A 56,130-nucleotide genomic window follows, 5' to 3' on the forward strand; every position below is an offset into this window, starting at 1 on the left:
GCCCCGGGCCGCCACCCCGGCCTCGCGCCCGGCCGCCAGCCCCGCCCGCGCCGCCCAGGCCCGCGCCGCCGCCTTCGCCACCGAAGGCTCGGCCGCCCTGGCCGTCGACAGCTGGGAAGAGTTCTAAGGCTTGATCCTCCCCTCCGGGGGAGGTGGTCCCAAGACCGGAAGGGGGAGCGTCGCAAGGCGCTCCCCTTTGTCGTTCCTGATCCCTCTCTCTTCGAGAGAGGGAGGGGCCCGCGCCGCAGGCGTGGGAGGGTGAGAGGTTTCACCGCTTCAAGCAAACCCCGCCAGCAACCCCGCCCGTCATCCCGGAAAGCGCGCAGCGCTTATCCGGGACCCAGGGAACTGGGCGCGGAGCTGGCGGTCGCCGACGCCCTGCGCCTGCCCCTGGGTCCCGGCTCTCCGCTACGCTGCGGCCGGGATGACGATGTGAGGGATCGAGAATTGTCCGGGAGGGCGTACCCTCTCACCCTCCCATCACCTGCGGCGACGGGCCCCTCCCTCTCTCCACCAGAGAGGGGTTGTCAGGCCGCCGCCACCGCGCCGGTCGTGCGGCGCAGGCGCCAGAAGCGGATGGTGCGCAGGGCGCTTTCGCGGGGCAGGGCGGCGTAGAGCTCGCCATAGGCTTTCGCCTTGCCCATCACCTCGTCGGACGGATCCAGGATCAGCAGGGCGAAGGTCAGGAACAGGGCGCGGTCGAAGTCGGCCGCCTTGCAGACCACGGCCAAGCCGTCGAGCTCCTTGCGCTCGAGGATCTTGCGGGCGGTGTGGAAGTCGATGTCGGCCATGTCCGACAGGGCGCAGAGGAACAGGCTGGTCTGCTTGGCGCGCAGCATGCTGGCCAGGGCCTGGGGCGTGATCCGCCCCCGGGCCTTGATCAGGCCAAGCTCGTGCATGGCCGCGTCGTAGTCGGCCGGCAGGGCGCCGTCGCGGGCGGCCAGGCGGTTGCGGCCGGCGGCCAGGGCCGCCTCCAGCACCGCCGGGTCGACGCTCTCGTTGCGGGCCATGATCCGGTCGCGCAGCCGCGCCTCGGCCACGAAATACATCTCGTTGAGCAGGTCGATCGGCAGGCTCTGGCGGTCGATCACCGCCTCGTGCAGGGCCGGGTTGGCGGCGGCGCGGTCGACCACGGTCTCGTGCGCCCGGCGCGACAGCTCCGCGCCCTCGTTGCGGATCAGCACGCCCAGGGTGTCGTCGTCGCCGCGCGCGACGATGGCGTCGGAGACGGCGCTGGGCACGTGGGCCCGGCTGGAGATCGCCCGCAGGTGCTCCTGGCCCTGCGTCTGGGCCACGTGCAGCAGATCGGCGTCCGACAGCGCGGTCGCGCCGGTCAGGATCGGGCGGGCCACGGCGATGCTGTCGGCGGCCAGGTTGCGGGTCAGGCTCGGCGGCGGCGCGGCCGACTGGCCCAGGCGCTCGGCCAGCTCGACGCGCACGGCCTCTTCCATCTCGCCGGCCAGCTGGCCCATCACCTGGTCGAACAGGCCCATCTCCACCGCGCCGTGGTCGTCGGCGGTGAAAAACAGGTCGGTCACCCCGCGCAGCAGCTCGCGCCGCTTGGCGCTGGAGGGCTCGTCGGCCAGGGCGATCAGGTCATGCAGCCGCGATTGCAGCATCAGAAATCGCTCTCCTGGGCGGTGGTCTTCTTCTTCCGCGACGCCGAGGTCGACATGTCTCGGCCAGCGTCCCGGGCGGCCTCCGCCAGCCAGTCGGCCGAGCCGTGCTGGGGTTCGTCATCGGCTGGGGCCGTGGCCACGGCTGCCGGGTCGACGGCCATCAGCACCGTGTTGGGCGGGCCGGGGGCGGCGATCTGGTCCGGCGTCAGGCCGAACATCCGGCCGACCGAATAGGTGCGCGGCGCCAGGCCCTCGGCGGCGCGCGGATTGGCGTAGGCCGGCGCGGCGGCGACCTGGGTCGGGGCGGGGACCGGGCGGGGCTGCGGCTGCGGCGTCTGGACGGGCGGCGGTCCGCCGGCCAGCTCGCTCGACGGATAGACGCGCGGCGCGGCCGGCTTGGCGGGAGCGATTTGGGCGGCGGCTACGGGCGGGCTGTAGAGGCTGGTCGGCAGGGCGCCTTGCGAGCCCGGAGCCTGCGTCGTCGGTGGGGGGGCGTAGCGCGGCTGCGGCTGGACCTGCTGGGGCGGCGGCGGGGCCGGGGCGTTGGCGTAGCCGGCCCAGGCGGCCATCGGCGCGGGGCGTTCGACGGCGCGGTCGTTGGTCTCGGCGGCGGCGGGCGCCGTGGGCGCCTCCACCTTGCCGGCCCAGCCCAGCATGGGACCGCGATAGGCCGAGGCGGCGGCCTGGGCGCGTGGGCTGCGCGGGCCGTAGCGGCTCTCGCGCACGTCGTCGGCGTGCGCCGGAACGGCGACGCTGGCGAGCAGCAGCAGGGGCAGAACGAGGCGCATGCCGGTCCGGACGGAGTCTTGTCAGTCTGCAACCCTTAGCCGACGCCGCTTAATCGCCGCCTAACGGCGCCGTGGGGAGGGTCGGGGATGCGACCATAAATCCCTCTCTCTTCGAGAGAGGGAGGGGCCCGCGCCGCAGGCGTGGGAGGGTGAGAGGTTTCACCGCCTGCCGGCTCAAAGCACAACGAGGATGTCGTCTCCTGTCCCGCCAGGATCGGCCAGCACCCGCTCGTTGGGAAATCGCAGAACCATGTAGCCGAACAGCTCCAGCGTCTGAGTGCGGCGCTCGTCGTGATCCTCGCGCCCCTCGTGCGCGGCGCCGTCCAGTTCGACGATCAGCTTGCCCGCCTCGCAGACGAAGTCGGCGAAGTAGCGATCTATCGGAACCTGCCGCAGGAACCTGTATCCGCCCAGGCGCCGGTTGCGCACGAGCCTCCACATTGTCTTCTCAGCCAGGGTCTGGTCTCTGCGCAGGCGTCGAGCGTTGGCGGTCTTGTCCATGAAGCCGAGCCTGAAGGTTCGTTTCCAGGCGTCGCAACGGAAGGAATCCGGATTTTCCGGTCGGGCTGAAACCTCTCACCCTCCCACCGCTGCGCGGCGGGCCCCTCCCTCTCTCGAAGAGAGAGGGATTTACCGCCCCCGCCACCAGGCCAGCAGCCGGGCCTCGGCCGCGGCCAGGGCCGCGTGCAGCGCCACGCCCATGGCGGCCAGCACGGCCAGCGCCGCGAAGCCCCGCGCGGTCTGCAGGCGGTTGAAGCTTTCCAGCATCCGCCAGGCCAGGCCCTGGCTCGACCCCGAGCCGGCCACGAACTCGGCCGCCACCGCGCCCACCAGGGCAAGGCCGGCGGCGACCTTCAGGCCTTCCAGGATCGCCGGCAGGGCCGAGGGCAGGCGCAAGCGCCACAGCCGCTGCCAGGGCGTGGCGCCGTAGAGGTCGAACAGGCGCGACAGGTCCGGATCGGCCGCCTTCAGCCCGGCGATCGCGCCCGAATAGATCGGGAAGAAGGCGATGACGGCGGCCAGCGCGGTGACCGCCCGGCCCGGATGGTCGATGCCGGCCCAGATGGTCACCAGCGGCGCGATGGCGATCACCGGCGTCACTTGCAGGATCGCCGCGACGGGGGCGAAGGCGTCCTCGACGATCGGCTTCAGGGCGGCGCAGAACGCCAGGGCCAGGGCGACCACGGCGGCCAGCGCCAGGCCCGCCAGCGCCGTCGACAGCGTGCCCCAGGCGCTGAGCGCCAGCAGCGGCCCGGCCTCGACCAGCGCCCTGGCCACCTGCGACGGCGCCGGCAGCAGGTAGGCCGGCACGTGCAGCGCCCGGCAGGCGCCTTCCCAGGCCGCCAGCAGGAAGGCCACGAACAGGATGGGGGCGAGGCGGCGGGTCATCGGCCGGCCTCCAGCAGCGTGGAAACCGCCTCCACGGTCTCGCGGAACGCCGCCGTCGTGCGAAACCCCGCCGGTCGCACCAGCGGGCCCTCGACCATCACCTCGCCGGCCACGACGCCCGGTCCCGGCGTCAGCACCACCACGCGGCGGGCCATGTAGACGGCTTCCTCGACATTGTGGGTGACGAACACCACGGCCGGCGACAGCGCCGCGCACAGGGCCAGCACGTCGTCGGCCAGGGCCCGGCGGGTGATCTCGTCCAGCGCCGCGAAGGGCTCGTCCAGCAGCAGCAGGCGAGGGGCCGTGACCAGGGCCCGGGCCAGCGAGGCCCGCATGGCCATGCCGCCCGACAGCTGGGCCGGCCGGGCGTCCTGGGCGCCGGAAAGGCCGACCTTCGCCAGCGCCTCGCGCGCCTTGGCCCGGGCCTCCTTGGCGGGGACGCCGGCAAGCTCCAGCGGCAGGGCGACATTGGCCGCGGCGCTCATCCACGGCGCCAGGGTGGGGGCCTGGAACACCACCGAGGTCTCGCCCTTGCCGGCCGCCCGGGTGACGGTTCCGCGCGTCGGCTGCTCGAGGCCCGCCAGCAGCCGCAGCGCCGTCGACTTGCCGCACCCCGACGGCCCGACCAGCGCCACCACCTCGCCGGCGGCCAGCGCCAGGTCGACGGGGCCGAGGGCGCGGCCGCGCGGGTAGTCGACCTCGACCTGGTGGAGGGAGGCGATGGTGGTCACGACCCTTCCCCCTCGATGGGGGAGGGGGAGGGGGAGGGGCAGGGGTGACTGCCGAGGACGAAGGAAGCCGCGCCGCGTCCGGTCCGAGCGCCGCGCCACCCCCATCCCCGGCCCTTCCCCCATCGAGGGGGAAGGGAGCTCGCTTGCGGGCTGGGCATCACTTCGGCAGGAAGGCCAGGCTGTAGGCCTGCTTATAGTCCATGGTCTTGGGATAGACGCCCTGGTCGGCCGCCACCGCGAAGAACTCCGCCCAGCGCGCGTCGGTCATGGCGCCGATGCCGTCCTTGGGCACGATGCCATAGGACCGCATCTTGTCCCGGGCCTGGTCGAGCAGGTCCTGGGTCATTTCGGGGTTGTCCTTGAGGATCGCCGCGTCGCCGGGCTTGGCGTCGCCGTAGAGATAGCTCTTCCAGCCGGCGGCGATGGCGTCGCTGATCGCCTGCACCTGGGCGGGCTTCTGCGCGATCATCTGGTCGGTGACCAGGGCGAACGACGCGTAGGCCGGATAGCCGTCGTCGGCCAGCAGGAACACCGCCGGCTTCTCCCCGCCCGCCTTCTCGATCAGGTAGGGCTCGGACGTCGCATAGCCCTGCTGGATCAGGCTCTTGTCGGCCAGGAACGGGGCGACCGAGTAGTTATACTTTCGCACCTGGGCGTCGGTGAAGCCGTGCTTGGCCTTCAGCCACACCCAGAAGGCCGTCACCGAGGCGTCCGACAGCAGGATCGGCTTGCCCTTCATGTCGGCGATGCTGGCGACCCCGGTTCCCGGGTGGGCGATCAGCACCTGCGGATCCTTGTCCATGTAGGCGGCGACGGCTTTGACCGGCACGCCTTCCTTGGCGAGATTCAGCACGATGAAGCTGTTGGAGCCGACGCCGATGTCGACCGCGCCGGTGGCCAGCAGCTGGGGCACGTTCACGCCCGGCCCGCCCTGGACGATCGAGACGTCGAGCCCGCGCCTGGTGAACTCGCCGGTGGCCACGGCCTGGTAGTAGCCGCCGAGCTCGGCCTGGCCGCGCCAGTCGGTGGCCAGCTTCAGCTTGGTGAGGCCCGGGGCGGCGTCCTTCCTGGCCGGCGAACAGGCGGCCGCCAGCAGGGCCAGGCCCGATGCGGTCACGGCGCGGCGCGAGAAAGTCATGGCGGATCCCCCGGATGATGCGGCGCGGAGGTTAGCGGGGGCGGGGTGGGGCGCCAACAAAGATCCTCCCCCTTCTGGGGGAGGTGGCGCGGAGCGCCGGAGGGGGGACGTTTTCAGCTTGCGAGGTTTTGGCCGGCTATCGCGTCACTCCCCTCTCCGTCGGCTTCGCCGACACCTCTCCCACGGGGAGAGGATCCCTAGGAACCCGCCTCCAGCCAGCGCCCGACCTTGGCGTACAGCACCTCGCGCTGCACGGGCTTGGCGATGTGGTCGACCATGCCGGCGGCGAAGCAGCGTTCCACCTGCTGGGGCAGGGCGTCGGCGCTCATGGCGATGATCGGCACGCGGCCGGCCGCGCCTTCCAGGCTTCGGATGGCCCGGGTGGCGGCCAGGCCGTCCATCTCGGGCATGTGGATGTCCATCAGGATGATGTCGAAATGGCCGCGCGCGGCCGCCGCCAGGGCCTGGCGGCCGTTCTCGGCGGTCTCGACGTGGCAGCCGGCCAGGCGCAGCAAGCCAACCCCGATCTCGCGGTTCATCGGGTGATCGTCGACCAGCAGGATACGGGCGGCCTTGGGGTCGCGGGCGACCTCGCGCACCGGCGCGGCCAGGGGCTCGGCCTCGGCGGCCGGCAGCTCGAACCAGAAGCACGAGCCGTGGCCCGGCGCGCTGTCGGCCCCGATCCGCCCGCCCATCAGCTCGACCAGCGACTTGCTGATCGCCAACCCCAGGCCCGCGCCGCCATAGGCGCGGGTGGCGCCGCTGTCGAGCTGGACGAAGCGCTGGAACAGCCGCGCCTGGTCCTCGATCGGCACGCCCACCCCGGTGTCGGCGACCTCGAAGCGCAGGCGGTCCTCGACATCGCCGGGCTCGACGATCAGCCGGGCGACGATCTTGCCGCGCTCGGTGAACTTCACGGCGTTGTTGAGCAGGTTCAGCAGCACCTGGCGCAGGCGCAGGGCGTCCAGGTCGTGCAGGCCGCCGACCGGGTCGATGACGTCGATCTCGATCGCCAGGTGCTTGGCCTCGGCTTCCGGGCGGACGATGCCGATCGCGTCGTGCAGCACCGCCTCGGCCGAGGCCGGCTGCATCAGGAGCTCGACCTGGCCGGAATCCACCCGCGAGACGTCGAGGATGTCGCTGACCACGGTCAGCAGGGCCGCGCCGGCGGTGTCGATCATGCCCACCTGCCGATGGGCGTCGGCGGGCAGGTCGCCCCGGCTGGCCAGCAGCTGGGCGAAGCCGAGGATGCTGTTCAGCGGCGTGCGGATCTCGTGGCTCATGGTGGCCAGGAACTCGGTCTTGGCCTCGGCCGCGGCCAGGGCCCGGGCGCGGGCCGCGCGGGTCAGCTGCTCGCGCCGCACCAGAAGGCGCCGCAGCCGCTCCTGCTGGGCCAGGGCCAGGCCCGCCGCCAGGGCGGTGACGAACACCACGGTGACGAAGCACTGGATCAGCCGGGTCATCTGGGCCGGGTTCCACGGCGCCAGCAGCTGGCCCAGGAAGATGTTCCACACCCCCAGCGGCAGCGACACCACGGCGATGGTCAGGGCGGCTTCGGCCGCCCCGCGCGGTCCCAGGCGGAAGGCGCAGAGGATGGCGGCGGGGAACAGCACGAAGGGCAGGGGCGCGCGGGTGTCGTGGAACACCGCCGCCGTCAGCACCGCCATCAGCACGAACAGGCCCAGCCGCTCGCCCAGCGAGCGGTGGAAGGTGCGCTTGTGCTCGGCGTCGATCAGCACCAGCACGGCCGGCACGATCAGCGCCATGCCCAGCGCCCCGCTGACGAACCAGTCGCGCCACAGGGCCATGAACGGCGCGCCGTCCAGCAGGGCCAGCAGGGCGGCGGCGATGGCGGCGGTCACGGCCACCACCGGCGCGATCACCGTCACCAGCAGGGCCAGGTGGCGCATGGTCCGCACCTTGGGCGGCCCGCCGAAGGCCCGCCGCACGGCCTCGCGCGCGCCCCAGGCCTCGACCAGGCCGACGGCGGTGAACACCAAAGCCCGTTCCAGGCCGTCGCCGAAGGCCAGGCACAGGGAGAAATGGATGACGCCGACCACGATCGTCAGGATCAGCCGCCGCGGCGGGCCCAGCGCCATCAGGCCTACCGCCAGAAGGGCCGTGCCGGGCCACAGGGCGGCCACCCCGGCCGGGCCGCGCGTCAGGCCGTCGCTGAACAGCTGGGTGATGGCGAACGCAGTCGCCAGCACGAGCAGCAGCGCCGTCTGGCGGCCGGACTCCTGTAGGGCGGCGCTTCGCGTCATTCTTGACCCCGTTTCCCCCGGTTTCTACGCCGAACAACGGTTTCAGTTTCGGGACCAATGCCTTCTGTGACGCTTTGCCGCAATGGCTTTTGATAGTGTCGACTATCCGACGAAGGGGGCGGTTTCCTTATCTGGCCGAGGCTTGCGGGCCTTCGCGGGGTGAAAAGGCGGTTTCACTAAATCGCCTCAGGATCCCTTCTTGGCGGGGGCGGGCGCCGGCTTGGCCGGCTGGGGCAGGCGCATGACCTTGCGGACGGTGTCGGTCACCGCCTCGACCGCCCCCGTCGCTCCGCCTTCGGAATCCTCGGCCCCCTCGGCCACCGCGTCCTCGATCTTGGGCGGATAGGCCCTTTCCTTGCAGATCTTGGTCAGGTCCGCGTCGTTCAGGGCCACGCACTCGGCCACCGCCTTCTCCAGCTGAACCTTGTCGCCGTCGCGCTGGTAGATCGTGATCTTGGACGGCAGGAAGCGTCCGGGCTGGCCTGTCTCCTTGGCGCCGTCGTTCAGCGCCTTGATGGCGCCGGCCTTGTCGGGCTTGCTCATGTAGCGCTCGGCGATCACCAGGTAGAGATCGACGTCCTTGGGACGCGTGAGCAGCACCTTGCGGAAGTGGCCGATGGCTACGTCGGGCCGGTTCTCGGCGCTGGCCACGCGGCCGGCCAGGTCCTGCACCTCGGGCGACTCCTTGATCGGCGAGTCCAGGGCCTTGTCGATTTCGGTCCGGGCGCCGGCGACGTCGCCCTTGGCCAGCTTGGCCAGCGCCGCCTCGCGCGCCTTCGAGGCCTCCCACACGTCGCGATAGGCCGCGAAATCGAAGATCTTCTTGGGGTCGCCCCGGAAGGGCTCGGGCTTGGGCGCGGCGGGTTGGGCCGGCGCGCCGCCCTTGCCCTTTCCCTTGCCCTTCCCCTTGGCTGGGGCGGCCGGCTTGGGCGGCGCCTTCTCCGGCGGCGGCGGGGGCGCCACGACGGGCGGCGGGGGCGGAGCGGCCTCGGCGGCGGGCGCGCGATGGTAGCGCGCGAAATAGTCCTTCATCAGCTGCTGGCGCTGGTCGACATTGTCGTAGAGGGCCACGCCCTCGAGGCGGCGTCGTTCGTCGTACTTGCGCATCAGGAAGGCGCTGATGTTCAGCGCGGCCAGCCAGCCCAGTTCCTTCATCGCCTTGTCGGAATCCTCGGAAGCCAGGGCGAACGGCGCGAGCAGGCCGATCGCCTTGGCGGCGTCGGCGATCTGTTTCTCGGAGGCCTTGGACAGCTCGGCCTGGCGCTGGATCTGCCTCTTGGTGACCTCGCGGATGAATTCCAGCGAGCGCGCGCCCTGGGCGATGTCGACGGCCTTGCCGGTGCGGGCCTGGAAGCCCATCGCCAGGTCGACCGCCAGCATGTCGGCGTCGCGCTCGGTCTCCTTGCGGAACGGCGGGTACAGCGCGCGCCGGGCCTCGGTCTCGACGACCATGCCGGCCAGATGGGCGCCGACCATCACGCCCTGGGCCTTGCGCATCTCGGCCTGCTTTTCGGCGTAGCTCGCCTTCTGGTCCTGGGTCATGCCCTTGGCCAGCAGGTAGACCGTCCCGGCGGTGCTGATGGCCTGCTTCAGGTCCTTGTAGCCCCGCTCCTCGGCGGTCATCGCCTGGGGGTGGCGCATCAGCAGGTGGCCGTACTCGTGGGCCAGGATGAACAGCAGCATCTGCTGGGCTTCGGTGTCGTCCTCGGCGTTCAGCGCGAACAGGAAGTCCCACAGGCCGCTGGTCATGTAGATCTTGTTGTCGATGGCGATGGCGTTGGGCACCGGATCCGACAGGATGATGAGCTGGGCGGGCTGGGTCTGGCGGGGGCCGGCGGCGATCAGCTGGTCCACTAGCGTGGCCTGGACCTGGCGGGTCATGGGCCAGATGACCCGGACGGGTCCGTTGCTGGCCATGGCCGACAGCAGGCCCGCCGGCGACGCGGACGGGGCGTTCGGGTCGATCGGCGGATAGGCGGGATCGTCGAACCGCCTGACCACCTGCACGTCGGGCGTCTTCAGCGGTTTGGCGACAAAGGGGATGGGGATCGAAAGGCCCAGGCCCTTTCCCTTGCCCTTCCCTTTGTCCTTGCCGTCCTTCTTGCCGGTCTTCGGCTCGCCCTTGCCGGCGGCCTCCGGCTCGGGCGCCTCGGGTTCCTGGTCCAGCAGCTGGATGTCCGGCTTGGCCGGGGGCTTGGCCGCGCCGGGAGCGGGCTTGGCCGCTGACGCGGACGGCTTGCCCTGGGCCAGGGCCGCGCCGGGGGCGGCCAGGCTGAGGCCGGCCAGGACGAGCAGCGCCGTCCGCCGCGCCGAGCTCACCGGCATTTCGGTTCCTCCTTCGAGCATACAGGCCAGGGAGCCACGCCCGGAACGCTGAGGTGCTGGGTTCCGCCCGCCGAGGGGCATATGCAGCCTATGTTGGGCAGCTCCGGCGGGTTGATCGTCGTGCGCCGCACCAGGCGCAGGCCCGCCCCCGTGCGCAGGGTCAGGAACTTGGGATCGAGGCACTCGTAGGCGACCAGGGTCGCGGGAAGCTGCGCCCGCGGCAGGTCCTCGGCATAGACCTTCTGGCTGTCGTAGAGCTCGATCGGCCGCGACGGCAGCGCGGTCGTCTGCAGCCGCACCTTGTGGCAGCTGGCCAGGGCCGGGTCGGCCTGGGCCCGGGCCGATCCCCCGCCGCGCTCGTCCGCCACGGGCAGGGTCAGGGTCAGGGCCAGGACCAGCGCCGTCGCGCCGGCGATCTTCAGGGCCGGTCTCATCGCGCCGCCCCCCGCGCCGTCAGCCGCCGTCGAAGCGACCGCGTGCGCCTGAAGCTTCGGATCTGGTCGGAAATCAACATGGCCCCCGCTCCCGTGACCATTGCGCCAAGAAGAATGAACATCGGCCAGTTCAGCGCCATCGAGGTCGCCACCCCGGTCAGGCCGACGATGGCCAGGATCACCAGCCGGTCGCGCCAGCGCAGCCCGCGCTCGGGCGGGGTGCGTCGCCAGCGCCGCCAGGCGAAGACCAGGCACACCCCGAAGGCCAGCAGCACCCCCTGCATGACGTCGGCCCAGGTCAGTCCCATCGCCAGCGGCCGCGGATAGAGGGTCGGCTGGTCCTGGGTCTGGATCAGGTTGTCCAGCGCCATGGCGTGGACCGTCACGCCGGGCGTCTGGCCGAACAGGGGCGTGGGCCGGAAGTCGGCCAGATAGCGCAGGTCGACGCCGACCAGCACGATGCGGTCCTTCAGGAAGTCCTTGGCCTGCGGCGCGATGCCGTTGATCAGCCAGTGCGCCGGTATGGTGTCGGCGTAGCTGCAGCGCCGGTCGAACGGATCGTCGTCGTCCGGGTACAGCGCGGCGAAAGCCGAGCGCTTGGTGACCTCCAGGAAGCTGACCAGGCGCTGGGCCATGTCGCCGCCCTGGCAGGCCCGGCCCCGCCCGGCGTTCGGCGCGTAGGGGGCCATGGCCTCGGACATGCCGAACCCCCAGTCGATGGCCATGACGCGGTCGTCGGGCCTGGTGGGCGGCGTCTGGCCTTTCAGCACGGCGTAGAGCGTCGGCGCGACCGCGGGCCGGGGCGGCCCCCCCTTGGCGAGCGGGGCCGACAGCGGGTAGCCGAAGATCCGCTCTTCCTCGAAGGCGACCGGCAACTGGGCCAGGTCGCGCAGCGGCGCCAGGCCGGGATCGGGTCCGACCGCGCCGATGAACAGCGGGACCCCGTCGCGCGGTATCCGCTTCAGCCGGCGGGCGAAGTCCTCGATCTCGCGCTTGCGGGCCGCCTCGCAGTCTTCGATGTCGGCGCAGAAGGGCGCCAGCTGCGGCTGGTCGAAATGATAGTCGAGGAAGATCGCCTTGGGCTTGGCCGTGGCGATCTCCTGCAGCAGGTCGGCGGTGACGGAATAGGGCGGCGGCCAGTGCGGGCTTTCCAGCAGCCGCATGGTCTCGGCGTTGATCAGGACGACGGTGATCTGGTTCTGGCCGGTCCGGTTGAGCCCGCCGTAGAGCGGTCCGGTGATGATGCCGGCGGCCTGCTCGGACACCGCGTCGGAACGGTCGTTGATCTTGAAGCTGTCGAAGGCGTTGATCGACAGGGCCAGCAGCGCGGTCAGCACCGCGCCCGTGGTCGGGGCGTGCACCCAGGCCAGCCGCCACGCGTACGCGACCAGCCGCCACAGCGCGGCCAGACCCCGTCCCGAGCCGACCAGCGTCGCGATCGCCGCGCGTTTCGAACCTCTGAGCAGCACCCGCGCGAACGTACGCGCGCGATCCCGCAATCGCCCCCTCAGCGCCATCCGGCACCCCCCGCCCGGCAGACTAGGGGGCGGGGTTGTGCATATCAAGCTAAGATGGAGTTTGCGTGCATATGTGCGCTTAAGGCGAGGCGCCGCGCCCTCAGGCCGCCTCGGTCTCCACCCCGATCCAGCGGTTCAGCGCCGCGATCAGCACGTCGCGCTGGATGGGCTTGGCGACGTGGTCGACCATGCCGGCCTGGCGGCAGCGCTCGATCTGCTGGGGCATGACGTCGGCCGACAGGGCGATGATCGGCGCGCGCGAGGCGGGGCCGGGCAGGGCCTTGATGGCGCGGGCGGCGGCCAGGCCGTCCATGCGCGGCATGTGGATGTCCATCAGGATGATGTCGAACTGGCCCTGGGCGGCGGCGCGCACGGCCTCGTCGCCGTCCTCGGCGGTCTCGACCGCGCAGCCGGCCAGGGTCAGCATGGCCGCGCCCAGCTCGCGGTTCATCGGGTGGTCGTCGACCAGCAGCACCCGGGCGGCGGCTTCCTGCTCGGGAGCGGGGCCGTCGGCGGCGCAGACCGGCTCGGCCGGGGTGGTGAACCAGAACGTCGCGCCCTGGCCCGGCGCGCTGACCACGCCGATCTCGCCGCCCATGCGGGTGACCAGGGTCCTGCTGATCGCCAGGCCCAGGCCCGCCCCGCCGAACGCCCGGCTGATCGAGTTGTCGGCCTGGGAAAAGCGCTGGAACAGGCGGCCCTGCACCTCGGGCGCGATGCCGATGCCGGTGTCGGCCACCGTGAAGCGCAGGCGCTCGGGCCCGCCGGGATAGGTGGTCTCCAGGCACACGCTGGCCCGCACCGATCCGCTCGACGTGAACTTCACGGCGTTGTTGAGCAGGTTCAGCAGCACCTGGCGCAGGCGGGCCGGGTCCAGGGCGTAGTCGAAGCCGTCCGGCAGGTCGGCCTCGACCGCCAGCGACAGGCCCTTGGCCTGGGCGTCCAGCGCGATGATCGAGGCGGCGTCGGCCAGCAGGGCGGCCGGATCGACGGCCTCGGGGCGCAGCTCCACGCGGCCGGCCTCCAGCCGCGAGAAATCCAGAATGTCGTCGACGATGGTGGCCAGCGAGCCGCCGGCCTGGGCGATCAGCTCCAGCTTGCGGCGGCCGGCGGGGCTCAGGCCGTCCTCGGTCTCGGCCAGCAGGTTCGCGAAACCCAGCACGCTGTTGAGCGGGGTGCGGATCTCGTGGCTCATCGTCGCCAGGAAGTCGGTGCGGGCCCGGCCGGCGGCCTGGGCGCGGGCGCGGGCGGCGCGGGCGGCGGCGCTGCGGCGGGCCATCAGCCCCTTCAGCCGCTGCTCCTTGTAGAGCGACAGGGCCGCCGCCAGGCAGGTGAAGAAGATCGTGGTCACGAAGGCCTGGACCATGCGGATGCGCTCGATCTCGGCCCAGCGCGGGGCCAGCCGCGCCACGCCCTCGCCGGCCACGGTCATCGGGGCGGTGATGGCGATGACGATCACCGCGCTCCAGGCCGCGCCGCGCGGGCCCAGCTGGAAGGCCGCCAGCATGGCCGCCGGAAAGATCAGGAACGGCATCGGCGTGGACGGCTTGAGGAAGGCGAAGGCCGTGGCCGCCGCCACCATGGCGTAGAGACCGACCTGCGCCGCCGCCGGGCGGCGGAAGGCCTCCTCGTTGGTCGGGTCGAGGATCACCAGGGTGGCGGGCAGGGCGATGATCATGCCCATGCTGTTGCAGGCCGCCCAGGCGGTGAAGAACGGCCACAGGTCCGCGCCGGCCGCCGGGGCCGCGACGCTGGAGCCCAGGGCGGCGATGGTCACGGTGATCGGCAGCATGGCCGCCACCAGCACCAGGGCGTGGCGCACGCTGCGGATCGACGGCCGCGGGCCGCGCAAGCGCCGGGTCAGGGCCGCCGCGGCCAGGCTCTCGGCCATGTCGCAGGCGGTGTAGACGACGATCACGAACCACGGATCGCCGGCCAGGGCGTGGACCGTCAGGTTGGTGAGAAGGGCCACGCCCAGCAGCAGCCGCCGGCCCAGCGCGTCCATGCGCAGCAGGCCGGCCGCCAGTATGGCGTTCATCGGCCACAGCGACGGCATGCCGTTGGAATCGCGGGTCAGGAGATCGCTGAACAGGAACGAGCCGACATAGGCGCAGACCAGCGCGGCCAGCAGGCCCCAGCGGACGCTCGCCCAATCGGGGCTGGCGCCGGGGGCGCCCGAGGGGCTGTCCCGTCTGTCGACTCGTGCGTTCAAGGCCCCTCTTCCCCCATCCGGCGGCTTGCGCGACCGGAAACCCCACCCATCACGCCCGGACCGAAAAAGGGTTAAGGCGAGACGCTTTTTCCGTGTGCGACGCCGCCATGCGACGTTCGGTCGCGCTGCGGCGGGTCGCTCAACGCCCGCGACACCGCCGCCAGCAGTTCGTCGCGGCGGATCGGCTTGGCCACGTGGCCGTCCATGCCGGCCGCCCGGCAGCGGGCCACCTGCTCGGGCAGCACGTCGGCGCTCAGCGCCAGGATCGGCGTGTCGGCCATCGGCCCGTCGAGGGCGCGGATGGCGCGGGCGGCGGCCAGGCCGTCCATGCCCGGCATGTGCACGTCCATCAGGATCAGGTCGAAGCCGCCGGTGCGGGCGGCCTCCACGGCCTGGAAGCCGTCCTCGGCGGTGAAGACCTGGCAGCCGGCCAGGGTCAGCAAGGCGTCGCCCAGCTCGCGGTTCATCGGGTGGTCGTCGACCAGCAGCACGCGGGCGGCGGCGCGCTCGGGGCCGGCCGCCTCGGCGGGCGCGGGCGCCTGCGCGGGCTCGGCCTCCAGGGCGATGTGGAACACCGCGCCCAGGCCCAGGGCGCTCTCGACCCAGATGGCCCCGCCCATCTGGCCGACCAGCGCCTTGCTGATCGCCAGCCCAAGACCCGTGCCGCCATAGGCGCGGCTGATCGAGCTGTCGGCCTGGCTGAACCTTTGAAAGAGCCGCGCCTGCACCTCGGGCGCGATGCCGATGCCGGTGTCGGCCACGCTAAAGCGCAGCAGGCCAGGATCGGGGCCGATCGACAGGCGCGCCGTGACGCCGCCGGCCTTCGTGAACTTCACGGCGTTGTTGAGCAGGTTCAGCAGCACCTGGCGCAGGCGCGTCTCGTCCAGGGAAAACAGCGCCTCGGGGTCCTGCTCCCCGCGCCCCTCGACCTCGACGGTCACGGTCAGGCCCTTGGCCTGCGCCTCGGGGGCGATGATGGCGGCGGCGTCGCGCAGCAGGGCGGCGGGAGAGGACGGGGTCAGGACAAGCTCCAGGCGGCCGGCCTCGACCTTGGCGAAGTCGAGCAGGTCGCTGACGATCTCGGCCAGCGAGCGGCCGGCGCGGCCCACCAGGTCGAGGCGGCGGCGGTTTTCGGGGGAAAGCTCGGCGTCCTCGGCCACCAGGGCGGCGAAACCGAGGATGCTGTTCAGCGGCGTGCGGATCTCGTGGCTGATCGTCGCCAGGAAGTCCGACTTGGCGGCGTTGGCGGCTTGCGCCCGGCCTTGCGCGGCGCGGGCGGCCGCCTGACGGCGCACCAGGAGGGCCGACAGCCGCGCCTGGCGGCTCAGCGCCAGGGCCGCGGCCATGCTCACCGCATAGAGCACGATGTGGAACAGCAGCAGGTGGCGCATCGGCTCGGCGGCGGCCTTGGGGTCCAGGCCGACGATCGACAGCACGGCGGGAATGGCGAAAGCCAGGGCCGCCATCACCGACAGCGCCGCCGCCCGCGGGCCGCCGCGGAACGCCGCCAACAGCACCGGGGCGAACACCAGCACCCGCATCTGCGGCGGGCCGGTGAACACGCTCCACGACACCGCGGCGATCACCACCAGGCCGGCGGCCGGCTCCAGCCAGCCGCGCACCGGGAAGGCCTCGGCGTGGCGGCGGTCCAGCAGGATCAGTATGGTCGGCAGGGCGATGGCCACGCCCAGCACGTTGCTGGTGGTCCAGCCGCTCCAGCCGGTCCAGAAGTCGCCGCCCTCGGCCAGCGAGGCCACGCCGTTGACGGCGATCGAGGTCGCCGCCGTGAACACCGCCGACACCGCCGTCAGCACCAGCAGGCCGCGCATGTTGCGCACCTTGCCCGGCAGCCGCAGCAGCCGCAGGGCGAAGGCCGTGGCGGCGATCTGCACGCCGTCGAGGATGGTCACGGCCAGGGCGAAGGCGCTGCTGTTGCTGGTGGCCAGGCTCAGCAGCAGGTGCAGCACGCTGGTCACCGCCAGCAGCACCGCGCCGCGCTGGCGGTCCAGGGTCATCAGGCCGGCGATGATGACGGCGTTGGCCGTCCAGATGGTGGCGATCTCCTGCGCCGCCCCGGTCAGGAACAGGCTGTAGGCCATCGACGCCACATAGGCGACCGTCAGCCCCGCCGGCCGCCGCCAGCGACGCCACAGCGCCGCGCGATCGCTCGCGATGTCGGAACCGCCGAGACCCAAGTCCACAAACCCCCAGGCTTCCGACCCAAGGCGGCCGGAAGCTGTCCGGTTCCACCATGACCACGAAACGTCGGTTTTTGGTTAAGTGGGGGGAGGCGGGGCTTGCGGGCCTTCGAGGTCGCGCAGTCGTTCCGCGATCTCGGCGCGGCCGCGCAGCAGGTCGTCCCGCGCATCCTTCACCCAGTTGTTGCCCTGTGCGATATCGCCGAACGGCTTGCCGAGGATTGCCCCGACCGCGCGGCGGACCCTCTGGATGCGCAGTATGAGGCTGGCGTCGCGCGGGAAAGACGGCGCCAGGACCGTAAGCGCACCGTCCACATCGCGAACGGTCCTGTCGACGTCTGATGAAAGCTCCCAGAACATAATGGGCGTGTTGGCGAGTTGCCTATCGATGTGCTGAAGATCGCTTGCCAGGGCTTCTTCGGTCTCGATCAGAAGCTCCTCGATAAGCCTCCCGAACTCCCGCAGCTGCCTTATGCGGAACGCTTCGGCCGCCTTCGCCTCGGCTCTGAGATCCGCATCGCGCGCCGTCTGTTCGGCGGCTTCGGCTCGGGCCTGCTCCGTCCGACGGGCCAGCTCCGCGTCGTTGGCGCGGCGCTGCTCATGCAGGAACAGACTGATCGTCAGGAAGATGGCCGCCCCGGACAGCGCGACGCCGACGGCGGAGAGCAGGCCCTGGTTGACCTCCGCCCAGGGCCACCAGACGCCCCACCAGCGCCATGTCCATTCCTTGTAAGGCTCGTACGCGCCCATACGCCCTCCCTACGGTGACGAGGATGAGCTTGGCGCAACCCATGCGGTGGTCAAGCCAGCACTCCTACCCCTTGAGCCCCGCCGCTCGCCATGCTCTCTTCCGGCTAATTGTCTGACAAATAGCCTTGGGGTGGAGCATGGCGGGGAACGGCGTGAGCGGCGGGATGAGCACCCGCAGGGGCTTTCTGCTGGCCTCCACCGCCCTGGCCTTCGCCGGCGGGGCCGCCGTGGCCGCGCCGATCGCCGTGGATCCCGCCCGCGTCGTCGCCCGGCCGGTGCCCGCGCGCCACGTGGCGCTGACGCCGTCGATCTTCAGCCGGGCGCAGGAGGCCAACCGCGCCTATCTCGCCTCGCTGTCGCCCGACCGGCTGCTGCACAACTTCCACAAGGGCGCGGGGCTGCCGGTCAAGGCGCCGGTCTATGGCGGCTGGGAGGCCCAGAGCATCGCCGGTCACACCCTGGGCCACTGGCTGACGGCCTGTTCGCTGCAGGTGGCCCATACCGGCGATCCGGAACTGCGGGCGCGGCTGGCCTATACCGTGGCGCAGCTGGCCCGCGTGCAGGCCGCCCACGGCGACGGCTATGTGGGCGGAACCACCCGCTGGGGCCAGGACGATCCGGTCGGCGGCAAGCAGGTGTTCGAGGAACTGCGCCGGGGCGACATCCGCTCGTCGCGCTTCAGCCTCAACGACGGCTGGGTGCCGGTCTACACCTGGCACAAGGTGCATGCCGGCCTGCTGGACGCCCATGAGCTGGCCGGAACGCCCGGCGCGCTGGAGGTGGCGGTCGGGGTCGCCGGCTATTTCGCCGGGGTGATCGACGGCCTGTCCGACGAGCAGGTGCAGAAGATCCTGGTCACCGAGCATGGCGGGATCAACGAGGCCTACGCCCAGACCTACGCCCTGACCGGCGACGCGCGCTGGCTGAAGGTCGCCCGCCGCCTGCGCCACAAGGCCGTGCTCGATCCGATCGCGGGCGAGCGCGACGAACTGGCCGGCCTGCACGCCAACACCCAGATCCCCAAGGTCATCGGCCTGGCGCGGCTGCACGAGGTGGCCGGCGACGACCCCGGCGAGGCGGTCGCCGCGCGGTTCTTCCACCGGGCCGTGACCCGCGACCACAGCTACGTCATCGGCGGCAATTCCGACCGCGAGCACTTCGGCAAGCCGCGCCAGATCGCCCGCCACATGGCCGAGACCACCTGCGAGGCCTGCAACAGCTACAACATGCTGAAGCTGACCCGCCACCTGTGGAGCTGGAAGCCCGACGGGGCCCTGTTCGACTATTACGAGCGCGCCCAGCTGAACCACATCATGGCCCACCAGCGGCCCGGCGACGGCCGCTTCGTCTACTTCATGCCGATGGCCGCGGGCGGGCGGCGCAGCTACTCCACCTACGAGGACAGCTTCTGGTGCTGCGTGGGTTCGGGCATGGAGAGCCACGCCAAGCACGCCGACAGCATCTGGTGGAAGGGCGGCGACGGCGCGCTCTATCTCAACCTGTTCATCGCCTCGAAGCTTGATCTGCCGGACGGCGACTTCGCCATCGACCTGGTCACCACCTATCCGGCCCAGGGCGATATCGACCTGACCATTGCGCGGGCGCCGAAGGGCGAGCGCGAGATCGCCCTGCGCCTGCCGGCCTGGTGCGCCGCGCCGGTGCTCAAGCTCAACGGCCAGGCCGTGGCGATCGAGACCCGGGGCGACGGCTATGCGCGGCTGAAGCGGCGCTGGAAGGCCGGCGACCGCGTCCGGCTGTGGCTGCCGATGACCGTCCGGGCCGAGCCGACGCCCGACGATCCCAACCTGACGGCCTTCGTCTCCGGCCCGCTGGTGCTGGCCGCCGACATGGGCCCGGCCGAGCGGCCGTTCGACCAGCCCGTGCCGGCCCTGCTGGCCGAGGGCGACCCGGCGGCGGCGCTGCGCCGCTCCGCCGTCCATCCGCATGTCTTCGAGGCCCCGACGGCCCAGGGCGGGCGGGTCAGCCTGTCGCCGTTCTACGGCGCCTACGACCGGCGCACGGCCGTCTACCTGCCGGCCTTCACCAAGACCCGCTGGGCGGCGGAGGGCCAGGCCTTCCTGGCGGCCGAGCAGGTCCGCATCGACACCGTCGCCCGCACCGTCGACACCGTCTATCTGGGCGAGCAGCAGCCCGAGGTCGACCACAGGGTCGCGGCCGGAAGCGGCGAGATCATCCAGCTGAACGGCCGCAGCGGCCGCAAGCTGAACCCCGGCGGCTGGCTGGAGGCCACCCTGGCCCGCCGGGCCGGCCCGCTGACCCTGCAACTGGTCTACTGGGGCGCCGACGCCGGCCAGTCGGCCAGGGTGCTGGCCGACGGCGCGGTGGTGGGAACCTTCGCCACCCCGGCCGGCAAGCGCGACGGCTTCTTCGCCGTCGACCTGCCCCTGCCGGCGGGGGGCGCGCCCGCCCGCCTGCGCATCGAGGCCGACGGCGGCAAGCCGGTGGTGGTCTACGAGCTGCGGGTGATGGAGGGGTAGGCGGCTTAGGCCCTCTTATCGCGGCGCCCCACTATCCCCCACACCCCGGATCCGGCCGTTCCCGCCCGTCCGGGCAGGCGTAGAAGCCTTCGTCCTGGCCGGGCAGGGTGATCCCTTCGTCGGCGAGGTCGAGGAACCAGCGGCCGTCGCGGAAGGGGGCGATGCCGGTGGCGACCAGCTCCTTCGTCAGGGCCGGTTCGAGGAACGGGAAGGCGGCCCGCATGCGCGGGTCGCCGGTCCAGGCCGGGGCGTCCACCAGGCGGTAGGCGAAGTTCAGGGTCTTGCCGTCCTCGCCCACCAGCCAGGCGCGGGTGATCCTGCGGCGGGCGTAGCAGAGCTCGATGCTGGACGGCAGGGCCGGGTTCCGCGTGCGCACGCGGAACCAGTGGGCGGCCTTGCGGGCCGGCGCCAGCCGCACCTCGCCGGCCGGGGCGCCGGCGACCTCTTCCAGCAGGCCGGCCTCGACCAGGGCGCGGACGGTGTCGAGCCGGGCCGTGCGGTCGCTGATCTGGATCGGCGAGACGCCGGTCAGCACCGCGGCGCACTGGCCCAGCGGCAGGCCCTGGGCGCGGGCGTCGAAGAAGGTCTGGATCTCGGCCACGGCCTGGCCGCTGTCGATCGAGCGGCGGGCCTGCTCCTCGGGGCTGGGCGCGCAGGCCGCCAGCAGCAGCGCCGGCAGCAGGGCCCGCGCCCCGCCGCGTCCGGGTTTTCTCCTGGCTTTCATCCACGCCTCGCGCCGCCTTCGTCCGGGCGGAAACGGTCGAGCACGGGCGAGGTTGCCGCCCGTCAGCCGGCGAAGGCCTCCAGCGTCGCGGCCAGGCTGGCGAGGTTGGCGCTGTTGGCGGCCATGGCCTCGGCGATGTCGGGCCGTTCGGGGATCACCGCCACCACCCCGCCGCCGGCGGCGCGCAGGGTGAAGCCGTCGCGTTGCAGCTTCAGCAGGTGGCGGCGGGTGGTCTCGATCGGCAGGCCCATCGAGCGGGCGATGGCCGTCAGCCGCACGGGACGTTCCCCCGAGGCGTCCTGCGGCGCGTGGGCCGACAGCCTAAGCGCCGTCAGGAACACCAGGCCGCGCATGATGTCGCCGTCGAACACCGAGGACAGCAGCCCCGCGCTGCGCAGCACGTAGTCGGCGCCGATGTCGAGGTGATGGCGGGCGAGCGTCGATCGGACGTCATTGGGCATGGGGCTTTGTTACTCCTCTTGGGGGGCGAGGTCCCACGCCGCGCGGCGGGCGGCCTTGATCCGGATCAAGGCGCGACCGGCGATCTTCGGGCAGGAGCCGCGCCCAGTTCCAGGAGTTCCCCCCACGATGTCGCCCGCCGGCCCTTCCGATCCTCCCGGTCTTTCAGGCCCCGACGTGCCGGCCTTCACCGGCGAGGACATCGTGCGCCTGTTCGCCGCCACCTACCTGCCGCTGTGCCGCTCGCTGGAGGCGGCCGGCGCCCTCGACCCCGTCGCCCTGGCCCGCGACATCCGGGCCCGCCTCGACCCCGAGCCCGGCGAGCCCTGGGAGATCCTGGCCGCGGCCCTGTGCAAGGTGCTCGGCGAGGCGGGGCGGGGGTAGGGGGCTCGTGCTCGGTGCGTGATCCTCGTCCTTCGACAAGCTCAGGATGAGGATCATTCAAAGGCCGAGCGGCGTAAAACCTCATCCTGAGCCTGTCGAAGGACGAGGTTTCGTCTCGAACCTCGGATGCCGATACGCCTTGGAAGGCTAGTCCTCGATCGCCTCGATGCCCTGGCGCCTCAGCGCCTCAAGGTGGTCGCGCATGGCCGCCAGCTGCTGCGGCGCATGGCCGGTCCAGCCTTCGACCTCGCCGACGATCCGCAGCGGGGCGCGAGTGCGGTACGACCGCGTCGGATTGCCCGGGAACCTCTTGTCGGTGACGTTGGGATCGTCCTCGAACGGGCCGGTCGGCTCGACGACGTAGATCCGCTCGCGCCCCTCGCCCTGGGCCAGCTCCGCGCCCCAGGTCGCCGCATCCAGCGTGGCGGCGAAATAGACGAAGGCGGCGGCCTTGCGCGATCCGTAGTTCGAGGCGCGGCCGGCCTCGATCAGGTCGCCCGCCGAAAGATCCGCCTTCGTGCCGTGATAGTAGGTCGTGGTCATGGTCGCCTCCGCTCGAGAAGACCCCGCAGACTGCGCATATTTCGCCGCCCGCCAATGCTTGAACGCAGGTTTTTCGGGCCTAAATCTGGATCAGCCGCCCCGCCAGCGCAGGGCCTCGGCCAGTTTCGAGAAGGCCGGCGAGGCGTGCCGGCGGCTCGGATAATAGAGGTGGTAGCCGGAGAACGGCTCGCACCAGTCCTCCAGCACCCGCGCCAGGTCGCCGCTCGCCAGGTGGGGCGCGGCGACGTCCTGCGGCATGTAGGCCAGGCCCAGTCCCTGCAGCGCGCCGTCCAGCCGCTGGCGGATGGTGTTGACCACCAGCTGGCCGTCGACCCGCACCTTGACCTCGCGGCCGTCCTTCTCGAACTCCCAGGCAAACAGTCCGCCATAGGTGGGCAGGCGCATGTTGATGCAGTTGTGCTCGGTCAGGTCCTGCGGCGTCAGCGGACGCGGGCGGGTCGCGAAATAGGCCGGCGCGCCGACCACGGCCATGCGCAGGTCGGGACCGATGCGCAGGGCGATCATGTCCTTGGCCACCTGCTCGCCCAGCCGCACCCCGGCGTCGAAGCCCTCGGCGACGATGTCGACCAGGCCGTAGTCGACGGTGATCTCGACCCGGATGTCGGGATAGTCGGGCAGCAGCCTGGCCAGGCCCGGTTGCAGGGCCGACTGTGCGGCGTGCTCGCCGGCGGTGATGCGAATGGTGCCGGCCGGCCGCTCGCGCAGGTCGCTGAGGGCGGCCAGGGCCTGCTCGATCTCCTCCAGTCGCGGCGCCAGGGTCGCCAGCAGCCGCTCGCCCGCCTCGGTGGGCGCCACGCTGCGGGTGGTGCGGGCCAGAAGGCGCAGGCCCAGCCGCGCCTCCAGGCCCTTGATCGTCTGGCTCAGCGCCGAGGCCGAGACGCCCAGCTTGGCCCCGGCCCGGGTGAAGCTGCGCTCCTTGGCGACCAGGGCGAAGGCGGCGAGGTCGTCGAGGCGCTGGGTCATTTGTAAGTCCCGCTAAAAACAACATGGTGATTATCGCGTCTAATCGCCGGAATAGGCCAGGCCTATCTTGCTCGGCGTGCGAAGGCGTCGGGGGCTCCGCGTTCGCCGCAGCCAGGAGCCCGCCGATGATCCGCATTTCGTCCGACGTCCACGAGCGGCGCGCGTGACCGCCGTCTCGCGCCGCGCGGCGATCGGCGCGCCCGCCGCATTGATGCTGTCCGCCGGCGCCTGCGGGGCCCAGCCGACCGGGCCGTCCGGCCAGACCCGCGCGCTGGTCGCCTATTTCAGCCGCTCGGGAAACACCCGGGTGATCGCCGGCCAGCTGCACCGCGAGCTGCCCGCCGACCTGTTCGAGATCCGGCCCGCCCGGCCCTATCCCGAGGACTACGAGCAGATCGTCGCCCAGGCCAGCCGCGAGCGCGAGGCCGGTTTCCGGCCAGAGCTGGCGGGGCGGGTCGCGAGTCTGTCGGCCTACGACGTCGTGTGGCTGGGCTTTCCGGTCTGGGGCCAGAGCGTCCCGCCGCCCGTGCGCGCCTTCCTGGCGGCCCACGACCTTTCCGGCAAGACCGTCCGGCCCTTCGTCACCCACGGCGGCTACGGCCTGGGCGACAGCCTTTCGATGCTGCGCGCCGACGCGCCCCGCGCCCGCTTCGAGGCGGCCGTCTCGATGGAGGCCGACCAGGAGCGCCGCACCATGAACCAGGTCCGTGAGTGGCTGGCCAAGGCCCGGCCCCGCGCGACCAATCCTTGAGGAGAGCAAAGATGCAGAAGCGCAAACTGGGCCAGGGCCTGGAAGTCTCGGCCCTCGGCTATGGCTGCATGGGGCTGAGCGCGGGCTACGGCCCGGCCACGCCGCGCGACGAGGCCGTGGCGGTGATCCGCGCCGCCTTCGACGCCGGCGTCACCCTGTTCGACACCGCCGAGGTCTATGGCCCCTTCGCCAACGAGGCCCTGCTGGGCGTCGCCGTCGCCCCCTTCCGCCACGAGGTGGTGATCGCCACCAAGTTCGGCTTCGATGTCGACATGGAGACCGGCGTGCGCAGCGGCGGCCTCAACAGCCGTCCCGATCACATCAAGGCGGTGGTCGAGGCCCAGCTGAAGCGCCTGCGCACCGACCGCATCGACCTGCTCTACCAGCACCGCGTCGATCCCGACGTGCCGATGGAGGACGTGGCCGGCGCTGTGAAGGACCTGATCGGGCAGGGCAAGGTCGCCCATTTCGGCCTGTCCGAACCCAGCCTGGCCTCGCTCAAGCGCGCCCACGCGGTGCAGCCGGTCACCGCGCTTCAGAACGAGTATTCGCTGTGGACCCGCGACGTGGAGGACAACGGCGTCCTGGCCGCCTGCGAGGAACTGGGCGTCGGCTTCGTGCCGTTCAGCCCGCTGGGCGCCGGTTTCCTGACCGGCAAGATCGACACGACCACTGAGCTGGCGGCGGGCGACTTCCGCTCGATCTCGCCGCGTTTCACCGCGGAGGCCCGCGCCGCCAACATGGCGCTGGTCGACCTGCTCAAGGCCATCGCCGCCGAGAAGGCCGCCACGCCGGCCCAGATCGCCCTGGCCTGGCTGCTGGCCCAGAAGCCGTGGATCGTGCCGATCCCGGGCACCACCAAGCTGCCCCGCCTGGCCGAGAACCTGGGCGCGGCGGACGTGGAACTGAGCGGCGCGGACCTCACCCGCATCGCCGTGGCCGCCGCCCGGATCACCATCCACGGCGCGCGCCTGCCCGAGGATGTCCTCTCCAAGACCAACCGCTGAGCGGAGCCAGCACATGAGCGAGCACCAAACGCGCGGCGGCGTCGACCGTCGCGGCCTGCTGGCCCTGGGCCTGGCCGCGCCGGCGGCCCTGGCGGCGGCTGGATCCCCGGCCCAGGCGGCCCAGCCCGTCCCGGGCCTCGATCGCCGCCGGCTGGGCGGGCTGGAGGTTTCGGGCCTGGGCCTGGGCGTCCAGAACATGAGCCGCACCTACCAGACGACCATCCCCTACCGGCCCGAGATGATCGACATCATCCGCAAGGCCCGCGACCAGGGCGTCACCTTCTTCGACGCCGCCGAGGCCTATGGCCCGCATGAGGTCGAGCGCATCCTGGGCGAGGGCGTGGCCCCGTTCCGCGACGAGGTGGTGATCGCCAGCAAGTTCGGCTGGAACATCGACCTTGAAACCGGCGTCCGCGGTCCCGGCCTCAACAGCCGGCCCGAGCATATCAAGCTGGCGGTCGAGGGCATGCTGAAGCGGCTGCGCACCGACCGTATCGACCTGCTCTACCAGCACCGCGTCGACCCGGCCGTGCCGATCGAGGACGTGGCCGGCGCGGTCAAGGACCTGGTCGCGCAGGGCAAGGTGCTGCACTGGGGCCTGTGCGAGATGGGGCCGCAAACCCTGCGCCGCGCCCATGCCGAACTGCCGCTGGCCGCCGTCCAGAACGAGTATTCGATGCTGTGGCGCGGACCCGAGGCCTGGGTGCTGAAGGCCTGCGAGGAGCTGGGGATCGGCCTGGTCTGCTGGAGCCCGCTGGGCGTCGGGTTCCTGAACGGCGCGATCGACGAGCGCACCCGCTACGCCGACGGCGACATCCGCAAGCTGGAAGGCCGGTTCGCGGCCGAGAACCTGCCGGCCAACCTGGCCCTGGTCGCCCTGGTCAAGGCCTGGGCTCGTCGCAAGGGCTGCGCCCCCGGCCAGGTCGCCCTGGCCTGGCTGCGGGCCCAGCGGCCGTGGATCGTGCCGATCCCCGGAACCACCCAGATGGCCCACATGCTTCAGAACGTCGGCGCGGCCGGGGTCGCTTTCACCCCCGCCGAACTCGCCGAACTGAACGCTGCGGTGGCCGCCATCGAGGTCCAGGGCCTGCGTCTGCCCCCGGCCGTGCTGGCCTATTCCGAGGTCGAGGCGCCGCCGAGGGGGTGATCGCCGAGGGCTCCCTCTCCCATAGGGAGAGGGCCGGGGTGAGGGGTTTACGGCGCTCGACGGAGCGCCGGCACGCCGTCCGGCCTCGTAACCCCTCACCCTCCCAGGCTATCGCCTGGGCCCCTCCCTCTCCCTCTGGGAGAGGGTTCATACGCCTACCCCAAACCGCCCGCGATCACCCGCAGCGCCGGCTCGCGTCTTGGTCCCGTGGGCTGGGGTCCCGGCTGGCGCTCCGGCCTGGGCCTTCGCAGCACGATCTGCAAGGCCTCGACCATGGCCGCGCTGGCGGTGGTCTCGCCCGGCGCCACGTACAGCGACATGGCGTCGGCCAGGGCCGCGCGGTCGAGTACGCCGGCGGTTTCCAGCCGTTCGCACAGCGGCAGGTAGGTGGCCGCGAACAGCTTGATCAGGTCGGTGGGGGTGAAGTCGGCGACCTCCGCCGTCATCAGGCGGCCCACTGGCCGGACGTAGCGGCGGGGCCGGTCTCGTCTCGCGTGCGGAACAGGCCGATGCGGTCGGCGAGTTCGGCGGCCTCGGCGTTGAGGGCGTGGGCGGCCGCCGTGGTCTCCTGGACCATGGCCGCGTTCTGCTGCACCACGCGGTCCATCGCGCCCATGGTGGTGTTGACCTCGCCCAGGTTCGAGGCCTGGTCGGCGGCCGAGCGGGCGATGGCGTCGATCTGGACGTCGATCTCGGCCACGCGGGCGACGATCCGCTGCAAGGCCTCGCGGGTCTTGCCCACGCGCTCGACCCCGGCGGCGACCTGGTCGCCCGAGACGGCCACCAGGGCCTTGATCTCGCGGGCGGCGTCGGCGCTGCGCTGGGCCAGAGCCCGCACCTCCTGGGCGACGACGGCGAAGCCTTTGCCCGCATCACCCGCACGGGCGGCCTCGACCCCGGCGTTGAGGGCCAGCAGGTTGGTCTGGAAGGCGATCTCGTCGATCACCCCGATGATCTGGCCGATCTGGCCCGACGAGGTCTCGATCCGGGTCATGGCCTCGACCGCCTCGGTGACCACGGGGTCGGAGCGCTCGGCCTCCTCGCGGGCGCGGGCGGCCGCGGCGTTGGCCTTGCGGGCGTTGTCGGCGGTCTCGTTGACGGTGGCGGTGATCTGGCCCAGCGCCGTCGAGGTCTCCACCAGGCTGGCGGCCTGGTCCTCGGTGCGGTTGGCCAGTTCGTCGGAGGCGCGGCTCATCTCGGCCACGCCGGCGCTCATGCTGGCGGCGTTGCCGCTGATCTCGCCCAGGGCCGCGCGCAGCTTGGCCACGGCGTCGTTGAAGTCCTGGCGCAGCGGCTCGTACTGGGCGGAAAAGCGGGTCTCCAGGCGCGAGGTCAGGTCGCCCCCGGCCAGCTGGCGCAGGGCGTGGGCCAGGTGTTCGACCACTTCCGTCTGCTCGGCCTCCATCGCCGCCTTCAGCCGGGCGCGCTCGGCGTTGGCGCGGTCGGCGGCGGCGCGTTCGGCCAGGGCCGCGGCGTTGGCCTCGTCGGCGGCGCGGGCGGCGCGCTCGGAGGCCTCCGTGCGGGCGCTGACGGTGACGAACAGGCGCGAGACCCCGGCCGTCAGCCAGACCAGCGACCAGGCGGTGGTCAGCGTCATGGCCGCGCGCAGGGCCAGCGCCAGCAGGCTCTCGTCGGCGGCCAGCCGGTGGGGGAAGAGGCCGGCGGCCATCAGGTCGACGCCGATGACGGCGGCCGCCCCGGCCGCCACCACCCGCCAGTCGCCATAGGCCACCAGCAGGGCCAGCGCCGCCAGGAAGGCCATGCGGGCCTCGTCCTGCAGGCCATGGCCCCGGAAGGCCAGTACGAACAGCGCCACCTGGCCGACCAGGGCCAGGGCCGTGCACAGCTGCTGGGCCAGGCGGTCGCGCCACAGGCCGTAGGCCGCCAGCACCAGCGCCGCCAGGACCGCCGAGCCCGCCGCCGGAACCAGCAGCGGCGCGCCGGCCAGCAGGCAGGCGATCGGAACCACCACGGCGCTGGCCGCCACGCAGCCGATCACCAGCTGACCGCCGACGCGGCGCTGGGCCTCAATACTGTCGAACTGGATCAAACGCACGCCCGCCTCCGGTATTTCGCGGCAAGCATCCGTGATGAGCGTTAATCGGTCGTGACAAAACCGGCGAAACAACGCCCATGGTTACTACGTACCAATACGTAGATGTCGCGACAATATTCTCAAAATGGGAGAACGACGACATGTCCGGCCGGGATTTCGATCGTGCGCGACCATCCGGGAGCGGACGACGTCAACCTGTAGTGGCCCCGGGGCGCGGGCCTGTGTAAGCCTTGGCCATGGCTTCGAAGGTGCAAGACATTCTGCGGCGGCCCCGGGGCCTGATCGGCCGCTCCATCCTGGTGGTGGCGGCGATCGTGTTCGTTCAGCTGGCGGCCAGCGTCGCCTTCTACCAGGCGATCGACCGCCAGACCCTGCGCGAGGACCACGCCCGCCGCATCGCCGAACTGCTGGTGGTGGGCGACCGCGTCAGCCGCCTGGCCCAGGCCGACCTCGACCAGGTGATGACCTCCCGCTACCTCGAGGCCGAGGTCGTCTCCGCCCCACCGCAGGCGCCGTCCCAGGCCCGCGCCCAGACCGGCGAGGCCGACGCCATCATCCGCTATGTCCGCCAGTGGGAGCCGGCCCTGGCCAGGCGTCCCCTGCGCCTGTGGTCGGAGGACCAGTCGGACGGCGGCCGCGACCTGGTCGGCGCCATGGGCCTGTCCGACGGCCGCTGGCTGTCGTTCCGCTCGCGCCACTTCCCGCGCCCCTGGCCGATCGCCCTGCGCGCGGTGGCCACGACCCTGGCCTTCTCCCTGGCCTGCGTGGCGCTGGGGGCCTACGCCCTGCGCCAGCTGGGCGAGCCGCTGCGCCGCCTGGCCGAGGCCGCCGGCCGGGTGGGCGAGGGCCCGCCCCAGCCGGTCGTCGTCGAGGGGCCCACGGACCTGGCCGAGCTCGGCCGCGCCTTCAACGACATGCAGCAGCGCATCACCGGCCTGATCGAGGACCAGGCCCGGGCCATGGAGGCGCTCAGCCACGACCTGCGCACGCCGCTGGCCCGCCTGAAGCTGGCGTCGGACTATGTCGAGCCCGAGGACATCCGCGCCATGGTCGGCGGCAATGTCGACGAGCTGGAGGAGATGCTGCGCTCGCTGTCGGCCTGGCTGCGCGCCCAGCACGCCGCCAGCACCGCCGAGAGCGTCGACCTGCCGGCCCTCGTGCGCGCGGTGATCGCCCGCTGGCCCAAGCTCGCTCGCTACGAGGGTCCCAAGAGCCTGATCGTCAGCACCCACCGCGACCCGCTGGAGCAGGCCCTGATCCGCCTCGTCGACAACGCCGTGCGCTTCGGCGGCAAGGCCAAGGTGCGGCTCGTCGCTGACGATCCCGAAGGTCCCCGCATCGAGGTGCTCGACCAGGGCCCGGGCCTGACCGACGAGGTGCTGGCCCGCATCTACGAGCCCTTCTTCCGTGGCGACGCCGCCCGCGCCCGCGACACCGGCGGCTTTGGCCTGGGCATCCCCACCGCCGACCGCCTGCTCAAGCGCTTCGGCGGCCGCCTCCAGATCGCCAACCGCGACGGCGGCGGCGTGACCGCCAGCGTCTGGCCGCCGGCGGGGGAGGGGTAGGGCTAAGGCATCGTCACGCCGTCGGCGACGTAGAGCAGCAGCTGCTCCGAGTTGACGGACTTGCGCCTGACGGACCCGCTGGGCAGGTCGATGACGTAGTCCGGCTCGCCCGCGCCCCGCCGCACCGCGACGCCCTGGCCGGGCAGCAGCTCGACCGTCCAGGCCCTGTATCCGGCCGGCGGCTTCAGCGGGTAGCGCGTGAGGGCCTCGGCGCTCAAGGCCGGGGCGGTCTGGCCGCCGAAGGTGCTGCCGGAAAAGGCCAGCACGAGACGGAGGGGCGACCCGCCCTCGTTGCGCAGGTGAAGGTCGATGGTGTCCTTTGGGCGGACCGATCGATAGCGCCACCAGCCCTTGCCGCCCATCTCGGGTCGCAGGGCCATCGTCTCGCGCCACGGCGCGCCGTTCTCGGCGCCCCGCCACATCCGCTCGGCGGCGGCCTGCAGCCGGGCCGCCCGCGCGGCCTCGTCCTTCAGCCGGCCGCCCTCGGCCATCACGACCCCGTTCGCGATCACGAAGGCCAGGTCGCGCCCCGAGACGCTGTTGACCAGCATGTCGGCCATGTTCCGTTCGGCCAGCATCGGCGTGGCGCCCAGGCTGCGGCGGTCGACCAGCAGGATGTCGGCGTCCTTGCCCCGCTCGAGCGAACCGGCGCTTGCGCCCAGGCCCGCCGCCTCGGCGCCGTTCAGCGTGGCGGCGCGCAGCCAGAACCAGGCGTCCAGCCCCGCCGTGGTCTCGGCCGACAGCGTGCCCACCTTCTGCAACAGCGCCGCCGTCCGCAGGGCGTCGAACATGCTGATCCGGTCGTTGCTGGCCGCGCCGTCGGTCCCGAGGGTGACCGGCACGCCGGCCTTGGCGTAGGCCAGGATCGGAGAGACGCCCGACGACAGGTACATGTTGGATTCCGGATTGTGCGACACCGCCGCGCGATGCTTGGCCAGCAGCGCGACATCGGCGGCGGTCGGCCAGACGCTATGGATCGAGAGGAAGCCGTCGAGCGCGCCCCAGTCCTCCAGCAGCGCGAACGGCCGGGGCGGGTCGAAGTCGGCCAGGGCTCCAAGCGCCTGCTGCTCCACGGGCGTCAACGGCTGGTTGGGAACCGTGTTGGCGCGCAGCCAGGCGGCGCGTCGGGCCATCTCCAGATAACCGTTCGAGGCCGACAGGGGCGGACGGCTGACGATCGCGCCCAGCAGCCGCTGGTCGTGAGCCGACAGGGCCTCTCCGCCGCCGGTCTCGGCCCAGTAGTCGGCGAGCTTCTTCTGGAAGTCGCGGGCTTCGGCGAGGTTCTCCATCTCGTGCTCGGTGAGCGGCAGGCCCATCCGCCGGCCCGTGATCACGCCGTCGTAGACCGACGGCAGCGACATGAACGACAGCGGGCCAAAGCCCATGAAGATCCTGTGCTTTGGGCCGGCCGCCGCGCTCAGCGCGGCCAGCTGCCGTTCGTGCAGCGCGGGGGGCAGGAACGCGGCCTGCCGCCACCAGACGACCCCGCCGTCGATGTTGTTGTCCTTCAGCGCCGCCAGCACGGCCGGCGTCGCGTCTTCCCGGAAGTTGATCGAGGCGAAGTCGACCAGAGTCGTCGTGCCGCCCAGCAGGGCCTCGCCGGCGGCCGCGTCGGTCAGGGCCCGCACGTCGGCGCCGTCGGCGTAATGGGCGGACCGGTAGACCAGCCCGGCCCATTGCTGGAGCGAGCTCGTCGGCGCGATGCTGCGCGCCACGTGCTGCCACAGGTGGGTGTGGGTGTTCACGAAGCCCGGGAGGGCCACGAGGTTGGTCCCGTCGATCTCGCGCGCCGCCGCCGGCGTCGGGCCGGTCGGGCGGGTCGGGACGATCGCGATGATGCGTCCCCCCTGCACCAGGATGTCCTGTTTCGTCAGGAACTGGCTCTTCCTGACGTCCGTAACCGTCACGTTGCGGATCACCAGGTCCGGCGCGGCTCGCGCCTGCGTCCCGCCGAGGATCACGGCCACGCCGATGGCGAGCGCCGCCAGGAGCGAGTTTTGCGACATTGCACCCTCCAAGATTGTATTATGAATAACGTCGTTATACGAGTGTGTCGCCTGCTCATTGCAGCGCTTGGGGGTGGCGATGTCCTACGAACCGCGTGACGCGCTCTATGCGCGCGACGACCTGCTGGCCGGCCTGGACCGGGCCAATCCGATCGGCTTCTTCGAGACCTTCGACCTGCGCGCCTTCCGGACCTTCGTGAAGGACGGCGGCGCGACGGCGGCCACGCGCGACGTCCGCGAGGCCCAGGCCCGGCACGACGCCTCCATCGCCGACGCCCTGCGCGTGTGGCTCGAGGCCGAGCGCCCCCGACTGGTCGGGGTGATGGGCGGGCACAAGCTGACCCGCGCCGAGCCGGCCTATGCGCGCGTGGCCGAACTGGCGCGCACCCTGACCCGCGAGGGGTTCCTGGTCGTCACCGGCGGCGGCCCGGGCGCGATGGAGGCCGCGCATCTGGGCGCATTGCTGGCGTCGGGCGACGACGCCCTGCTGGGCCAGGCCCTGGCGCTGCTCGCGCCCAGCGCCGCCCTGCCCAACCTCATCGACCTGGTCGGCGAGGACGGCCAGGTTCGCCCGGGACGCGAGGGCGACCTGAAGGCTGCCCATCTGTGGCTGGACGCGGCCCTGAAGGTTCTGGACATCGCGCCGGCGGATCCGGGACGCAGCCTGGCGATCCCCACCTGGCTCTACGGCCAGGAGCCGACGATGCCGTTCGCCACCGCCTACGCCAAGTATTTCCAGAACAGCATCCGCGAAGAGGCGCTGGTCACCGAGGCGAGGGCCGGGATCATCTATGCGCGGGGCGGCGGCGGGACGATCCGCGAGATCTTCCAGGACGTGGAGCAGAACTACTATGCGCCGAGCGCGGCGTTGTTCACGCCGATGATCTTCTACGATGGCGACGGATACTGGCAGCGGCCGGCGATCTACGGCGCGGATGGCAAGGTCCAGAGCCCGGGCATACGCCTCGACGTGGTGCTGCCCGACATCGTCCGGTTCGCCAGGGCGTCGCGCAAGGATGCCGGCAGCTGCCTGGCGAAGCTGGCCTTCACCACCGACACGCCCGGTATTCTCGACCTGCTGAACGAGCATGCGCCGGTCGCCGAGAAGGCGATGAAGGCCCTGCTGTCCAACCCCGTCGAGAGCCTGGCGCGGGCGAGGTGGAACCGCGGGTGAGGCGTCCTTCCTAAGCGCTCCACCCGCCGTCGATCGTCAGGGCCGCGCCCGTCACGTAGCCCGCGTCCGGTCCGGCCAGCCATGCGACCAGGCCCGCGACCTCGCTCGCCTCGCCGATGCGGCCCAGCGGCAGGCGGGGGGTGAGGTAGTCCATCAGGTCGGCGGTCATGTCGGTGGCTATGGGGCCGGGCTGGACGGTGTTGACGGTGATCTTGCGGGGCGCGAAGTCGAGGGCCGCGCCGCGCGCCAGTTGGGCGACGGCGGCCTTGGTCATGGCGTAGACGCTGGAGCCGGGCGTGCCGATCCGCTCGGCGGTGTTGCTGCCGATGACGATCACCCGGCCGCCGTCCGTCAGGTGCGGGGCGGCGTAGTGGATGGCCGCGAACACGCCGCGCACATTGACCGCCAGCATGTGGTCGAAGTCGGCCAGGGCGAACTGGTCGATGGTCCCGGCCTTCAGCACCCCGGCGTTGACCACCAGCACCCCCAGCTGGCCAAAGCGCGTCACGGCGGCCTCGATGGCCGCGCGCACGGCGCCTGGGTCGGCGCTGTCGGCCTGGAGGGCCAGGGCCGTTCCGCCGGCCGCCTCGACCTCGCCGGCCAGGGCGGCGGCGGGGCCGGGCGAGGCGGCGTAGGTGAAGGCCGTGGGGCGGCCCTCGGCGGCCAGGCGGCGCACGATCGCCGCCCCCATGCCGCGCGAGCCGCCCAGCACCAGGGCCGGGGAGCGGGGAGTGAAGCTGTTGTCGGTCATCTCGGAAACCTCGTTATGGACTGATTGGTCCATAACCTGTTCATTCCGGATCGATCGGTCAAGAATAATTCTGGACTGATCGATCCAGATCGCTAGGATGCGACCATGGCCAGACCTTCGGAATTCGATCGCGACGAGGCGATCGCCAGCGCGATCAGGGTGTTCGCCCGCCACGGCTACGAGGCCGCCTCGACCAGCGACCTGATCGAGGGCATGGGCATCGGCCGCCAGAGCCTCTACGGCGCGTTCGGCGACAAGCGCCGGCTGTTCCTGGAGGCCCTGCGCCGCTACTCGGACGGTTCGCTGGCGCTGATGAACGAGGCGCTGGCCGGCGGCTCGCCGCGCGAGGCCATCGAGGCGGCGCTGCTCGTGGGCCTGGGCGACGCCGAAGACCTGGAGACCGGCTGCCTGGGCGTCGGCTCGATCGTCGAGTTCAGCCGCACCGACGCCGAGGTCAACGCCCTCAACGACGCCGCCGCCACCCTGGTCGTGGCCGCCTTCGCAGCCCGGGTGAAGGACGGGATCGCGGCGGGCGCGTTCGACCCCGGCCTCGACCCGCAGGCCGCCGGCCGCATGCTGCTGACCTTGCGCTCGGGCCTCAAGGTCGCCGCGCGCGGCGGCGCGGGCGAAGACGAACTGCGCCAGGCCGCCCGTCTGGCGCTGCGGGGGCTGAGCTAGGGGCTGGCGCCTTGTTGTGCCAGGCTCTCTCCATGGTAGAGCTGCTGCCGCATGTCAGCAGGGGGATGGGGCGCTATGGGATTTCGGGTTTTGGCGGTCGTCGGCGCAGGCGTATTGGCGGCGGCGTCTCAAAGCATCTCTGCGCAGCCTGCCGCAAACGCGTCGGGTGGCGCTGATCCGGCCAGGGTCTGCCGGGCCGCCATCGCCGCGCTGATGGGACGCGATCCGGCGATCATCAAGGTCGTGCGGTCCGCGGGTGGCGTTGTCGATACCCGCTACGTCAGGCCCACGGACGGAACCGTCTGGAAGAACCGTTGTCGCATCAGTGGTAATCGCGTGGAGTGGGCGGCCTATCAGGGCGGCGCGCTCGGACGCTGGCGCAGCGAGGACGTCATTACCTATTCCGTTTCCGGCGGGCGTATTCGCGTCGTTGGCAGCAGCTATGGCGAGCAGATGTTCAACGAAATCTACACCGTACGCTAAGGCGCATTGAGGTCCGTTGAGGCCGGATCCTGGTGGCCACCATTTGTCACTTTTGTCTGACAAATGAATCCGCCATGCTACTCATGACCGCCCGATCCAACGGGCGAGCGTGAGGGAGGCGTTGCATGCGGAAGATCCTGGCGGCCGGCGTGGCCGGGGCGATCATGGCCATGGCGGGGGCGGCGAGCGCCCAGCCGCCCAAGGTCGATCCGGTGCAGGTGGATCCCGCCCGTCCCGACTGGGAGAACCCCGCCGTCAACGCCCGCGGCAAGCTGCCGGCGACGGCCACCCACTTCCCGTTCGAGAGCCGCGCGCTGGCCCTGGCCGGCGACATGACGAGGTCGGCCCGCTATCTGCGCCTCGACGGCCAGTGGGCCTTCCACTTCTCGCCGTCTTCGGACGCCACGCCCACGGGCTTCGAAAAGTCGGACTACGACGCCTCGGGCTGGAAGGACATCAAGGTCCCGGCCATGTGGCAGGCGGAGGGCTACGACCAGGCCCGCTACAACAACATCACCTATCCGTTCCCGGCCAACCGGCCGCTGATCCCGCACGCGACCAACCCCGTGGGCTCCTACCGCCGCACCTTCGAGGTTCCCGCCGGCTGGAGCGGCCAGGACGTGATCCTGCACGTCGGCGCGGCCGGGGCGGCCTACCGCGTCTGGGTCAACGGGCAGGAGGTCGGCTACTACGAGGACTCCAAGCTGCCGGCCGAGTTCGACGTCACCAGGCATGTGCGTCCAGGCCAGAACCTGATCGCCATCCAGGTGCACCGCTGGGCCGACGGCTCGTACTTGGAGGACCAGGACTTCTGGCGGGTCTCGGGCATCGAGCGCTCGGTCTATCTCAAGGCCATTCCGCAGGCCCGCGCCGGCGACCTCTTCGTCAAGGCCGGCCTCGACAAGGCCTATCGCGACGGGACCCTGTCGACCGAGCTGTCCCTGACCGCCCGCAAGGCGCCGCTGACCGCGCGGATGACCCTGCTGGACGGCGACAGGGAGGTGCTGAAGACCGAGGCCAAGGTCGCCCCCGGCGCGGCGAAGACCGTCTCGCTGACCGCCGCCGTTCCGGGCGTTCGTCCGTGGACCGCCGAGACCCCCAACCTCTACACCCTGCTGGTCGAGCTGGTGGACGCCAAGGGCCAGGTGGTCCAGGCCACGCCCCAGCGCATCGGCTTCCGCACCGTCGAGATCAAGGACGGCCGGGTGATGGTCAACGGCCGTCCCATCGTCATCCGCGGCGTCAATCGCCACGAGCACGACCCGGAGACCTTCCACGTCATCTCCGAGGAGAGCATGCGCCGCGACATCGAGCTGATGAAGCGGGCCAACATCAACGCCGTGCGCACCTCGCACTATCCCAACGACGAGCGCTTCTACGCCCTGGCCGACGAGTACGGCCTCTATGTGATGGACGAGGCCAATATCGAGAGCCACGCCTACATGGACTACGGCAACAAGGTCCCGGCGCTGCGCGAGCAGATGCAGCTGGGCTTCGACCCGGCCTGGGAGGCCGCCCACCGCGACCGGGTGCTGAACATGGTCGAGCGCGACAAGAACCACCCGTCGGTGATCTTCTGGTCGCTGGGCAACGAGGCCGGCATCGGCCCCAATTTCGAGAAGGCCGCCGCGGCCGCCCGCAAGCGCGATCCCTCGCGCCTGATCTCCTATCTGGGCTGGGGCACGCTGGACTGGGAGCACCAGCCGAACAGTTACGTCGACATCTACGCCCCGATGTACGACGACATCGAGAAGATGGTGGACTGGGCCAAGGACCCCACCCGCATTCAGCCGATGATCCAGTGCGAATACGCCCACATGCAGGGCAACGGCGGCGGCGACTTCAAGGACTACTGGGACACCATCTACGCCTACGACAAGCTGCAAGGCGGCTTCATCTGGGACTGGGTCGACCAGTCGATGTACCGCTACGCCAAGGACGGCCGGCGCTACTGGGGCGACGGCGGCGAGTACGGCAAGAACCCGGGCGGCGACATCGAGTTCGGCGACGGCATGATCCAGCCCGATCGCACGCCCAATCCGCACTTCTACGAGGTGCGCAAGGTGCTCTCGCCGATCCAGTTTTCCGCCTTCGATCCGGCGACGGGCAAGGTGATGATCACCAACCGCCACGACTTCCGCGATCTCTCCGGCTTCGACTTCGAGTGGGTGCTGGAGGGCGACGGCGTCGAGATCGCCTCGGGCGCCCTGCCGGCCCTGGCGACCAGGGCCCGGGGCGTCGAGACCGTGGCCCTGCCGTTGCCGGCGATCGCGACCAGGCCCGGCGTCGAGTATTTCGTCACCGTGCGCGCCAAGGCCAAGTCCGGCGCCGTGCCGCTGACCCCGGCCGGCTACGTGGTCGGCTGGGAGCAGTTCTCGGTTTCCGCCACGCCCAGGACCGCCGTGAGCCGCCCCGGCGCGGTGACCCTGGCCGACGGCAAGGACGCTGTCGTGCTCGAGGCCGCCGGCGCGAAGCTGACGATCGACCGGGCCACGGGCCTTGTGTCGTCCTACGCCAAGGACGGGACGGTGCTGGCCAAGGGCGGGGCGCCCAACTTCTTCCGGGCCGAGACCGACAACGACACCCTCAACGGCACGGTCGCCCAGCAGAAGCCCTGGCGGGTGATGACCGATGCGCGCCAGGTCCGCGCCCTGACCGCCCGCAAGACCAACGGCGGCGCCGAGGTCGTGGTCGAGCACGCCCTGGGGGCCGGGGCGGCGACCTTCACCACCACCTACGCCATGGCCGGCGACGGCTCGGTGGCGGTCAGCGGCGAGCTGGTTCCGCTCAAGGACGACCTGCCGCCGCCGGTGCGGGTGGGCCTGTGGTTCACCCTGCCCAGCCAGCCCAAGACCGTCGAGTGGCTGGGGCGCGGTCCGCACGAGTCTTACGTCGACCGCTTCACCTCGGCTCCCATCGGCCTGTGGCGCGGGGCGCTGGCCGACCAGAACCACGACTACATGCGGCCCCAGGACACCGGCAACAAGCTGGACGTCCGCTGGATGGAGCTGGGTTCGGGCGGTCCTGGCCTGCGCGTCGAGGCCGACAAGCCGCTGATGATGCAGGCCCTGGCCTTCCCCTATCAGGACCTCTACCGCCGTCCGGCCGGAACCTGGAAGTCGTCCGACATCGTCCCCCACGGCGAGGGAACCCTGATCGTCGACGCCGCCCAATGGGGCGTCGGCGGCGACACCACCTGGAACCACGTCGGCCAGCCGCACGGCAAGTACCGCACGAAGCTGGAGCCTACCCGGGTCGGCTTCCGCCTGTCGCCGTTCACGGGCGAGGGCACGACGCCGGGCAAGGCCAGGCCGGCGCGGGCGACCGAGGTAGAGTGACCGGCGCGTGAATCGATCGCCAGGATATTCAATCCTGGCGATTTCAGCTTTTTCAGCATCTACCTGCGCGCGACGGCTTGCCGTCGGCGGGGCGCCCTCTAGATTGCAATTGACGGGTGTAGGTTATCCCGGGGGGCTTTGAGTTCATGAAAGTTGTTGTCGCGACGACCTATGCGACGTTCCCGCCGACTTCCGGCGCCGCGTTACGGAACTTCCACCTCTATCGGGAGATCGCCAGGCGTCACCCCGTGACGATCCTGGCCCTGGTCAAGCAGGACGCCGGAGCCCTGGACGCCGAGATCGCCCCGGGGCTGGTCGAACGCCGGATCCCGATCTCCGACGACCATCTCTGGGAAGAGCTGCGGCTGTGCGAGAAGGCCGACGGCCACCAGGTGGGCGACTTCGCCGTCTCGCACCTGTTCCGCCTGACGCCGGCCTATGTCGAGGCGCTGAAGGCGGCCTGCGACGAGGCCGACGTGCTGGTCGCCAGCCACCCCCACCTGATCTACGCCCTGCGCCAGCTCAGCGACAAGCCGGTGGTCTACGAGGCGCCGGACGTCGAGATCGACCTGCGCCGCAGCCACCTGCCGCGCACCGCCGAAACCGAGCGGATGCTGGTCCGCATCGAGCAGACCGAGGCCCACTGCCTGGCCGAGGCCGACCTCGTCCTGGCCTGCAGCGAAGGCGACCTGGAGCGGTTCGTCGAGCACTACGGCGCCGCGCGCGACAAGCTGCGGGTGGCCGAGAACGGTGTCGAGACCTGGCCCTTCGACCCGTCCCGCCATGCGCGCGCCGGGGCGCCGGGCGCGCGGCCGCGCTGCCTGTTCCTGGCCAGCTGGTCGCCGCCCAACATCGACGCGGCGCTGCTGCTGCTGGACATGGCCGCCGCGACGCCGCAGCTCGACTTCGTGCTGGCCGGCAGCGTCGCCCTCGCGCCCGAGGTCAACGCCGTCCCGCCGCCGCCCAACGTCCGCCTGGCGCCCCGCCTGTCCGACGAGGAGAAGCAGGCCGAGCTGGCGGGCGCCGACCTGGCGCTCAACCCGGTGACCAGCGGCTCGGGCAGCAACATCAAGATCCGCGAATACATCGGCGCCGGCCTGCCGGTGCTGTCGACGCCGTTCGGGGCGCGGGGGCTGCCCGCGTCGGTCCGCGCCAACCTGGACTTCGCCGAGGTCGAGGACTTCGCCGCGGCCCTGGTCGCCCTGGCCGCGCGGTCCCCGGCCGAACGCGAAAGCCGCGCCCGCGCCGCGCGCGAGGACCTGCTGGCCGTGCTGTCCTGGGAGCGGGTGGGGGCCCGCGCGGCCGACGACATCGCGACGATGATGGCGTCACGCCCGCGACCCGCCGACGACAAGGTCGCGGTGGTCATCCCGATGTATAACGCCGCGTCCTACATCGAGGAGACGATCCGCTCGGCGCTCGACCAGACCCATCGCGACCTCGAGGTCGTGGTGGTCGACGACGGCTCGACGGACGGCTCGCCCGACATCGTCCGGCGGCTGGCGCGCGAGGATTCCCGGGTGCGCATGACGCATCACGGCGGCGGCCGCAACCGGGGCGTCAGCCGCACCATCGAGCTGGGCGTGCGCGCGGCCCGCGCCCCATTCATCGCCCTGCTCGACTCCGACGACGCCTTCGAGCCCGACAAGCTGCGGCTACAGCTCGAGGCCTTCCGAGCGCATCCCGAGGCCGTGCTCTGCCACACGCTCTGCACCGTCGTGTCGGAGGACGACCCGGCCCTGGCGGCCAGCGCCGAAGCCTATTTCAACCACGTGCCCAGCGCGCCGTTCTACGATCCGATGGCCGAGCCGACGGCCTTCACCCGCATGAACGTGCTGACCTCCAGCGCGCTGATCCGGACCGCGACCTTCAAGCGCACCCCGTTCTCGGGCGAGCAGTTCTGGCAGAACGAGGACTACACGATCGTCACCCTGCTGGGCTCGCGCGGGTGGTTCGTGCACCTGCCGCGCCGGCTGGCGCGCTATCGGATCCATCCCAAGTCCTACACCGCCCAGCACCTGACCTCGCCGCTGAAGCACGTGCACGCCATTGTCGAAGGCGTGGTCATGCTGGCCGTGCGGCTGGAAGGCGAGGCGCTGAAGGCCGCCGCGAGCAAGCATCTGCAGGACGCCGTCGACCTGCTGCGCGGCCACTATCAGGACGACGCCCTGCGCGACCCGCCGCCGCCTCCTCCGCCTCCCCCTCCGCCGCCTCCGCCTCCGCCCCCGCCGCCGTCGGTGGCGAGGCGGGTGCTGAACCGGCTGGTGCTGATCGTGCGGCTGCTGTTGCCGATTCCGATCCGCGGCCTCTGACCGGCGCGAACGCGTCCTGGGCGACAAGTAGTGGAGTAGGGGGACAGATGGCCGAGTGTGGAGCGATCGCGGAGGGCCTGGCCCTGGAGGCGGGGCGGTTCATCGCGCGGGTGGAGGATCGCGACCTGACGGTCTGCGTGCTGGGGCTGGGCTATGTGGGCCTGCCCCTGGCGCTGGACCTGGCGAAGGCCGGCTTCGCCGTCGTCGGCTGTGATTCCAGCCCCGCGGTCCTGGACAGCCTGGCCGCGCGCCGCAGCCCGCTGCCGCATATCGCCGACGCGGCGCTGGAGGCGCTGTGGCCCCGGTTCGCCGCCGTCGCCCCGGCGGCGGGCCGCGCGCCCGCGGCCGACGTCTACCTGATCTGCGTGCCGACCCCGCTGTCGCCGTCCGGCGCGCCCGACATGGGGGCGGTGATGGAAGCGGCCGAACTGATCGGTCCGGCGCTGACCCGCGGCGCCCTGGTGGCGCTGGAATCGACCGTCTATCCCGGGGCGACCGCCGAGCTCGTGCGGCCCAGGCTGGAGCGGCTCAGCGGCCTGCGGGCCGGCCGCGACTTCGCCCTGGCCCACGCGCCCGAGCGCCAGAACCCCGGCGGGGCCAGCGGCGAGCAGTCGCGTCGCCGCCTGGTGGGAGCCGACAGCCACGCGGAGCGCGAGATGGCGCTCGGCCTCTATCGCACCTTCGCCGAGCCCACGGCGGTCGACAGCCTGGCCACCGCCGAGGCGGCCAAGCTGAGCGAGAACGTCTTCCGGCTGGTCAACATCGCCCTGGCCAACGAACTGGCCGCCACCTTCCGGGGCATGGGGCTGGATCCCTGGGCGGTGGCCCGGGCGGCGGCGACCAAACCGTTCGGCTTCATGCCCTTCGCGGCCGGTCCCGGGGTCGGCGGCCACTGCATTCCGGTGGATCCGGTCTATCTGACCTGGCGCGCCGAGGGCATGGGCCTGAGCCTGCCGCTGGTCGACGCGGCCCGCGACATCGTCGGGCGCCGCCCGGCCGAGGTCTGCGCCGAGGTGCTGGCCGCCCTGCCGCCCCGCGCGGCCGGCGGTCGCGGACGGGTCCTGGTGGTCGGCGCGGCCTACAAGCGCAATGTCGGCGACGCCCGCCACAGCCCCGCGGTCGAGATCATCGAGATCCTGGCCGAGGCCGGGTGCGAGACGGCCTACTGCGACCCGTTCGTGCCGCAACTGGAGGCGGGCGGGCGCCTGCTGAACGCCGCGCCCGTCGACGAGGTCCTGGCGCGGGACTGGGACGCGGTGGTCATCGTCACCGACCACGACCGGGTCGACCACGCCGCCTTCCTGCGCGCCGCGCCGCTGGTGTTCGACACGCGCAACGTCCTGGCCGGCGTCGCCGGCGCGGGCGCCCGGGTGGTGCAGGTCTGAGGGCGGCGGATCTCGTCCGCCGCTAGCGGCCCGTTTTTAGCGAGAGGTCAGGATCACGGTGGCGAAATCGGGGTCGTCGGAGGACCGGCGGCCATAGTCGTGGTCGACCCGGTCGAGGGCGAAGCCCGCGCGATCGCCGGCCGCGACCAGCATATTATCCGTATACGGACGAATGACGTCGATCGTCGTCCATTCCCGCACCGCCTGGCCTGGGGCGGTGAGGCGGTAGAGGCGCTCGATCCGGTTACGGCCGCCGTCCAGCGGCGCGATGCGGCGGAACCGCGCCAGGCGGCCCTCGCCATGGGGGCGGTCGTAGTCCTGGCGGAACTCGGCGAAGGCCGAGACGTCGCGCGGCGTGAAGGCGTCCAGCGCCAGCCGGCCGCCGGGCCGCAGCAGCGCGCGGACCCCGGCCAGCATGGCGTCCAGCGCCGCGTCGTCGGTCAGGTAGGTGACCATCGAGAACGGCGCGATGACCGTCTGGAAGCTTTGCGTGAACGACAGGGCGGCGGCGTCCATGCAGGCGCAGCGGGCGGCCAGGCCCCGCGCGGCGGCGTCCCGCGCCAGGCGCCGCAGCATCGGCCAGGAGCGGTCGACGCCGGTCACGTCGATCCCGGCGGCCAGCAGGGGCAGGGTGACCCGGCCGGTGCCGCAGCCCAGCTCCAGCACCGGGCCCGGCGCCGCGCGGCACAGGTCGGCGTAGTAGCCGACGTCGTCGACGGCCAGGTTCGAGCCCATGTCGGTGTCGTAGACCTCGGCGATGAGGTCGTAGGACCAGGCGCTCATCGGGCGCCCGCCACGGCGTGGAGCCGCAAGGGCGTCGATCGTCTGGCGCGGTCCGGCGGATCGATATAGCTACGCACGAAGGTTGTATCGCGGCGCGGTCTCGCCGAGGCAAGGCCTTTCGGGAGTGGATCTCGCCCTTGAAGAAAGTTCTCATCACCGGCGGCGCCGGCTTCATCGGCGCCTGGCTGGGCCGCGCCTTGCTCGACCAGGGCGTCGAGGTCGTGGCGCTGGACGACCTGTCGACCGGAACCTGGCCCAACCCCACGCTCGGCGAGCCCGAGGGGCTGACCTTCGTGCGCGGCGACTGCGCCGACGCGGCGCTGGTCGCCCGGCTGGTCGAGGGCTGCGACTTCGTCTTCCACCTTGCGGCCGTGGTCGGGGTGCGGCGCGTGGTCGAGTCGCCGCTGCGGACGGCGCTGGTCAACCAGGCCACCACCCTGACGGTGCTGGAGGCCGCCGCCGGCGCCGGGGTTCCCGTCCTGCTGGCCTCGTCGAGCGAGGTCTATGGCCCGCTGGCGACGGCTCCGTTCCGCGAGGACGACGCGGGCAGCTTCGGTCCGCCCGAACAGGGCCGCTGGACCTACGCCCTGACCAAGGCGGCGGGCGAGCAGCTGGCCTTCGCCCTGGGCCGCGAGCGGGGCCTGCCCTTCGTGGTGGTGCGGCTGTTCAACACCGTCGGGCCGGGCCAGTCGGCCGCCTTCGGCATGGTGCTGCCGCGCTTCGTCGACCAGGCCCGGCGCGGCGAGCCGATCACCGTCTATGGCGACGGCGAGCAGACCCGGGTGTTCTGCCATGTCGCCGACGTGGTCGACGCCCTGGTCGCCCTGGCCCGCACGCCGTCGAGCTGGGGGCGGCTCTACAACGTGGGCGGGGTCGAGAGCGTGTCGATCCTCGACCTGGCCCGCAAGGTGCGCGAGCGGCTGGGCTCGGACTCGCCGATCCGCCACGTGCCCTTCGTCCAGGCCTTCGGCGACGACTTCGCCGAGGCCCGCCATCGCCAGCCCGACATCGGCCGGATCGCCCAGGCGGTCGGCTGGTCGCCCCGGCGGGGGCTGGAGCGGATCATCGACGACGCGATCGCCGGCGCGGACGAGGCCTCGCCCAGACGCGAGCTGGAACGGGGAGAGGCCTGACATGGGCGCGATCGGCCTGGGCGAAAGCCTGCTGAGCAAGGGACGTCGCCTGCTGGTGATCAGCCCCCATCCCGACGACGAGACCTTCGGCTGCGGCGGGCTGATGGCCCGCGCCGTCGACGCCGGCTGCGAGGTGGCGGTCATGGTGATCTCGGCCCCCGAGGCGCTGCCGCAGTTCGGGGCCGACGAGGCGGTGGTCGGGGGCGATCGCCGGCGCAGCGAGTTCGAGGCGGCGATGGCGGTGCTGGGGGTCCGCGACCACGAGGTGCTGTTCACCTCCGACGAGGTCCACATGCGGCTGGACGCCATGCCCCAGGCCGAGCTGGTCGGCCTGATCGAGCGGCGCGCCGGCTACGCCTTCGAGGCCTTCCGGCCAGACATCGTCTGCATGCCGGCGCCGTCCTACAACCAGGACCACGTCGCGGTGTTCCGCGCCGTGATCGCCGCCTGCCGCCCGCACCTGCCGGCCGACAAGGCCTTCGCCTCGCTGGTCATGGAATACGACCAGCCGCAGTTGGGCTGGGGCGCCGAGCCGTTCCACCCCAACCTCCATGTCGACATCGGCGCGACCCTGGAGCGCAAGCTGGCGGCCTATGGCTGCTACCGCTCGCAGATCCGCCAGGAGCCGCATCACGCCAGCCTAGCCAATGTCGAGCGGCTGGCGCGGCTGCGCGGGTCGGAGGTGTCGCTGGCGGCGGCCGAGGCCTTCCGCGTGCGGCGGCTGGTGCTCTAGAGGACGGCCGCCGTTCAGCCGGCCATGGCCTCGCGCTTTTCCTCCAGCATCAGCCAGTCCTCCTCGGCCTGGGCCAGATCGGCGCGGGCCTTGTCGAGGGCCTTCATGATCTTGTCGAAGCCGGCCGGGTCGCGGGCGTAGAGGTTGGGGTCGTCCAGCTTCTTCTCCAGGTCGGCCAGGATCTTGGGCGAACCCGCGATCAGGGCCTCGCACTCCTCGAGGCGCCGCTGGTCCTTGTAGGACAGCTTGGTGGCCTTCTTGGGCGGGGCGGCCGCAGGGGTGACGACGGCCTTGTGCGAGCCCGTGCCGGTGGCGAAGTCGCCGGCCGCGCCGCGCGCGCCCTTGAAGAAGTCCGGGGACTGGTCGATCAGGTCGGTCCAGCCGCCGGGGGTCTCCAGCACGTCGCCATGGCCGTTCATGGCGATGGTCGAGGTGGCCAGGCGGTCGATGAAGTCGCGGTCGTGGCTGACCAGAATGAGGGTTCCCTCGAAATCAGCCAGCAGCTCTTCCAGCAGGTCCAGCGTGTCCATGTCGAGGTCGTTGGTCGGTTCGTCGAGCACCATCAGGTTCATCGGCGAGGCCAGCGCCCGGGCCAGCAAGAGGCGGTTGCGCTCGCCGCCCGACAGGCTGGTGACCGGCTGGCGCAGCTGGGCCTCGGTGAACAGGAACTCCTTGGCGTAGCCGGCCACGTGCTTGGACACGCCCCGCACCAGGATGGAGTCGCCGCCCGACGGGGTCAGGAAGTCCCAGACGGTGATCTTTTCCGACAGCGCCAGGCGGTTCTGGTCGACATAGGCGATCTCGAGATTGGTGCCCATCTGCACCGTACCGGCGTCGGCCGCGATCTCGCCCAGCAGCATGCGCACCAGGGTGGTCTTGCCCGCGCCGTTGGGGCCCACCAGGGCCACGCGGTCGCCGCGCAGGATGCGGGTCGAGAAGTTCTCGACGATGACGCGCTCGCCGAACTTCTTGGTCAGGCCCTTGGCCTCGACCACCCGCTTGCCCGACGTGCCCGAGCTTTCGACGGCCATGCTCATCGAGCCGCGCTTGTCGGACTGGATGTCCTTCTTTTCGGCGCGCAGGGCCATCAGGGCGCGGCGGCGGCCCTCGTTGCGGGCCCGGCGGCCCTGGACGCCGCGGGCCAGCCAGGCGTTCTCGACTTCCAGCTTCTTGTTGAGGCGGCGCTCTTCTTCCGCCTCGGCGGCCAGCACCTGCTCGCTCCAGGTCTCGAACTCGGAAAAGCCCTTGTCGAGGCGGCGCACCTTGCGGTGCTCCAGCCAGAAGGTGCGCTGGGTGACGCGGTTGAGGAAGGCGCGGTCGTGGCTGACGATCAGCGCCGCGCACTTGGAGTTGGCCAGCTCCTCTTCCAGCGTCTGGATGGCGAAGATGTCGAGGTGGTTGGTCGGCTCGTCCAGCAGCAGCACGTCGGGCTGCTCGGCGAACGCCCGGGCCAGCGCCGCGCGGCGACGCTCGCCGCCCGACAGGCCCTGCGTGCTCTGGGCGAAGTCCAGGCCGAAGTCGGCCAGGGTGGCGTGGGCCTCGTAGTCCTGGGCGCCGCCGGCCGTGCAGTAGTCGAGCAGGGTCTCGCCGGTGATGTCCGGCTCCTGGCTGACGAACACCACCTTGGCGCCCGGCTGCACGGCGCGCTCGCCGCTGTCGGGCTCGGCGCCCTGGGCGGCCAGCACTTTCAAGAGGGTCGACTTGCCGGCGCCGTTGCGGCCCACCAGGCAGGCGCGCACGCGCGGCTCCAGGGCGAGGTCCACGCCGTCGAACAAAGGCTTGGCGCCGTCGGCGAGACGGACGTCCTTGAGGGCGAGCACGGGGGCGCGGGCGGGGGCGGCCATGAAGCGGTCTTTACGTCTGGTACGGCGGTGAGGGCGAGGAGATGGGGCCTATAGCAGGGCGCGGGGAGGGGGAAGGCGGAAAGTTTGCGAACCTCCCCCTGTGGGGGAGGCGATCGCGCAGCGATCGGTGGGGGGAACTGGTCTGAAATCGACCGGCGCCTTGGAAGCTGAAAACGGCCCCCCACCGGCCTTCGGCCGCCTCCCCCACAGGGGGAGGGTCTTTCTAAGCCGCCCGCTTCAGCTCCTCCACGACCGCCGGGGCCGGCCGCCGCAGCACCCTGTCCCGCAGGCGCAGGAACGGGCGCTCGACCAGCAGCCACAGCAGGAGCGCGGCGGCGAAGTCGGCGGCGAGATAGAGGCCAAGGCCGGTCCAGCCGTGCAGCACGCCGTCGCCCACGCGCTCGCGCAGCATGTGCTGCACCGGCTTGTGGACGAGGTAGAGGCTGTAGGCCAGCGCGGCGACGACGGTGACCGGAGCCAGCGGCAGGCGCTTGAGGGCCGGCTCGATGTCGAGCAGGGCGCACAGCAGAAGCGTGCTGGCCAGGCAGGCCAGCGGATAGACGACGACCGCGCCCGTCAGGTCCAGGCTGACCCCGTCGGCGTGGCGGATGCACAAGGCGACCGTGCCGGCGGCGGCGACGAGGCCCAGCGGTCCGGTCAGCCAGGGCGGGGCGAAACGGGCGACCATGGCGGGGCGGAAGACGCGGGCGGCGGCCAGCAGCACGCCCATGGCCAGGCCGTCCAGGCGCGTCCAGGTGGGATAGTAGACCAGCCGCAGGAAATCGGCGGGCCGCGTGGCCGGGTCGGCGGCGGGGCCGTGCCAGATCCCCCAGCGCAGGGCCATGCCGCCCAGGATCACGGCCGCGCCGACGGCGAGGGCCGGCCCCGCCCCCTTGAAGCGGGCCAGGACGAGGACCAGCGGGGGGAGAAGCCAGTAGAAATGCTCCTCCACGCACAGCGACCAGGCCGAGGTGAAGGCCCCGGTGACCCGGTAGTCGAGGCCGAAGTTCATGGTGAAGGTCAGGAACCGCCACAGCGGCTGGATCGCCTTGCCGTCCGAGAAGCCGGGCAGGGCGAAATAGAGCGCCAGCACCACCAGGAAGGCCGGCAGGATGCGAAGGGCGCGGCTGGCCCAGAAGCGCTTGAACTCGACGCCGTTTCCCGCCGCGATCCCCTTCAGGAGCTGGGCGCCGATCAGGTAGCCGCTGAGCACGAAGAAGACATCGACCCCCAGCCAGCCGAACGGCCGGATCGCCGCCAGCGGCTCGGGCCGGGCGGGGCCCGGCATATGCCAGGCCATGACCAGCAGTATGGCGGCGGCGCGCAGCAGGTCGGGGCCGTAGGCGCGGCGATGGGCGTTCGGGCGCGAGGGTCCGAAGAGGGCGGCGATGGCCCCGGAGACGGCGTTCATGATTGTCCTGAGGGCCGCCGGGAAGGCGAGGGCGGCGGCCGGAGAGGATGGTGGCCGATCAACCCTGAGTCGTCACGGGGGAGGGACGGGATTTCGGGAGATTTCGAGGGGCGTGTGGGCCCCCTCAGTCGGCTTCGCGTTTAGATCCTCCCCCTGTGGGGGAGGTGGCCCGGAGGGCCGGAGGGGGGACGTTTTCAGCTTTCGAGGGGGTGGCAGGCTATCGAGCTACTTCCCCCTCCGTCGCTTCGCGACACCTCCCCCTTAGGGGGAGGATCTTCAGGCCGCCACCAGTTTCCACACCGAGAAATCCTTGAACCGCAGGCGGCTCCACGTGGTGCGCAGGCCAAACCAGCCCGCGGTGTAGGCGTCGGGGTCGCGCAGCTCGAACAGCTTGCGGCCGTCGGCCCAGTACTGGACGAGGTCGCCATAGGCCACGAGCTGGACGTGGACCCAGCGGTTGGGCTGGAGCAGGGCCCGGGCGTCCTTGAGGTCGTGCTGGGGCAGCATCGGCCGGTCGCCGGGACGGCCGACATAGCGGCGCAGGCGGGTGCTGGAATTGTAGTTGCCGCCCTGGCCCACATAGTAGGTCTTCAAGAGGTCGTAGCCGGTGAAGGCGCCGGTGCGGGGGCTGGCGAAGAGGTCGTCCGGGGAGCGGACGTCGGTGGCCATCCAGAAGGCGTTGAGGTCGCTGATCCGGTCGTTGCGGCCGCCTTCGTAGACGGCCAGGGCCTGGTACTCGATCAGCACGGGGCCTTGCAGCCGCGGCTTGAACCAGGCGGTGATCCCGGCCGGGGCGTCCAGCTCGAGCACGCCGCTCTGCGCGGTGACCTTGGCCGGCTGCTCGGCCTCGATGGTCCAGTGGGCGAGGCCTTGGGTGAAATCATCCCTATAGAGACGATCGGCCTTGCGCCAGGGTTCGGGAGCTTGCGCCCGGGCGGCGTTCGCCAGCGGCAGGGCGAGGGCGGACAGGGCGAGGGACCGGCGGGTGAGCATGGGGCAGGGGTAGCGCGACGGGCGCCTCTAGGGAACCTCCCCCTGTGGGGGAGGCGATCGCGCGGCGATCGGTGGGGGGAGTTGGTGATGGCGTTCAGGCGCCTGGGAAGCTGAAAACGGCCCCCCTCCGGCCCTTCGGGCCACCTCCCCCCGAAGGGGGAGGATCGTTGCTATGCAAACGCCCATCCGTCTTCGGGAGCGGGGGCTTTTGCCGGTTTGCGGCGGACGGCGGGGCTGCGCCGGGCCCGGCCGGCGGGGCGGAAGGCGGCGCGGACCAGGCGGGCGGCGCCGGCGCGCAGGCCTTTCCAGGCCGGGACGAGGCGGGCCATCACCGTGGCGGCGACGCCGACCTCGATCCAGGCGGCGAGGTCCAGGGCCAGGATCCAGGCCATTTCCGGCAGGATCACCTGGCCAGCCAAGGGAGCGATGGCCAAGAGCAGCATCAGGGCGACGGCGTTGCGCGGGGTCATGGCCGCCAGGCGCTCGGCGGGAATCTCGACCAGCCAGCGGCGCACGGGGCCGTCGTGGCGGGCGGCGGCGAACAGGCAGATCAGCAGGACGGTCAGGAGCATGGGTTTCCTCAAGGCGCAGCTTGAGGTGGTGGCGGGCGCGGAAAGGTCAAGCCATCAGGAACCTCCCCCTGTGGGGGAGGCGATCGCGTAGCGATCGGTGGGGGGAGTTGGTGCGAGGCTGGCCTGCGTCCTGGAAGCTGAAAACGGCCCCCCACCGGCCTTCGGCCGCCTCCCCCACAGGGGGAGGTTCCTTCCGAAGCCCTCAGTCCTCGTCCGGTTCGTAGGGCCAGTCGCCCTTGTCGACCATCAGGTCGGTGGCCACGAAGTCCATGGCGTCTTCCGGATCGTCGAGGCTGGCTTCGCTGATGGTCTGGTCGCGGACCGAGACGCCGGCCTTGTGGGGGCTGTCGGGGTCGCCGGTGATCAGCGGGTGCCACTGGGGCAGGGTCTTGCCCTCGTGCAGGCGGCGATAGGCGCAGGAGGGGGGCATCCACTCCAGGTCCTCGATGTTGTGCGGCGTCAGCTTGATGCAGTCGGGCACGGTCTTGCGGCGATTGGCATAGTCGCTGCAGCGGCAAAGATGGGCGTCGAGCAGCTGGCAGTGCACGCGGGTGGGGATCACCTCGCCGGTGTCTTCGTCTTCGAAGCGAACCAGGCAGCAAAGGCCGCAGCCGTCGCATAGACTCTCCCACTCGGGGACGGTCATCTGGTGAAGGGATTTCGTCTCCCAGAAAGGTTTGCGCGGCATCATCCGCGCGTCCTAAACCCAAACGCCGATAAGACCAACCGGACGCAACACCGCACGTGAACGACTGGACGCTGCCGCCCTACAGGTTCGACGACCCGCCCGCGCGCCCAACGCCGCCGGCGGGCGGCGGTTTTTCGCCCGTACCGCCGCCGCCGCCGCCGCCGCCGAAAGGCCCGCCGCAGCGTCCGCCGCCGCCGCCCGAAGAGCCGTTCCGCGCCGACCTGAAGACGCCGCGCAAGCGGGGCGGCTGGGGCTGGGTGTGGCTGACCCTGCTGGTCGGGGTGATCCTGGGCTTCCTCGCCGTGGGCGGCGCGGGGGGCTATGTCTGGTTCAAGTACCTGAAGGACACGCCGGACCTGCCGTCGCGCGAGGCGCTGTTCGCCGTCAACCGCGCGCCGGGCGTGCGGTTCGAGGACCGCAGCGGCCAGGTGATCGCCACGCGCGGGCCGCGCTATGGCCAGCGGGTGACGGTCAAGACCGTGCCCGGCTACGTGCCGCTGGCCTTCCTGGCGGCCGAGGACAAGCGCTTCTACAAGCACGGCCCGATCGACCTGTACGGCATCGCCCGGGCGGCCTGGGTGAACTGGCGCGCGGGCCGCACGGTGCAGGGCGCCTCGACCCTTTCCCAGCAGCTGGCCAAGGGCCTGTTCCTGACGCCCGACCGCACGGTCGAGCGCAAGCTGCAGGAAATGCTGATGGCCTGGCGCCTGGAGCAGGTGCTGACCAAGGACGAGGTGCTGGAGCTCTATCTGAACCGCGTGTTCTTCGGGGCCAACACCTATGGCGTCGACGGCGCGGCCCAGACCTATTTCGGCAAGCCGGCCAGCCGGCTGACCCTGTCGGAAGCGGCCCTGCTGGCCTCGCTGCCCAAGGCGCCCTCGCGCCTGGCCCTGACCCGCGACATGGAGGGGGCGCTGGCCCGCTCGCGCCTGGTCCTGGCGAACATGGAAAAAGAGGGCTGGATCACGGCGGCCGAGCACGCCGCGGCCCTGGACGACACGCCCAAGCTTTCGCCCGACGCGGTCAGCGACGAGGGCGACTACGGCTGGGTGCTGGACTACGCCACCACCGAGGCGATCCGCATCGCCGGCCAGAACGCGCCCGACCTGGTCGTGCGCCTGACCATCGACACCCGCCTGCAGAAGGCCGGGGCCGACATCGTGCGCCAGGCCATCGCGCTGGGCGGCCAGCACGCCGGCGCCAGCCAGGCGGCGCTCTTGTCGCTGTCGGCCGACGGGGCGATCCGGGCGATGGTGGGCGGCACGGACTACATCGCCAGCCCCTTCAACCGCGCGGTGCAGGCCAGGCGCCAGCCGGGCTCGACCTTCAAGCCGTTCGTCTATGCCGCGGCCCTGGAGAAGGGCGTTCTGCCCAGCGACATCCGCGTCGACGGGCCGGTGCAGTTCGGCGACTGGAAGCCCGAGAACTACGGCGGCGACTATCGCGGCCCGATGACGGTGGAGCAGGCCCTGGTCAATTCCACCAACACCATCGCCGTCAAGCTGGCCCAGGAGGCCGGCGGCGCGCAGGTGGGGAACCTGGCCCGGCGTTTCGGGATCACCAGCCTGCCCGACCGGCCCGACCTGTCGGTGGCGCTGGGGGCCTATGAGGTGAACCTGCTGCAGATGACCTCGGGCTTCCAGGTCTTCCAGCTGGGCGGCCAGCGGGTGGAGCCCTACGTCATCGAGAGCATCACCGCCCAGGACGGCCGGCCGATCTATGCCCGTGGGCCGATGGCCCCGGCCCAGGTCTACGACATCGCCAAGGCCAGCATGATGGTCAAGATGATGAAGAAGGTGGTCGACCAGGGCACGGCCAAGCGGGCGGCGTTCGGCTGGCCGGCGGCGGGCAAGACCGGCACCAGCCAGAACTGGCGCGACGCCTGGTTCGTGGGCTTCACCCCCGATTTCGCCACCGGCGTCTGGGTGGGCAACGACAACGACAAGCCGATGAACAAGGTGGTGGGCGGCGACATGCCGGCCAGCATCTGGCGGCGCTACATGCTGGCCGCGCACCAGAACCTGGCGATCCGGGATTTCCCGTGGCTGCTGCCCGATCCCGGCCCGCGCACCTCGCCCGATCCGCGCAACGGCTTCTACGAGACCCTGGCCTCGGAGTTCGCCCGCACGGCCTCGGAACTGGAGAGCGAGGCGGCCCCGGACGCGCCGGTCGACGACGGGCGCGGGCCTGTCCCGGCGCCGGAAGAACTGCCGTATTGATCGGGCGGGCGGCGGGACTGGTGTTGGCCCTGGCTCTTGCCGGGGCCTGGGCCGGAACGGCGAGCGCCGCGCCACAGCCGCGCGCCTGCTTCGCCGAATGGACGGCCAAGGGCTGGTTCGCGATGGCCCATGCGCACGCCTGGCCCGACGGCCGGCTGGACAAGGTCGCCGTAAGCGTCGCCCCGCCGCCCAAGGGGCCGGTCGCTGAGCGGATCCTGCCCAGGCTGCGCTATCGGGCGACGGCGACCGCCGCCGACGGAACGCCGCGCGCCTGGGCGCTCGAGGCCGACATGGTCGCCTGGGCCGACGACGTGGGGCGCGGCTGGACCGTCGAGCTGCTGGCCGACGGCGCGCGGGTCGGCGGCGGGCCGGTGGCGTGGGCGCCGCCCAACCGCCTGGCGGGAACCGAGCACCTGCCGATACCCGAGCAGAGCACGGGCCTCTACCGGACCGCCGAGGCCGGCGTGCTGGAGGCGATCGACCGGGCCGGACGCCTGGAAGCGGTGATCCGCGCCAAGGGCCGCCGACCGATCACGCTGGCCTTCGACGATCCCGGCCGGGCCAGAGCCCAGGCCGTGGGCGAGGCGGCGATGGACCGCCTGCGTCGGACCGCGGCGGGCGAGACGCTGGCCGGGGCCAACTGCAGGGCGCTTTCCGAGGGGCGCTAGGCAGTTTCCGGCGCGCGGAACGTGGCCAGCAGGGCGGCCTCGCGCGGGGCTTGGGCGATGTGGAGCACCAGGGCGCCAGCCAGGTCGCACAGTGGATGGACGGCCGCGTGGGCGGCGAACCAGGCGACTTCGTCGAGGGACTCGTCGTCGTGCCAGGTGGTCATGATCAGCTGGTCGTCGCCCGGCAGGTCGCCCGGAAAGGCCGCGATGAAGGCGTCGTCGATCGCGTCGTGCCAGGCCTCGCAACCGGTTCCCCAGGTCATGGCGTAGAGGCAGCCGCCATACACCAGCCAGGTTGAAACCCTTGCGCGCCAGGCCGGGTCGGCGGACGCTTCCAGCACCAGCACGGCCTTGAACGGGGCCGCGACCGGCAGCGCGACCGGCGGCGCGCCGGGCGGCAGGTGAAGATAGGCGAGGGCGGTCATGGCCAGAGCCTAGCAGGCGACGCCCCGGACGGGGATAGAGCCGCGTCTATCCTCGGCGATTTCGGAAAAAGATCGGGCGATATCAGTCGCTTGCAACTTTCTCATGGGGCTGGATCAGACGCGCTCGCTGGCGCCGTACACTTCTGTCATGGCCGAGAAAAGCGAACACGAGGCGCGGCGCTGGGGCGAGAGGCTGCAGGGCGACCTCATGGCGTCGATGGACGCCGAATGGGACCGGGCGAAGGACAGCGACGACGTCGCGGTCGTGGCCCTGGCCGACAAGCGCGCCCGGATGTTCGGGACCTTCGCGCGGTCGGCCAAGGCGGTGGTCGCCATGATCTCCGAACCGAAACAGGCCGCCGGGAACGGCGGCGAAGAGGACGAGGCCGACATGCATGGCGAGATCCCCGACGATCCCGAAGAGCTTCGAGCCGCAGTTGAGTCCAAGGTTGCCAAGCTTGCGGAGCTCCTGGAGCGCAAGCGGCGCGACGGGGCTGGCGGCGACGACCGCTGCGATGAGCCCGGAGCAGCAGCGGAGATTTCTCAGCGTCGCTCTGGCTGAGCCGCTGCCGCATCAGGAGCTGGAGGGCGGCGAGGACTGGTCGACCTTCCTGCTGCTGGGCGGGCGGGGATCAGGCAAGACCTTCGCCGGGGCGCGGTGGCTGGCGCAGATGGCGCTGACCGTACCGCGCATGGCGCTGGTGGGGCCGACCCTGCACGACGTGCGCGAGGTGATGGTCGAGGGGGCTTCGGGCTTGCGGGCGACCAGCGGGCCGGCCTTCCGGCCGCGGTGGGAAAGCTCTCGCCGGCGACTGGTCTGGCCCAATGGGGCCGCCGCCTACGCCTTCTCGGCGGAAGATCCCGACAGCCTGCGCGGGCCGCAGTTCCATGCCGCCTGGGCCGACGAGTTCTGCGCCTGGCCCAAGGCCGGCGAGACCCTGGCCATGCTGCGGTTCGGGCTGCGGCTGGGCGAGGATCCCAGGCTGGTGGTGACCACCACGCCGCGTCCGACCCGGGCGCTGAAGGTCTTGATGGCGCAGCCGGGCGTGGCCACCACGCGGGCGGGGACGGCGGCCAATGCCGGCAACCTCGCGCCGCGTTTCCTGGCGACGCTGGAGGCGCTGTACGGCGGCACGCGGCTGGCGGCCCAGGAGCTGGACGGGATCGTCGTCGAGACCGATGGCGGCCTGTTCCGCGCCGAGGACCTGGCGAGCTGTCGGGGCGCGCCGCCGGCGAAGTTCGACCGGGTGGTGGTGGCGGTCGATCCGCCGGCCACCGCGCGCGGCGACGCCTGCGGGGTGGTGGTCGCCGGACGCCGCGACGGCCGCGCCTATGTGCTGGCCGACCGCACCGCGCGGGGGCTGTCGCCCAACGGCTGGGCGAGCCTGGCGGTGGCGGCGGCCGTGGATTTCGACGCCGACGCCCTGGTGGCCGAGGCCAACCAGGGCGGCGACATGGTGCGCACCGTCCTGGCCCAGGCCGCCCCGCCGTGCCCGATCAAGCTGGTGCGCGCGTCGGTGGGCAAGCGGGCCCGGGCCGAGCCGGTGGCGGCTCTGTACGAGCAGGGGAAGGTCGTGCATTGCGGCGCCTTCCCGGCCCTGGAGGAGGAGCTGATGGGCCTGGGCGACGGCGACCTGGGCCACAGTCCGGACCGGGCCGATGCGCTGGTCTGGGCGCTGAGCGAGCTGATGCTGGGCGGGGGACGGGCGCCGAGGTTGAGGGTGGTGTAGGCGTTGAAGTTACTCCCCCCACCGGCCCTTCGGGCCGCCTCCCCCACAGGGGGAGGTTTGTAGATGGGAAACCTCCCCCTGTGGGGGAGGCGACCGCGCAGCGGTCGGTGGGGGGAGGTTCGCACGGATTGTCGCGACCACGTCGTCGACCGATTTTAGCACCTCGGCAGCGGGTATCCTCAGCGTGCGGATGCCGAAACTGGCCATGTAGTCGTCGCGGATCGCGTCGCGTCGTGGCCGGTCCTCGGTCTCGTGAGCATAGCTGTCGACCTCGACGGCCAGCTTGAAGGCCGGGCAGTAGAAGTCGAGTACGTAGCGCCCGAACGGGTGCTGGCGGCGAAAGCGCAGGCCGTCGAGCTGGCCGCCGCGCAAAGCCTTCCAGAGCATCATTTCCGGCAGGGACATGTCCTTGCGCAGGGCGCGGGCGCGTCTGACGAGCGGGTTTTCGTCGGGCATCGGCTGTCGCTCCCCCCACCGATCGCTTCGCGATCGCCTCCCCCACAGGGGGAGGTTCCCTATTGTCGCCACACCCTACATCGTTCTTCATTTGTTCTCAACCTTCACGGGAGCGGCCATGGCCCTTTTCGCGCGCCGGCGTGTGCCGGAGATCAAGGATTCGCGGGCCGCCAGGCTGGTGGCGCTGACCAGCGGCGGGCGGCCGCAGTGGACGCCGAGGGACTATGGGGCCCTGGCGGCCGAGGGGTTTTCCAAGAACCCCGTGGCCTATCGTTGCGTGCGGATGATCGCCGAGGCGGCGGGGTCCGTGCCGCTGGCGGTGTTCCACGACGGGCGGCGCAGCGACGATCATCCGCTGGCGCGGCTGCTGGCGGCGCCCAATCCCGAGCAGGGCGGACCGGACCTGATGGAGGCGTTCTTCGGGCACTTGCAGGTGGCCGGCAACGGCTACCTGGAGGCAGCCGGGGAGCAGCCGAGCGAGCTCTACGCCCTGCGGCCCGACCGGATGGCGGTGGTTCCGGGGCCGCGCGGCTGGCCGGCGGCCTATGACTACCAGGCCGGCGGGCGGACGGCGCGGATCGGGCGGGACGCCGACGGCTGGCTGCCGGTGCTGCACCTGAAGCTGTTCAACCCGACGAGCGACCACTACGGGGCCTCGCCGCTCGAAGCCGCCGCCTTCGCCATCGACGTGCACAACGCCTCGGGGGCGTGGAACAAGGGCTTGCTCGACAACGCCGCGCGGCCGTCGGGGGCGCTGGTCTATGGCGGGCGCGACGGGGACCGGCTTTCCGAGGAGCAGTTCGAGCGGCTGAAGGCCGAGCTGGCCAATGCGCACGCCGGCGCCGACAACGCAGGCCGGCCGCTG

General features: G+C 71.7%; 48 protein-coding genes (1 of these 48 only partly in view). 19 read left to right on the forward strand and 29 right to left on the reverse strand.

The genetic code is table 11. The annotated features are described in order from the left end of the window. Positions 1-527 precede the first annotated feature (527 nt). From DDF62_RS02470 to DDF62_RS02530, 13 genes are all read right to left on the reverse strand, one after another. Positions 528-1,619, reverse strand: coding sequence for a DUF2336 domain-containing protein (locus DDF62_RS02470; protein WP_116487646.1), 1,092 nt, complete (start codon positions 1,617-1,619; stop codon positions 528-530). Beyond that, complete coding sequence (locus DDF62_RS02475) at positions 1,619-2,407, reverse strand: hypothetical protein (protein ID WP_116487647.1); 789 nt, start codon at positions 2,405-2,407, stop codon at positions 1,619-1,621. Before DDF62_RS02475 ends, DDF62_RS02470 begins: the two co-directional genes overlap by 1 nt. A 174-nt stretch (positions 2,408-2,581) precedes the next feature. Next, complete coding sequence (locus DDF62_RS02480; RefSeq protein WP_116487648.1) at positions 2,582-2,908, reverse strand: endonuclease domain-containing protein; 327 nt, start codon at positions 2,906-2,908, stop codon at positions 2,582-2,584. Positions 2,909-3,037: 129 nt separating this feature from the next. Continuing rightward, a complete protein-coding gene (locus DDF62_RS02485) occupies positions 3,038-3,796 on the reverse strand; it encodes an ABC transporter permease (RefSeq protein WP_116487649.1) in 759 nt (252 codons plus the stop codon). Next, positions 3,793-4,527 (reverse strand): ABC transporter ATP-binding protein, encoded by a 735-nt coding sequence (locus DDF62_RS02490; protein WP_425267000.1) that lies wholly within the window; start codon positions 4,525-4,527, stop codon positions 3,793-3,795. The genes DDF62_RS02485 and DDF62_RS02490 overlap by 4 nt, the downstream gene beginning before the upstream one ends. A gap of 157 nt (positions 4,528-4,684) precedes the next feature. Then, positions 4,685-5,665, reverse strand: a complete 981-nt coding sequence (locus tag DDF62_RS02495) for an ABC transporter substrate-binding protein (protein ID WP_116487651.1) — start codon at positions 5,663-5,665, stop codon at positions 4,685-4,687. A 197-nt stretch (positions 5,666-5,862) separates the two neighbouring features. Continuing rightward, positions 5,863-7,929: an ATP-binding protein gene (locus tag DDF62_RS02500; RefSeq protein WP_116487652.1), complete on the reverse strand. Its 2,067-nt coding sequence runs from the start codon at positions 7,927-7,929 to the stop codon at positions 5,863-5,865. A 186-nt stretch (positions 7,930-8,115) separates the two neighbouring features. Next, positions 8,116-10,254: a M48 family metalloprotease gene (locus DDF62_RS02505; protein ID WP_116487653.1), complete on the reverse strand. Its 2,139-nt coding sequence runs from the start codon at positions 10,252-10,254 to the stop codon at positions 8,116-8,118. Further along, positions 10,245-10,688: a hypothetical protein gene (locus DDF62_RS02510; protein WP_116487654.1), complete on the reverse strand. Its 444-nt coding sequence runs from the start codon at positions 10,686-10,688 to the stop codon at positions 10,245-10,247. Before DDF62_RS02510 ends, DDF62_RS02505 begins: the two co-directional genes overlap by 10 nt. Beyond that, positions 10,685-12,187, reverse strand: a complete 1,503-nt coding sequence (locus tag DDF62_RS02515; RefSeq protein WP_165832152.1) for a CHASE2 domain-containing protein — start codon at positions 12,185-12,187, stop codon at positions 10,685-10,687. Before DDF62_RS02515 ends, DDF62_RS02510 begins: the two co-directional genes overlap by 4 nt. A 118-nt stretch (positions 12,188-12,305) precedes the next feature. Next, positions 12,306-14,417 (reverse strand): ATP-binding protein, encoded by a 2,112-nt coding sequence (locus tag DDF62_RS02520; RefSeq protein WP_244286679.1) that lies wholly within the window; start codon positions 14,415-14,417, stop codon positions 12,306-12,308. A gap of 71 nt (positions 14,418-14,488) precedes the next feature. Beyond that, the gene (locus DDF62_RS02525) at positions 14,489-16,618 is read right to left on the reverse strand and encodes an ATP-binding protein (protein ID WP_244286680.1); all 2,130 of its coding nucleotides are present in this window, start codon (positions 16,616-16,618) and stop codon (positions 14,489-14,491) included. A 75-nt stretch (positions 16,619-16,693) separates the two neighbouring features. After that, entirely contained in the window at positions 16,694-17,365 is a 672-nt protein-coding gene (locus DDF62_RS02530) for a hypothetical protein (protein WP_116487656.1), read from the reverse strand. Positions 17,366-17,529: 164 nt separating this feature from the next. On the opposite strand from DDF62_RS02530, the gene DDF62_RS02535 reads away from it, so the two are divergent. Continuing rightward, positions 17,530-19,863: a beta-L-arabinofuranosidase domain-containing protein gene (locus DDF62_RS02535; protein WP_244286681.1), complete on the forward strand. Its 2,334-nt coding sequence runs from the start codon at positions 17,530-17,532 to the stop codon at positions 19,861-19,863. A gap of 31 nt (positions 19,864-19,894) precedes the next feature. Here the strand turns inward: DDF62_RS02535 and DDF62_RS02540 are convergent, their stop codons facing one another. Next, positions 19,895-20,587 carry a hypothetical protein gene (locus tag DDF62_RS02540; RefSeq protein WP_116487658.1) on the reverse strand — a complete coding sequence of 231 codons (693 nt, stop codon included), beginning with the start codon at positions 20,585-20,587 and terminating at the stop codon, positions 19,895-19,897. Positions 20,588-20,649: 62 nt separating this feature from the next. After that, the gene (locus DDF62_RS02545; RefSeq protein ID WP_116487659.1) at positions 20,650-21,048 is read right to left on the reverse strand and encodes a hypothetical protein; all 399 of its coding nucleotides are present in this window, start codon (positions 21,046-21,048) and stop codon (positions 20,650-20,652) included. A gap of 127 nt (positions 21,049-21,175) precedes the next feature. Here DDF62_RS02545 and DDF62_RS02550 point away from each other — a divergent pair, with 127 nt between their 5' ends. After that, positions 21,176-21,430, forward strand: coding sequence for a hypothetical protein (locus DDF62_RS02550; RefSeq protein WP_133244871.1), 255 nt, complete (start codon positions 21,176-21,178; stop codon positions 21,428-21,430). A 147-nt stretch (positions 21,431-21,577) separates the two neighbouring features. On the opposite strand, the gene arr is transcribed toward DDF62_RS02550, so the two are convergent. Together arr and DDF62_RS02560 are read right to left on the reverse strand one after the other, a co-directional pair. Beyond that, complete coding sequence (gene arr / locus DDF62_RS02555; RefSeq protein ID WP_116487661.1) at positions 21,578-21,973, reverse strand: NAD(+)--rifampin ADP-ribosyltransferase; 396 nt, start codon at positions 21,971-21,973, stop codon at positions 21,578-21,580. A gap of 90 nt (positions 21,974-22,063) precedes the next feature. Then, positions 22,064-22,957, reverse strand: coding sequence for a LysR family transcriptional regulator (locus DDF62_RS02560; protein ID WP_116487662.1), 894 nt, complete (start codon positions 22,955-22,957; stop codon positions 22,064-22,066). 163 nt (positions 22,958-23,120) lie between these two features. Here DDF62_RS02560 and DDF62_RS02565 point away from each other — a divergent pair, with 163 nt between their 5' ends. From DDF62_RS02565 to DDF62_RS02575, 3 genes are read left to right on the forward strand one after another with little or no spacing between them, the layout of a single operon-like run. After that, positions 23,121-23,708 carry a flavodoxin gene (locus DDF62_RS02565; protein ID WP_208866812.1) on the forward strand — a complete coding sequence of 196 codons (588 nt, stop codon included), beginning with the start codon at positions 23,121-23,123 and terminating at the stop codon, positions 23,706-23,708. A gap of 11 nt (positions 23,709-23,719) precedes the next feature. Continuing rightward, positions 23,720-24,715: an aldo/keto reductase gene (locus DDF62_RS02570; RefSeq protein WP_116487663.1), complete on the forward strand. Its 996-nt coding sequence runs from the start codon at positions 23,720-23,722 to the stop codon at positions 24,713-24,715. Between the two features lie 13 nt (positions 24,716-24,728). Next, positions 24,729-25,862 (forward strand): aldo/keto reductase, encoded by a 1,134-nt coding sequence (locus DDF62_RS02575; RefSeq protein WP_116487664.1) that lies wholly within the window; start codon positions 24,729-24,731, stop codon positions 25,860-25,862. 155 nt (positions 25,863-26,017) lie between these two features. Here the strand turns inward: DDF62_RS02575 and DDF62_RS25475 are convergent, their stop codons facing one another. Further along, entirely contained in the window at positions 26,018-26,308 is a 291-nt protein-coding gene (locus DDF62_RS25475; protein WP_165832151.1) for a hypothetical protein, read from the reverse strand. After that, complete coding sequence (locus DDF62_RS02580) at positions 26,308-27,912, reverse strand: methyl-accepting chemotaxis protein (RefSeq protein WP_116487665.1); 1,605 nt, start codon at positions 27,910-27,912, stop codon at positions 26,308-26,310. Before DDF62_RS02580 ends, DDF62_RS25475 begins: the two co-directional genes overlap by 1 nt. A 242-nt stretch (positions 27,913-28,154) precedes the next feature. On the opposite strand from DDF62_RS02580, the gene DDF62_RS02585 reads away from it, so the two are divergent. Then, entirely contained in the window at positions 28,155-29,483 is a 1,329-nt protein-coding gene (locus DDF62_RS02585; RefSeq protein WP_116487666.1) for a sensor histidine kinase, read from the forward strand. 2 nt (positions 29,484-29,485) lie between these two features. On the opposite strand, the gene DDF62_RS02590 is transcribed toward DDF62_RS02585, so the two are convergent. Continuing rightward, entirely contained in the window at positions 29,486-31,489 is a 2,004-nt protein-coding gene (locus DDF62_RS02590) for an amidohydrolase family protein (protein WP_116487667.1), read from the reverse strand. Positions 31,490-31,568: 79 nt separating this feature from the next. Here DDF62_RS02590 and DDF62_RS02595 point away from each other — a divergent pair, with 79 nt between their 5' ends. Beyond that, positions 31,569-32,663 carry an LOG family protein gene (locus DDF62_RS02595; RefSeq protein WP_116487668.1) on the forward strand — a complete coding sequence of 365 codons (1,095 nt, stop codon included), beginning with the start codon at positions 31,569-31,571 and terminating at the stop codon, positions 32,661-32,663. Positions 32,664-32,673: 10 nt separating this feature from the next. Here DDF62_RS02595 and DDF62_RS02600 read toward each other — a convergent pair whose 3' ends face one another. Beyond that, on the reverse strand, positions 32,674-33,414 hold the full coding sequence (locus tag DDF62_RS02600; protein ID WP_208866813.1) for an SDR family oxidoreductase: 741 nt from the start codon (positions 33,412-33,414) through the stop codon (positions 32,674-32,676). A gap of 105 nt (positions 33,415-33,519) precedes the next feature. Between DDF62_RS02600 and DDF62_RS02605 the strand changes: the two genes are divergently transcribed. From DDF62_RS02605 to DDF62_RS02620, 5 genes are all read left to right on the forward strand, one after another. After that, positions 33,520-34,092: a TetR/AcrR family transcriptional regulator gene (locus tag DDF62_RS02605; RefSeq protein ID WP_116487669.1), complete on the forward strand. Its 573-nt coding sequence runs from the start codon at positions 33,520-33,522 to the stop codon at positions 34,090-34,092. 90 nt (positions 34,093-34,182) lie between these two features. Then, positions 34,183-34,575, forward strand: coding sequence for a hypothetical protein (locus tag DDF62_RS25320; protein WP_133244872.1), 393 nt, complete (start codon positions 34,183-34,185; stop codon positions 34,573-34,575). A gap of 125 nt (positions 34,576-34,700) precedes the next feature. Beyond that, entirely contained in the window at positions 34,701-37,913 is a 3,213-nt protein-coding gene (locus DDF62_RS02610; RefSeq protein ID WP_116487670.1) for a glycoside hydrolase family 2 TIM barrel-domain containing protein, read from the forward strand. A gap of 146 nt (positions 37,914-38,059) precedes the next feature. Continuing rightward, positions 38,060-40,225 (forward strand): glycosyltransferase, encoded by a 2,166-nt coding sequence (locus tag DDF62_RS02615; RefSeq protein ID WP_116487671.1) that lies wholly within the window; start codon positions 38,060-38,062, stop codon positions 40,223-40,225. A gap of 47 nt (positions 40,226-40,272) precedes the next feature. Continuing rightward, complete coding sequence (locus DDF62_RS02620; RefSeq protein WP_116487672.1) at positions 40,273-41,610, forward strand: nucleotide sugar dehydrogenase; 1,338 nt, start codon at positions 40,273-40,275, stop codon at positions 41,608-41,610. A 36-nt stretch (positions 41,611-41,646) separates the two neighbouring features. Here DDF62_RS02620 and DDF62_RS02625 read toward each other — a convergent pair whose 3' ends face one another. Beyond that, on the reverse strand, positions 41,647-42,393 hold the full coding sequence (locus DDF62_RS02625) for a class I SAM-dependent methyltransferase (RefSeq protein WP_116487673.1): 747 nt from the start codon (positions 42,391-42,393) through the stop codon (positions 41,647-41,649). Positions 42,394-42,530: 137 nt separating this feature from the next. Here DDF62_RS02625 and DDF62_RS02630 point away from each other — a divergent pair, with 137 nt between their 5' ends. Next, positions 42,531-43,526 (forward strand): NAD-dependent epimerase/dehydratase family protein, encoded by a 996-nt coding sequence (locus tag DDF62_RS02630; protein WP_165832154.1) that lies wholly within the window; start codon positions 42,531-42,533, stop codon positions 43,524-43,526. 1 nt (position 43,527) lies between these two features. Continuing rightward, a complete protein-coding gene (locus DDF62_RS02635; RefSeq protein WP_116487675.1) occupies positions 43,528-44,259 on the forward strand; it encodes a PIG-L deacetylase family protein in 732 nt (243 codons plus the stop codon). A 14-nt stretch (positions 44,260-44,273) separates the two neighbouring features. On the opposite strand, the gene DDF62_RS02640 is transcribed toward DDF62_RS02635, so the two are convergent. The 5 genes from DDF62_RS02640 to DDF62_RS02660 all read right to left on the reverse strand — a co-directional run bounded on the left by DDF62_RS02640 (position 44,274) and on the right by DDF62_RS02660 (position 49,770). Next, a complete protein-coding gene (locus DDF62_RS02640) occupies positions 44,274-46,103 on the reverse strand; it encodes an ABC-F family ATP-binding cassette domain-containing protein (protein ID WP_116487676.1) in 1,830 nt (609 codons plus the stop codon). 223 nt (positions 46,104-46,326) lie between these two features. Beyond that, a complete protein-coding gene (locus DDF62_RS02645) occupies positions 46,327-47,514 on the reverse strand; it encodes an acyltransferase family protein (protein WP_208866814.1) in 1,188 nt (395 codons plus the stop codon). 276 nt (positions 47,515-47,790) lie between these two features. After that, on the reverse strand, positions 47,791-48,507 hold the full coding sequence (locus DDF62_RS02650) for a DUF6250 domain-containing protein (RefSeq protein ID WP_116487677.1): 717 nt from the start codon (positions 48,505-48,507) through the stop codon (positions 47,791-47,793). A 170-nt stretch (positions 48,508-48,677) separates the two neighbouring features. Further along, entirely contained in the window at positions 48,678-49,079 is a 402-nt protein-coding gene (locus DDF62_RS02655) for a hypothetical protein (RefSeq protein WP_116487678.1), read from the reverse strand. 202 nt (positions 49,080-49,281) lie between these two features. Beyond that, positions 49,282-49,770 carry a YcgN family cysteine cluster protein gene (locus DDF62_RS02660; RefSeq protein ID WP_116487679.1) on the reverse strand — a complete coding sequence of 163 codons (489 nt, stop codon included), beginning with the start codon at positions 49,768-49,770 and terminating at the stop codon, positions 49,282-49,284. Positions 49,771-49,823: 53 nt separating this feature from the next. On the opposite strand from DDF62_RS02660, the gene pbpC reads away from it, so the two are divergent. Further along, entirely contained in the window at positions 49,824-51,986 is a 2,163-nt protein-coding gene (gene pbpC / locus DDF62_RS02665; protein ID WP_116487680.1) for a multimodular transpeptidase-transglycosylase PbpC, read from the forward strand. Positions 51,987-52,009: 23 nt separating this feature from the next. After that, positions 52,010-52,654 carry a hypothetical protein gene (locus tag DDF62_RS02670; protein ID WP_133244873.1) on the forward strand — a complete coding sequence of 215 codons (645 nt, stop codon included), beginning with the start codon at positions 52,010-52,012 and terminating at the stop codon, positions 52,652-52,654. On the opposite strand, the gene DDF62_RS02675 is transcribed toward DDF62_RS02670, so the two are convergent. Continuing rightward, positions 52,651-53,079, reverse strand: a complete 429-nt coding sequence (locus DDF62_RS02675) for a DUF7684 family protein (RefSeq protein WP_116487682.1) — start codon at positions 53,077-53,079, stop codon at positions 52,651-52,653. The genes DDF62_RS02670 and DDF62_RS02675 overlap by 4 nt on opposite strands. Before the next feature lie 103 nt (positions 53,080-53,182). Here DDF62_RS02675 and DDF62_RS02680 point away from each other — a divergent pair, with 103 nt between their 5' ends. Beyond that, positions 53,183-53,641 carry a hypothetical protein gene (locus tag DDF62_RS02680; RefSeq protein WP_116487683.1) on the forward strand — a complete coding sequence of 153 codons (459 nt, stop codon included), beginning with the start codon at positions 53,183-53,185 and terminating at the stop codon, positions 53,639-53,641. Then, the gene (locus DDF62_RS02685; protein ID WP_116487684.1) at positions 53,595-54,809 is read left to right on the forward strand and encodes a DNA-packaging protein; all 1,215 of its coding nucleotides are present in this window, start codon (positions 53,595-53,597) and stop codon (positions 54,807-54,809) included. The genes DDF62_RS02680 and DDF62_RS02685 overlap by 47 nt, the downstream gene beginning before the upstream one ends. Positions 54,810-54,818: 9 nt before the next feature. Here DDF62_RS02685 and DDF62_RS02690 read toward each other — a convergent pair whose 3' ends face one another. Then, positions 54,819-55,265: an endonuclease domain-containing protein gene (locus DDF62_RS02690; protein ID WP_116487685.1), complete on the reverse strand. Its 447-nt coding sequence runs from the start codon at positions 55,263-55,265 to the stop codon at positions 54,819-54,821. A gap of 118 nt (positions 55,266-55,383) precedes the next feature. Between DDF62_RS02690 and DDF62_RS02695 the strand changes: the two genes are divergently transcribed. Further along, positions 55,384-56,130, forward strand: the 5' portion of a protein-coding gene (locus DDF62_RS02695; protein ID WP_116487686.1) for a phage portal protein. Its footprint extends 390 nt past the window's final position; only the first 747 of its 1,137 coding nucleotides appear in the window; the start codon lies at positions 55,384-55,386; its stop codon lies beyond the right edge, outside the window.

The organism is Caulobacter radicis (genome assembly GCF_003094615.1).
Lineage (GTDB): Bacteria > Pseudomonadota > Alphaproteobacteria > Caulobacterales > Caulobacteraceae > Caulobacter > Caulobacter radicis.

What these genes read in the sequence shown, in the direction of transcription:
- DDF62_RS02575 (WP_116487664.1), top strand. Translation starts at nt 24,729, where the DNA reads ATGAGCGAGCACCAAACGCGCGGCGGCGTCGACCGTCGCGGCCTGCTG.
- DDF62_RS02545 (WP_116487659.1), bottom strand. Translation starts at nt 21,048, where the DNA reads ATGCCCAATGACGTCCGATCGACGCTCGCCCGCCATCACCTCGACATC.
- DDF62_RS02650 (WP_116487677.1), bottom strand. Translation starts at nt 48,507, where the DNA reads ATGCTCACCCGCCGGTCCCTCGCCCTGTCCGCCCTCGCCCTGCCGCTG.
- arr (WP_116487661.1), bottom strand. Translation starts at nt 21,973, where the DNA reads ATGACCACGACCTACTATCACGGCACGAAGGCGGATCTTTCGGCGGGC.
- DDF62_RS02570 (WP_116487663.1), top strand. Translation starts at nt 23,720, where the DNA reads ATGCAGAAGCGCAAACTGGGCCAGGGCCTGGAAGTCTCGGCCCTCGGC.
- DDF62_RS02500 (WP_116487652.1), bottom strand. Translation starts at nt 7,929, where the DNA reads ATGACGCGAAGCGCCGCCCTACAGGAGTCCGGCCGCCAGACGGCGCTG.
- DDF62_RS02540 (WP_116487658.1), bottom strand. Translation starts at nt 20,587, where the DNA reads ATGAAAGCCAGGAGAAAACCCGGACGCGGCGGGGCGCGGGCCCTGCTG.
- DDF62_RS02510 (WP_116487654.1), bottom strand. Translation starts at nt 10,688, where the DNA reads ATGAGACCGGCCCTGAAGATCGCCGGCGCGACGGCGCTGGTCCTGGCC.
- DDF62_RS02485 (WP_116487649.1), bottom strand. Translation starts at nt 3,796, where the DNA reads ATGACCCGCCGCCTCGCCCCCATCCTGTTCGTGGCCTTCCTGCTGGCG.
- DDF62_RS02675 (WP_116487682.1), bottom strand. Translation starts at nt 53,079, where the DNA reads ATGACCGCCCTCGCCTATCTTCACCTGCCGCCCGGCGCGCCGCCGGTC.
- DDF62_RS02560 (WP_116487662.1), bottom strand. Translation starts at nt 22,957, where the DNA reads ATGACCCAGCGCCTCGACGACCTCGCCGCCTTCGCCCTGGTCGCCAAG.
- DDF62_RS02635 (WP_116487675.1), top strand. Translation starts at nt 43,528, where the DNA reads ATGGGCGCGATCGGCCTGGGCGAAAGCCTGCTGAGCAAGGGACGTCGC.
- DDF62_RS02685 (WP_116487684.1), top strand. Translation starts at nt 53,595, where the DNA reads ATGAGCCCGGAGCAGCAGCGGAGATTTCTCAGCGTCGCTCTGGCTGAG.
- DDF62_RS02475 (WP_116487647.1), bottom strand. Translation starts at nt 2,407, where the DNA reads ATGCGCCTCGTTCTGCCCCTGCTGCTGCTCGCCAGCGTCGCCGTTCCG.
- DDF62_RS02655 (WP_116487678.1), bottom strand. Translation starts at nt 49,079, where the DNA reads ATGCTCCTGACCGTCCTGCTGATCTGCCTGTTCGCCGCCGCCCGCCAC.
- DDF62_RS02625 (WP_116487673.1), bottom strand. Translation starts at nt 42,393, where the DNA reads ATGAGCGCCTGGTCCTACGACCTCATCGCCGAGGTCTACGACACCGAC.
- DDF62_RS02615 (WP_116487671.1), top strand. Translation starts at nt 38,060, where the DNA reads ATGAAAGTTGTTGTCGCGACGACCTATGCGACGTTCCCGCCGACTTCC.
- DDF62_RS02640 (WP_116487676.1), bottom strand. Translation starts at nt 46,103, where the DNA reads ATGGCCGCCCCCGCCCGCGCCCCCGTGCTCGCCCTCAAGGACGTCCGT.
- DDF62_RS02690 (WP_116487685.1), bottom strand. Translation starts at nt 55,265, where the DNA reads ATGCCCGACGAAAACCCGCTCGTCAGACGCGCCCGCGCCCTGCGCAAG.
- DDF62_RS02620 (WP_116487672.1), top strand. Translation starts at nt 40,273, where the DNA reads ATGGCCGAGTGTGGAGCGATCGCGGAGGGCCTGGCCCTGGAGGCGGGG.
- DDF62_RS02470 (WP_116487646.1), bottom strand. Translation starts at nt 1,619, where the DNA reads ATGCTGCAATCGCGGCTGCATGACCTGATCGCCCTGGCCGACGAGCCC.
- DDF62_RS02660 (WP_116487679.1), bottom strand. Translation starts at nt 49,770, where the DNA reads ATGATGCCGCGCAAACCTTTCTGGGAGACGAAATCCCTTCACCAGATG.
- DDF62_RS02505 (WP_116487653.1), bottom strand. Translation starts at nt 10,254, where the DNA reads ATGCCGGTGAGCTCGGCGCGGCGGACGGCGCTGCTCGTCCTGGCCGGC.
- DDF62_RS02480 (WP_116487648.1), bottom strand. Translation starts at nt 2,908, where the DNA reads ATGGACAAGACCGCCAACGCTCGACGCCTGCGCAGAGACCAGACCCTG.
- DDF62_RS25475 (WP_165832151.1), bottom strand. Translation starts at nt 26,308, where the DNA reads ATGACGGCGGAGGTCGCCGACTTCACCCCCACCGACCTGATCAAGCTG.
- DDF62_RS02595 (WP_116487668.1), top strand. Translation starts at nt 31,569, where the DNA reads ATGTCCTACGAACCGCGTGACGCGCTCTATGCGCGCGACGACCTGCTG.
- DDF62_RS02645 (WP_208866814.1), bottom strand. Translation starts at nt 47,514, where the DNA reads ATGAACGCCGTCTCCGGGGCCATCGCCGCCCTCTTCGGACCCTCGCGC.
- DDF62_RS02600 (WP_208866813.1), bottom strand. Translation starts at nt 33,414, where the DNA reads ATGACCGACAACAGCTTCACTCCCCGCTCCCCGGCCCTGGTGCTGGGC.
- DDF62_RS02550 (WP_133244871.1), top strand. Translation starts at nt 21,176, where the DNA reads ATGTCGCCCGCCGGCCCTTCCGATCCTCCCGGTCTTTCAGGCCCCGAC.
- DDF62_RS02495 (WP_116487651.1), bottom strand. Translation starts at nt 5,665, where the DNA reads ATGACTTTCTCGCGCCGCGCCGTGACCGCATCGGGCCTGGCCCTGCTG.
- DDF62_RS02585 (WP_116487666.1), top strand. Translation starts at nt 28,155, where the DNA reads ATGGCTTCGAAGGTGCAAGACATTCTGCGGCGGCCCCGGGGCCTGATC.
- DDF62_RS02535 (WP_244286681.1), top strand. Translation starts at nt 17,530, where the DNA reads ATGAGCACCCGCAGGGGCTTTCTGCTGGCCTCCACCGCCCTGGCCTTC.
- DDF62_RS02530 (WP_116487656.1), bottom strand. Translation starts at nt 17,365, where the DNA reads ATGGGCGCGTACGAGCCTTACAAGGAATGGACATGGCGCTGGTGGGGC.
- DDF62_RS02610 (WP_116487670.1), top strand. Translation starts at nt 34,701, where the DNA reads ATGCGGAAGATCCTGGCGGCCGGCGTGGCCGGGGCGATCATGGCCATG.
- DDF62_RS02605 (WP_116487669.1), top strand. Translation starts at nt 33,520, where the DNA reads ATGGCCAGACCTTCGGAATTCGATCGCGACGAGGCGATCGCCAGCGCG.
- DDF62_RS02590 (WP_116487667.1), bottom strand. Translation starts at nt 31,489, where the DNA reads ATGTCGCAAAACTCGCTCCTGGCGGCGCTCGCCATCGGCGTGGCCGTG.
- DDF62_RS02680 (WP_116487683.1), top strand. Translation starts at nt 53,183, where the DNA reads ATGGGGCTGGATCAGACGCGCTCGCTGGCGCCGTACACTTCTGTCATG.